General features: G+C 64.9%; 42 protein-coding genes, 6 tRNA genes and 3 rRNA genes (2 of these 51 running past the window's edge). 16 read left to right on the top strand and 35 right to left on the bottom strand.

Going from position 1 to position 57,671, the window contains the following annotated elements; translation table 11 throughout:
* Positions 1–914 carry the 3' portion of a CoA-acylating methylmalonate-semialdehyde dehydrogenase gene (locus tag METFAM1_RS0119170; RefSeq protein WP_019917167.1) on the top strand. It extends 592 nt beyond the left edge of the window, so 914 of the gene's 1,506 nt are visible here — the last part of the coding sequence; its start codon lies beyond the left edge, outside the window; the stop codon is at positions 912–914.
* Between the two features lie 5 nt (positions 915–919).
* On the opposite strand, the gene METFAM1_RS0119165 is transcribed toward METFAM1_RS0119170, so the two are convergent.
* Both METFAM1_RS0119165 and METFAM1_RS0119160 read right to left on the bottom strand, forming a co-directional pair.
* Positions 920–3,067, bottom strand: coding sequence for a putative bifunctional diguanylate cyclase/phosphodiesterase (locus tag METFAM1_RS0119165; RefSeq protein WP_027490966.1), 2,148 nt, complete (start codon positions 3,065–3,067; stop codon positions 920–922).
* A 99-nt stretch (positions 3,068–3,166) separates the two neighbouring features.
* Complete coding sequence (locus METFAM1_RS0119160; RefSeq protein WP_232419833.1) at positions 3,167–3,733, bottom strand: hypothetical protein; 567 nt, start codon at positions 3,731–3,733, stop codon at positions 3,167–3,169.
* Positions 3,734–3,853: 120 nt separating this feature from the next.
* Here METFAM1_RS0119160 and METFAM1_RS0119155 point away from each other — a divergent pair, with 120 nt between their 5' ends.
* Positions 3,854–4,420 (top strand): histidine phosphatase family protein, encoded by a 567-nt coding sequence (locus tag METFAM1_RS0119155; protein WP_232419831.1) that lies wholly within the window; start codon positions 3,854–3,856, stop codon positions 4,418–4,420.
* An 18-nt stretch (positions 4,421–4,438) separates the two neighbouring features.
* Here the strand turns inward: METFAM1_RS0119155 and METFAM1_RS0119150 are convergent, their stop codons facing one another.
* The 4 genes from METFAM1_RS0119150 to METFAM1_RS0119135 form a co-directional block, all read right to left on the bottom strand.
* Positions 4,439–4,990 carry a cytochrome P460 family protein gene (locus tag METFAM1_RS0119150; protein ID WP_019917162.1) on the bottom strand — a complete coding sequence of 184 codons (552 nt, stop codon included), beginning with the start codon at positions 4,988–4,990 and terminating at the stop codon, positions 4,439–4,441.
* A gap of 66 nt (positions 4,991–5,056) precedes the next feature.
* Positions 5,057–5,992 carry a DMT family transporter gene (locus METFAM1_RS0119145; protein ID WP_019917161.1) on the bottom strand — a complete coding sequence of 312 codons (936 nt, stop codon included), beginning with the start codon at positions 5,990–5,992 and terminating at the stop codon, positions 5,057–5,059.
* Between the two features lie 11 nt (positions 5,993–6,003).
* Positions 6,004–6,384 carry a YybH family protein gene (locus tag METFAM1_RS0119140; protein WP_019917160.1) on the bottom strand — a complete coding sequence of 127 codons (381 nt, stop codon included), beginning with the start codon at positions 6,382–6,384 and terminating at the stop codon, positions 6,004–6,006.
* Positions 6,385–6,451: 67 nt separating this feature from the next.
* Complete coding sequence (locus METFAM1_RS0119135; protein WP_019917159.1) at positions 6,452–6,955, bottom strand: MarR family winged helix-turn-helix transcriptional regulator; 504 nt, start codon at positions 6,953–6,955, stop codon at positions 6,452–6,454.
* Between the two features lie 156 nt (positions 6,956–7,111).
* On the opposite strand from METFAM1_RS0119135, the gene METFAM1_RS0119130 reads away from it, so the two are divergent.
* From METFAM1_RS0119130 to METFAM1_RS20720, 6 genes are all read left to right on the top strand, one after another.
* Entirely contained in the window at positions 7,112–9,229 is a 2,118-nt protein-coding gene (locus METFAM1_RS0119130) for a TonB-dependent siderophore receptor (protein WP_019917158.1), read from the top strand.
* Positions 9,230–9,231: 2 nt separating this feature from the next.
* Complete coding sequence (locus METFAM1_RS0119125; protein ID WP_019917157.1) at positions 9,232–10,353, top strand: PepSY-associated TM helix domain-containing protein; 1,122 nt, start codon at positions 9,232–9,234, stop codon at positions 10,351–10,353.
* Positions 10,346–11,068, top strand: a complete 723-nt coding sequence (locus tag METFAM1_RS0119120) for a hypothetical protein (protein WP_157256646.1) — start codon at positions 10,346–10,348, stop codon at positions 11,066–11,068. The genes METFAM1_RS0119125 and METFAM1_RS0119120 overlap by 8 nt, the downstream gene beginning before the upstream one ends.
* Positions 11,065–11,409 (top strand): hypothetical protein, encoded by a 345-nt coding sequence (locus tag METFAM1_RS0119115; RefSeq protein ID WP_019917154.1) that lies wholly within the window; start codon positions 11,065–11,067, stop codon positions 11,407–11,409. The genes METFAM1_RS0119120 and METFAM1_RS0119115 overlap by 4 nt, the downstream gene beginning before the upstream one ends.
* Before the next feature lie 107 nt (positions 11,410–11,516).
* Positions 11,517–12,113 (top strand): DUF4126 domain-containing protein, encoded by a 597-nt coding sequence (locus METFAM1_RS0119110; protein WP_019917153.1) that lies wholly within the window; start codon positions 11,517–11,519, stop codon positions 12,111–12,113.
* 67 nt (positions 12,114–12,180) lie between these two features.
* Positions 12,181–12,351, top strand: a complete 171-nt coding sequence (locus METFAM1_RS20720) for a DUF3149 domain-containing protein (protein WP_019917152.1) — start codon at positions 12,181–12,183, stop codon at positions 12,349–12,351.
* Positions 12,352–12,363: 12 nt separating this feature from the next.
* Here the strand turns inward: METFAM1_RS20720 and METFAM1_RS0119100 are convergent, their stop codons facing one another.
* From METFAM1_RS0119100 to ettA, 5 genes are all read right to left on the bottom strand, one after another.
* Positions 12,364–13,092 (bottom strand): TFIIB-type zinc ribbon-containing protein, encoded by a 729-nt coding sequence (locus METFAM1_RS0119100; protein WP_019917151.1) that lies wholly within the window; start codon positions 13,090–13,092, stop codon positions 12,364–12,366.
* Between the two features lie 94 nt (positions 13,093–13,186).
* Positions 13,187–15,127, bottom strand: coding sequence for a peptidase U32 family protein (locus tag METFAM1_RS0119095; RefSeq protein ID WP_019917149.1), 1,941 nt, complete (start codon positions 15,125–15,127; stop codon positions 13,187–13,189).
* 46 nt (positions 15,128–15,173) lie between these two features.
* Entirely contained in the window at positions 15,174–16,700 is a 1,527-nt protein-coding gene (locus METFAM1_RS0119090) for a sensor domain-containing diguanylate cyclase (protein WP_232419829.1), read from the bottom strand.
* A gap of 96 nt (positions 16,701–16,796) precedes the next feature.
* The gene (locus METFAM1_RS0119085; RefSeq protein WP_019917147.1) at positions 16,797–17,741 is read right to left on the bottom strand and encodes a PEP-CTERM sorting domain-containing protein; all 945 of its coding nucleotides are present in this window, start codon (positions 17,739–17,741) and stop codon (positions 16,797–16,799) included.
* Between the two features lie 101 nt (positions 17,742–17,842).
* Positions 17,843–19,507, bottom strand: a complete 1,665-nt coding sequence (gene ettA, locus METFAM1_RS0119080; protein WP_019917146.1) for an energy-dependent translational throttle protein EttA — start codon at positions 19,505–19,507, stop codon at positions 17,843–17,845.
* Between the two features lie 191 nt (positions 19,508–19,698).
* Between ettA and METFAM1_RS0119075 the strand changes: the two genes are divergently transcribed.
* The 3 genes from METFAM1_RS0119075 to METFAM1_RS0119065 all read left to right on the top strand — a co-directional run bounded on the left by METFAM1_RS0119075 (position 19,699) and on the right by METFAM1_RS0119065 (position 23,539).
* Complete coding sequence (locus tag METFAM1_RS0119075) at positions 19,699–21,660, top strand: CHASE domain-containing protein (protein ID WP_232419827.1); 1,962 nt, start codon at positions 19,699–19,701, stop codon at positions 21,658–21,660.
* Entirely contained in the window at positions 21,657–21,812 is a 156-nt protein-coding gene (locus METFAM1_RS21110; RefSeq protein ID WP_019917143.1) for a LiaI-LiaF-like domain-containing protein, read from the top strand. The genes METFAM1_RS0119075 and METFAM1_RS21110 overlap by 4 nt, the downstream gene beginning before the upstream one ends.
* Before the next feature lie 74 nt (positions 21,813–21,886).
* The gene (locus METFAM1_RS0119065; RefSeq protein WP_019917142.1) at positions 21,887–23,539 is read left to right on the top strand and encodes a methyl-accepting chemotaxis protein; all 1,653 of its coding nucleotides are present in this window, start codon (positions 21,887–21,889) and stop codon (positions 23,537–23,539) included.
* Positions 23,540–23,575: 36 nt separating this feature from the next.
* On the opposite strand, the gene METFAM1_RS0119060 is transcribed toward METFAM1_RS0119065, so the two are convergent.
* The 5 genes from METFAM1_RS0119060 to gltX all read right to left on the bottom strand — a co-directional run bounded on the left by METFAM1_RS0119060 (position 23,576) and on the right by gltX (position 34,355).
* Entirely contained in the window at positions 23,576–25,009 is a 1,434-nt protein-coding gene (locus METFAM1_RS0119060; RefSeq protein WP_019917141.1) for a mannose-1-phosphate guanylyltransferase/mannose-6-phosphate isomerase, read from the bottom strand.
* 97 nt (positions 25,010–25,106) lie between these two features.
* Positions 25,107–26,252: a hypothetical protein gene (locus tag METFAM1_RS0119055; protein ID WP_019917140.1), complete on the bottom strand. Its 1,146-nt coding sequence runs from the start codon at positions 26,250–26,252 to the stop codon at positions 25,107–25,109.
* A 20-nt stretch (positions 26,253–26,272) separates the two neighbouring features.
* Entirely contained in the window at positions 26,273–31,687 is a 5,415-nt protein-coding gene (locus tag METFAM1_RS0119050; protein ID WP_019917139.1) for a CHAT domain-containing protein, read from the bottom strand.
* 16 nt (positions 31,688–31,703) lie between these two features.
* A complete protein-coding gene (locus tag METFAM1_RS0119045) occupies positions 31,704–32,765 on the bottom strand; it encodes a toll/interleukin-1 receptor domain-containing protein (RefSeq protein WP_024300856.1) in 1,062 nt (353 codons plus the stop codon).
* Between the two features lie 192 nt (positions 32,766–32,957).
* Positions 32,958–34,355 carry a glutamate--tRNA ligase gene (gltX, locus tag METFAM1_RS0119040; RefSeq protein WP_019917138.1) on the bottom strand — a complete coding sequence of 466 codons (1,398 nt, stop codon included), beginning with the start codon at positions 34,353–34,355 and terminating at the stop codon, positions 32,958–32,960.
* Between the two features lie 104 nt (positions 34,356–34,459).
* On the opposite strand from gltX, the gene METFAM1_RS0119035 reads away from it, so the two are divergent.
* Together METFAM1_RS0119035 and METFAM1_RS0119030 are read left to right on the top strand one after the other, a co-directional pair.
* Positions 34,460–34,534 (top strand) — tRNA-Val (locus tag METFAM1_RS0119035).
* A gap of 209 nt (positions 34,535–34,743) precedes the next feature.
* Positions 34,744–35,379: a TetR family transcriptional regulator gene (locus tag METFAM1_RS0119030; protein ID WP_019917137.1), complete on the top strand. Its 636-nt coding sequence runs from the start codon at positions 34,744–34,746 to the stop codon at positions 35,377–35,379.
* Positions 35,380–35,453: 74 nt separating this feature from the next.
* Here METFAM1_RS0119030 and METFAM1_RS0119025 read toward each other — a convergent pair whose 3' ends face one another.
* The 14 genes from METFAM1_RS0119025 to METFAM1_RS0118960 all read right to left on the bottom strand — a co-directional run bounded on the left by METFAM1_RS0119025 (position 35,454) and on the right by METFAM1_RS0118960 (position 49,662).
* Positions 35,454–37,358 (bottom strand): SurA N-terminal domain-containing protein, encoded by a 1,905-nt coding sequence (locus METFAM1_RS0119025; protein ID WP_019917136.1) that lies wholly within the window; start codon positions 37,356–37,358, stop codon positions 35,454–35,456.
* Between the two features lie 78 nt (positions 37,359–37,436).
* Positions 37,437–37,513, bottom strand: a tRNA-Asp gene (locus METFAM1_RS0119020).
* A gap of 27 nt (positions 37,514–37,540) precedes the next feature.
* Positions 37,541–37,616: transfer RNA gene (locus tag METFAM1_RS0119015), tRNA-Val, on the bottom strand.
* Positions 37,617–37,696: 80 nt separating this feature from the next.
* Positions 37,697–40,108 (bottom strand): endopeptidase La, encoded by a 2,412-nt coding sequence (gene lon / locus METFAM1_RS0119010; RefSeq protein WP_024300855.1) that lies wholly within the window; start codon positions 40,106–40,108, stop codon positions 37,697–37,699.
* Between the two features lie 105 nt (positions 40,109–40,213).
* A complete protein-coding gene (clpX, locus tag METFAM1_RS0119005) occupies positions 40,214–41,479 on the bottom strand; it encodes an ATP-dependent Clp protease ATP-binding subunit ClpX (RefSeq protein WP_019917134.1) in 1,266 nt (421 codons plus the stop codon).
* A gap of 53 nt (positions 41,480–41,532) precedes the next feature.
* Positions 41,533–42,150: an ATP-dependent Clp endopeptidase proteolytic subunit ClpP gene (gene clpP / locus METFAM1_RS0119000; protein WP_019917133.1), complete on the bottom strand. Its 618-nt coding sequence runs from the start codon at positions 42,148–42,150 to the stop codon at positions 41,533–41,535.
* A gap of 81 nt (positions 42,151–42,231) precedes the next feature.
* Positions 42,232–43,533 carry a trigger factor gene (gene tig / locus METFAM1_RS0118995; RefSeq protein WP_019917131.1) on the bottom strand — a complete coding sequence of 434 codons (1,302 nt, stop codon included), beginning with the start codon at positions 43,531–43,533 and terminating at the stop codon, positions 42,232–42,234.
* Between the two features lie 72 nt (positions 43,534–43,605).
* On the bottom strand, positions 43,606–43,908 hold the full coding sequence (locus tag METFAM1_RS21260) for a ThiF family adenylyltransferase (RefSeq protein WP_081627172.1): 303 nt from the start codon (positions 43,906–43,908) through the stop codon (positions 43,606–43,608).
* A gap of 117 nt (positions 43,909–44,025) precedes the next feature.
* Positions 44,026–44,139 (bottom strand): 5S ribosomal RNA (rrf, locus tag METFAM1_RS0118985).
* A gap of 134 nt (positions 44,140–44,273) precedes the next feature.
* Positions 44,274–47,161 (bottom strand): 23S ribosomal RNA (locus METFAM1_RS0118980).
* A gap of 280 nt (positions 47,162–47,441) precedes the next feature.
* A tRNA-Ala gene (locus tag METFAM1_RS0118975) sits at positions 47,442–47,517 on the bottom strand.
* A gap of 29 nt (positions 47,518–47,546) precedes the next feature.
* Positions 47,547–47,623 (bottom strand) — tRNA-Ile (locus METFAM1_RS0118970).
* Positions 47,624–47,743: 120 nt separating this feature from the next.
* A 16S ribosomal RNA gene (locus METFAM1_RS0118965) occupies positions 47,744–49,276 on the bottom strand.
* Together the 16S, 23S and 5S rRNA genes with 3 tRNA genes alongside form the textbook arrangement of a ribosomal RNA operon.
* 309 nt (positions 49,277–49,585) lie before the next feature.
* A tRNA-Met gene (locus METFAM1_RS0118960) sits at positions 49,586–49,662 on the bottom strand.
* A gap of 172 nt (positions 49,663–49,834) precedes the next feature.
* Here METFAM1_RS0118960 and METFAM1_RS0118955 point away from each other — a divergent pair.
* The 3 genes from METFAM1_RS0118955 (at position 49,835) to METFAM1_RS0118945 (ending at position 53,926) form a co-directional block, all read left to right on the top strand.
* On the top strand, positions 49,835–50,794 hold the full coding sequence (locus METFAM1_RS0118955; protein WP_232419825.1) for a sensor histidine kinase: 960 nt from the start codon (positions 49,835–49,837) through the stop codon (positions 50,792–50,794).
* Positions 50,791–51,465 carry a response regulator gene (locus METFAM1_RS0118950; RefSeq protein ID WP_019917127.1) on the top strand — a complete coding sequence of 225 codons (675 nt, stop codon included), beginning with the start codon at positions 50,791–50,793 and terminating at the stop codon, positions 51,463–51,465. Before METFAM1_RS0118955 ends, METFAM1_RS0118950 begins: the two co-directional genes overlap by 4 nt.
* A 208-nt stretch (positions 51,466–51,673) precedes the next feature.
* Positions 51,674–53,926, top strand: coding sequence for a TonB-dependent receptor (locus METFAM1_RS0118945; RefSeq protein WP_019917126.1), 2,253 nt, complete (start codon positions 51,674–51,676; stop codon positions 53,924–53,926).
* A 107-nt stretch (positions 53,927–54,033) separates the two neighbouring features.
* Here the strand turns inward: METFAM1_RS0118945 and METFAM1_RS0118940 are convergent, their stop codons facing one another.
* The 5 genes from METFAM1_RS0118940 to METFAM1_RS0118920 all read right to left on the bottom strand — a co-directional run.
* Positions 54,034–54,330, bottom strand: coding sequence for a hypothetical protein (locus tag METFAM1_RS0118940; protein WP_019917125.1), 297 nt, complete (start codon positions 54,328–54,330; stop codon positions 54,034–54,036).
* 23 nt (positions 54,331–54,353) lie between these two features.
* A complete protein-coding gene (locus METFAM1_RS0118935; RefSeq protein WP_019917124.1) occupies positions 54,354–55,379 on the bottom strand; it encodes a formate dehydrogenase subunit gamma in 1,026 nt (341 codons plus the stop codon).
* A 22-nt stretch (positions 55,380–55,401) separates the two neighbouring features.
* Positions 55,402–55,626 (bottom strand): hypothetical protein, encoded by a 225-nt coding sequence (locus tag METFAM1_RS0118930; protein WP_019917122.1) that lies wholly within the window; start codon positions 55,624–55,626, stop codon positions 55,402–55,404.
* The gene (gene fdh3B, locus METFAM1_RS0118925) at positions 55,623–56,249 is read right to left on the bottom strand and encodes a formate dehydrogenase FDH3 subunit beta (RefSeq protein ID WP_024300852.1); all 627 of its coding nucleotides are present in this window, start codon (positions 56,247–56,249) and stop codon (positions 55,623–55,625) included. The genes METFAM1_RS0118930 and fdh3B overlap by 4 nt, the downstream gene beginning before the upstream one ends.
* Positions 56,250–56,317: 68 nt before the next feature.
* Positions 56,318–57,671: the final stretch of a formate dehydrogenase subunit alpha gene (locus tag METFAM1_RS0118920; RefSeq protein WP_024300851.1), read on the bottom strand. It continues 1,553 nt past the right edge of the window; the window shows 1,354 of its 2,907 coding nt (coding positions 1,554–2,907); its start codon lies beyond the right edge, outside the window — the gene reads right to left on this strand; the stop codon is at positions 56,318–56,320.

The following is a 57,671-nucleotide window of genomic DNA, read 5'->3' as shown; positions in this document are numbered from 1 at the left end:
GCCTGCCGGACGGCGTGTTCAATGTGCTGCAGGGCGACCGCGTCGCGGTCGACGCGCTGCTCGAACACCCGGAGGTGCGCGCGGTCAGTTTCGTCGGCTCGACGCCGATCGCGCGCCACATCTACGAAACGGCGGCGAAGCACGGCAAGCGTGCGCAGGCGCTGGGCGGCGCCAAGAACCACATGGTCGTGATGCCGGACGCCGACATCGATCAGGCGGCCGACGCGCTGATCGGCGCCGCCTACGGCTCGGCCGGCGAGCGCTGCATGGCGATTTCGGTCGCAGTGGCGGTCGGCGACATCGCCGACGCGCTGGTCGAGGCGGTGCGCACGCGTGCGCAGAAGCTGAACATCGGCGACGGCGAAGCCGACGGCACCGACATGGGCCCGGTGGTGACTGCCGCTCACCGCGAACGCATCGTGTCGCTGATCGATGCTGGCATCGCCGAAGGTGCGCAGCTGGTGCTCGACGGTCGCCGTCACACGGTGGCCGACCGCGAACAGGGCTTCTTCCTCGGCGCCACGCTGTTCGATCGCGTCACGCCGGCGATGCGCATCTGGAAGGAGGAAATCTTCGGCCCGGTGCTGTGCGTCGTCCGCGCCGCGAACCTCGCTGATGCGATCGCACTGGTGAACAGCCACGAGTATGGCAACGGCGTGTCGCTCTACACCCGCGACGGTGCCGCTGCGCGCGAATTCGGCCAGCGCATCGAAGCAGGCATGGTCGGCATCAACGTACCGATCCCGGTACCGATGGCCTGGCATTCCTTCGGCGGCTGGAAGCAGAGCCTGTTCGGTGACCAGCACGCCTACGGCGAAGAAGGCGTGCGCTTCTACACCCGCTACAAGAGCATCATGCAACGCTGGCCGGACAGCGGCTCGAAGGGGCCGGAATTCGTGATGCCGGTGAACTGAACGACTCAGGCGGCGCCGCGCGCCAGCAGCGCGGTTGCCTCGTCCGCCGGCATCGGCTTGCCGAACAGATAACCCTGTCCGATGCGGCAACCCTGTTCGCGCAGGAAGGCGAGCTGGTCCTCGGTTTCGACGCCCTCGGCCACCGCCTCGATACGCAGCGAACCGGCCATCGCCAGTATGCAGGCACAGATGGCAGCGTCATCGGCGTCGTGGCCGATGTCGCGCACGAAGGACGCGTCGATCTTCAGCACGTCGATCGGAAAGCGCCTGAGATAGGCGAGGCTGGAATAGCCGGTGCCGAAATCGTCGATGGCGACAGCAACACCCAGTCGTTTGAGCTCGCCGAGCAGCTTCACCGTCTGACCGACGTTGTGCATCAGCATCGATTCGGTCAGTTCGAGTTCGAGGTTGCGCGGCGACAGGCCGCTACGCGCGAGTTCGCGCGACACGGTGCGCACGAAGTCGCTGCCGACGAATTGCCGCGCCGACACATTGACCGCGACGCGCAGGTCGGGGTCGAAGCGCTCGGCCCACTGCCTGCCCTGCTCGCAGGCGCGGCGCAGCACCCACTCGCCAAGTTGCACGATCAGGCCGGTTTCCTCGGCCAGCGGGATGAATTCGAGCGGCGACACCAGCCCGCGCTCAGGATGACGCCAGCGCACCAGCGCCTCGAAACCGATCACGCGGCGGCCGTTCAGCAGATCGACCTGCGGCTGGAAATGCAGTTCGAACTGTTCCTGCGCCAGTGCCGTGTGCAGTTCGGCTTCCAGGCGCAGCACGCCGGAAGCGGCGTTCTGGTCCGGCTCGTGAAAACAGATGGTGTTGCGCCCCGCCTGCTTGGCCCGGTACATCGCGGCGTCGGCATGACGAAGCAAGGTCGCCACATCGCGACCGTCGCGCGGAAACACCGCCACACCCATGCTCGCGGTGCAGTGGATGTCGTGATTGCGGATCGACACTGGCGGCGCCAGCGCGCCCAGCATCTGTTCGCACACCGCCTGCGCGTCCTGCGCCTGGCGGATTTCCGGCAGCAACACCACGAACTCGTCGCCGCCCAGCCGCGCCACCGTATCGCTCGCGCGCACCCGCTGCGACAGGCGACGCGACAGCACGCGCAGCAGTTCGTCGCCGGCGTCGTGCCCCATGCTGTCGTTGACGATCTTGAAGCGGTCGAGGTCGATGAACACGACCGCCATCATCGCGTCGGTGTCGATCGCGGCGTCGATCGCCTTCTGCAGCCGCTCGTTCAGCAGGATGCGGTTGGGCAGGCCGGTCAGCACGTCGAAGTGCGCGGCCTGACGCAGCTTGGCTTCGCTGCTGCGCTGCTGCGTCACGTCGCGGGCGATGCCGTCCAGGCGTATGCGTGCGCCGTGCTCATTGAACACCACGCGCGCCCGGTCGAGTATCCAGCGCACTTCGCCATCGGGCCGGACGACGCGGTACTCGGTGGTCAGGCTGCCGCTGGTGGTGGCCTCCTTCAGCGAACGCAACATGCGTGAACGATCGTCCGGATGCACCATGTCCAGCCAGTCGGCTTCGCCGCGCAGGAAGGCGTCGGCGCTGACACCGTAGATGGCTTCGGCCGAGGGATTCAGATAGACCAGCTTCTGCGACGGCAGCTCGATCGACCAGATGATGTCTTCCAGCGTGGCCAGAATGCTGTGCAGCCGCAGTTCGCTCTCGCGCAGCTTCTGCCGTTCGGCACGCAATGCACGCGCGGTGGCCGACTTGGTCAGTTCGCGGTCCACCACCGCGCCGAGACGCAGCAGGTTCTGCTTGAGCAGATAGTCCTGCGCGCCGGCGCGCATGGCATCGACGGCGACCGCCTCGCCGATGCCGCCCGACACCAGTATGAAGGGCAGGTCGGGCTGCATGCGCCGGACCACGGCCAGCACGTCCAGACCGTCGCAGTCCGGCAGCACGTAGTCGGAAATCACGATGTCCCAGTGCCGCTCGCGCAGCGCCGCCTCAAGCGCGGCCATGCTGTCCACGCGGAGGTGTTCGACGGCAAAGCCCGCAGCGCGAAGCTTGGCCAGCACCAGCAGTTCGTCTACCGGGTTGTCCTCGACGATGAGCGCGCGCAGCCGTCTCGCGACGACGCCTGCGTCGCGAGACGGTGGATACTCAGCATCACGGCCATGCAAGGGGGGCATCGATGCCAGCCTTGGTTCGACAATGGTCCGTTAACGGCGGACAGTGTCCGTGCTTGAACCCTGCCTGAGCGACGCACAGGGTGGGTCGGCTAAACCGGCCTACTCGATCAGCAGCGTCGGCAACCAGTGCGACCTCGGGTCACCCGCGCTCAGGTCGGCGTCACGCAGCGGCCGCGTACGCCGCTCTGCCGGCACGCTGTCCGGTGTGATGAAGGGGTCCATATCGACGTCGTGCAGCCGACCTTCGATGCGCTCGCCGACCACCTTCATACGATAGTACACACCGTTGAACGGATCGATGTGCAGCGAGGCCGGCGCGGTGCGCATGAACATCAGTGCGTATTCCAGCGGCACCAGATCGCCCGCGCTGACCACCTGCGGCTCGCGTTCGACCGGAAAGCTGCACAGGCGCTGGGTCGGTCCGGTCAGACAGCGGAAGGGTCGCATCGCGAGGAAGTACTCCTCCAGCCGCGGGGCCAGCGTCACCTTGAAGGTGGAGCGGCCGTCACCCAACGGTGCGAACACCACCTGACCGATCACTTCGCGCCCTCCGGCGGCATTGGTGAGCACCATGGATCGTACGCCGGACAAGGGATCGGCCTGCGCGGGCAGCGCACTCATCAGCCCGCACAGCACCGTCACGATCATCGCTTTCCTCTGTTTCATCTTCGCCTCGAGTCGTCAGAAGTTCTCGGTTCGATCCGCCCGTGGCGCCCGCCGCAGGTCGGAAACCGAGATGAGTATGGACCGGTCGACAGCCCATGTCCTTACTCCGGCTTGCCACCCATGAACAGACGTCACGCTTTGCAGGCACTGGGCTGCCTGATGCTGCAGTCGGTCCCGGCGCGAGCCGACGACACCCCGGCACTGGACGCGCTGCGCTCGGGTGGCGTGCTGTTGTTGCGTCATGCGCTGACCGAGCCCGGCATCGGCGATCCAGCCGGTTTTCGCATCGGCGACTGCAGCACGCAGCGCAACCTGTCGGCCGCCGGACGGGCACAGGCACGCGCCGCGGGAGAGGCACTCCGGGCACGCGACGTGAAGATCGATGCGGTGTACAGCAGCGCCTGGTGCCGCTGCATCGATACCGCGAAGGAGATGTTTCCGGAACTGCAGGTGGCGGTGCTGCCGGCGCTGAATTCCTTCTTCGCCGGCCAGGGCGACCGCGAGCGGCAGACGGCGGCGCTGCGCCAGTGGATCACGGCGCTCGACAGCGGGCGCCGGGTCGCGCTGGTGACGCACCAGGTCAATGTGCTGGCGCTGACCGGCGACAACCTCGCGATGGGCGAGGCCGTCGTCGTGCAGCCGGACAGCCGCGGCGGCGTGCGTACCGCCGGCCGGCTGGCGCTGTGAGGCGCGGCCAGCGGCGGATCAGTACTTTCCGGCCTTTACCGCGGCGAAGTGTTCGTCATAGCGGAACACGAAGTCCTTTTCCTTCAGCGGCGCGTGACAACCACGACAGGTGTCGTACTTCGCGTCGCCATTCAGCTCGCCATTGCCCTTGAACGCGGAATAGATCCAGTTGCCGTTGCGCTGCGGCTCCGGCACGTCGACGCCCCAGCCGGCGTTCTTGCCCATCACGAACACGGCGGCCAGCTTGTCCTTCACCAGCTTGCCGTCGGCGCCCTTGACCGCCTTGCCGTCGGCATCGAGCTTGACCGACCAGTTCTCCATCACGAACACCGATCCGTTCGGAAAGCCCTTTTCGGCGCTGCCCTTCTTCGCATCGGTGTTCATGTAGATGTCGCGTATCTGTTTGACGTCCTCGCGCTGCACTGCGGTCAGGAAGCGCGGCCAGGCCTTGTAGTCGGCAGGCAGCGGCAACTGGCCGTCATCGAGGCGGGCGACCGGCGTGCTGCCCATCTGGCTGCAGCCGGCGACCAGCGCCCCGAATACGATTGCGGACAGAAGGTTCTTTTTCATCGGATGACTCCTCGCATGGCACGGGTGGTTGAACGGGTGCCAGCGCTGGCACCCTGCGTGCCCTGTCTACGCGCGGGAGGCGTTTCCGGATGCAGTCGAGGTCGGGGAAATCTGCGCACGACGCCGACGCAGGCCTTCGACCGACAGCAGCAGCAGGCCGACGCCGATCAGCAGCATGCCGGTCAGTTCGTTCGCCAGCGGCCGTTCGCCCAGCTGCAGTGCCGCCGCCAGCACGCCGATCACCGGCGTCAGCAGCGACACCATGCTGGTGGTGCCGGCCGACAGCCGGCGCAGCGCGTACAGCCACAGCAGCCAGGCCAATGCGTTCGCCAGCACGATGTTGAAGCCGAGCGCGCCGATCAGCGACGGCGTCCAGTTCGTCTCCCGCCCCGGCCAGAACAGCGCAAAGGCGATCAGCGGCAGCGAACCGAACAGCATCTGCCAGGCGGTCATCGACAGCAGGTCGATGTCCGGCGCACGGATCTGCAGGCGCTTGGCGACGATGACCGCCAGCGCCCACAGCGCACCGGCACAGGTGGCCAGCGCCATGCTGGTCAGGTCACCACCGAGGTGCGCCGGGTCGAGGATGAACAGCAGGCCGGCCAGCGTGGCGACCGCCGACGGCCACTGCCAGCCATGCAGCCGCTCACCCAGCAGCGGCCAGGCGAACACCATGACCCAGAAGGGCATGGTGTAGGTGAGCACCGCCGTCTTGCCGGCGCCGCCACTGACCAGCGCGAGGATGATCAGCCCGGTGAAGCCGGTGGTCTGCAGCACGCCCATGGTTGCCACCCAGGGCAGGTGCTGCGGCCGGAACGGCCGGCGCAGCACCGCCATCAGAGCGAACAGGCTCAGCGCGCCGCCGAAGGTGCGCCAGGCGCCGAACTGGAAGGCGTCCATGTCGATCAGCCCGATCTTCATCACCACCCAGTTGTAGCCCCAGATCACCGCCAGCAGCAGCAGGGCGGCGACCGCGCGCAGCGACGGCGAGCGTGTGTTCATGCCGGTGCTCCTCAGTTCCAGGTATGGGTCAGCGCGCGCCAATTGCCATCGGGCTGGCGGCGATAGACCACGGTGATGTGGCCGGAAAAGGTCTGCAGTTCGCCGTCGGCGTTCTTCGCCTGCGCGCTCCAGCGGCCGCGCTGGGTCGCGAGCGCGTCGTCGCCGGCTACTGCATGCAGTTCGATGCGGTGCTTGTGGATGCCACTGGCGATGGCACCGGCAAACAGCGCCTGGATGGCCGCCGGACCGATGGCCGCTTCGCCGCCGGCCGGCAGCACGGCGGCTTCGGCGTCGTACAGCGCGGCGACGGCTGCGGCGTCGCCGCCGTTGAAGGCAGCGTCCCAACGGGTGTTGATGTCGGCGATGGCGGTCTGGAGTGCGCTCTGGGTCATTTCAATATCCTTTAGGTTTGCAGGGTTAATACGGAGGCTAACTATTCACGCAAATTTTTTTCGCACTTCAGGCGAATGCATCGAGGCCGGCATGCACGGCGCCCAGCATCGACTGCAGCAGCACGCGCTGGTTCTCGTCCAGTCCGGACATCAGCGTGCGCACCCGCCGGTAGTAATCCGGCATCACGGTGTCCAGCACGCCCTGCCCCGCCGGCGTCAGCCGTACTGTGGTGCGCCGCCGGTCGGCGGTATCGAACACCCGCTGCACGAGCCCGTCGCGCTCGAGCCCGTCGATCAGGCCGGTCATCGTCGCCCGCGTCACGCCCGCCTTTTCCGCCAGCACCGACGGTGAGGACTCCAGCGTTTCCTCGCGGAACAGCAGGATGAGCACCCACCAACGCCCCTGCAGCAGACCGTGCCGCGCGAGAAAGGCGTCGAGCGCCTGCGACAGTTCGGTCGCCGTGCGCAGCAGCGTCAGAAAGCCGGTGACGGCGCTGACATCGGCGTCCGGATAGCGCTGCGCAAAGCGACGCAGGATGTCGGGGGTCGGAAGATCGCGTACTTGGAGCATGTACGGAACAATATCATAAGGCACCTAACCAAATCAACGGGCACGAGTCGGGAAACTCGCTGGCGATCACAGGGCAGGACAAAAGAGTTCACTTCACGGCAGCATTTCCGTGATAATTAACGAGAATCATTATCGAACTCATTAAAACAAATAGCCATGACTGCCCGAACCCAGCCGCAGCGCCTCCCCCTCCACCTGCTCGCGGCTTCGATCGCTGCGCTGCTCGCCCCGCTCGCCTCTGCCGAAGACGCGGTCGCAACCCTGCCTGCCGTGCGCGTCGACGCCTCTGGCGACGTCGGTTTCACGGCGCGCAAGGCAAGCAGCAGCACCTTGAAGTCCGATCTGCCGCTGAACGAGACCGCACAGTCGGTCACCGTCGTGACGCGCGAACAGATGGATGCGCGTGGCGTGCAGTCGCTGACCGACGCGCTGCAGAGTGTGGCCGGCGTCGTGTCCGGCTACTACGGTCGCCGTGGCTGGGACGACTTCATCATCCGCGGCCAGCGCGCGACCGAATCGGTTTACGTCGACGGCCTCAGGGTGGAGATGGACGCGCGGGTCGCGCAGGAAACCTTCGGCGCCGAGCGCATCGAAGTGCTGAAGGGCCCGGCCTCGGTGAACTTCGGTCTGGTGCAGCCGGGCGGCATGGTCAATATGGTCAGCAAGCGGCCGCGGGCCGAGGCATTCACCGAAGTCGCCTTCACCGGCGGCAGCGACAACTTCCGCCAGTTCACCTTCGACTTCGGGCGTCCGCTGTCCGACACCGGCCGCGCCGCTCTGCGCATCAACGGCCTGATGCTCAACAGCGACGACCCGACCGACTTCGTCTATTACAAGAACCGCTGGATCGCGCCGTCGATGTCGCTCGACCTCGGCACGCGCACCGACTTCACGATACTGACCAGCTTCCAGACGCGCGAGTACGTCCGGCAGCAGGGGCTGCCGGTGCGCGGTTCGGTGCTGCCGAACCCGAACGGCCGCGTGGATCGCAGCCTGTTCATCGGCGAACCGGGCTTCGGGCCCTACGAAGCCAGTCAGGCACGCATCGGCTACGCGCTGGAACATCGCTTCGACAGCGGCTGGACGCTGCGCCAGAACTTCCGCTGGCAGGACTACGACATGGATGGGCGCCTGGTTGCCGTCGCCGGCTCGGGTCTGCAGGCGAACAACCGCCTGCTGAACCGCCAGGGCACGCTGCAGGACTTCCGCGGCCACGGGTACGGTCTCGACACTCACCTGACACGGGCGTTCGATGTCGGCGCGACACGCCACACCGTGCTGGCCGGCGTTGACACCAACCGTCACGCCAAACGCGAAACGACGACCCGGTGCACCGTCGCCGCGCTGAACGTCTATACGCCGGTCTATGGCGCGACAGTCAATTGCGGCAGCACGCCGTTGACCGATCTCGACGAGACCATCCGCTACACCGGCTTCTATCTGCGTGATCAGATGCGCCTGAGCGAGCGGCTGAACGCGGCGGTCACGCTGCGCCGGGACTGGGCCTCGGTCGATTCGACCAATGTGCTCACCGGCGCCTCGATCACCGACGAGAACTACGCGACCACCACCGGCAGCGCCGGCCTGATCTACGAGGTGATCGACGGCGTGTCACCGTACGTGAGCTATTCGGAATCCTTCCTGCCGCAGGGCGGGTACTCGGTCAGCGGCCAGGCGGTGAAGCCGGAAAGCGGCAAACAGACCGAGGTCGGCGTCAAGTTCAGCTTCGCGCAGGGGCGCATCCAGGCGACCGTCGCGCACTTTGACCTCGAACGGCAGGACGTGCGCGCGAGCGACGGGTCCAACCCGGGCTTCTACATCCTGATCGGCGAGCAGCGCACGCGCGGCTACGAACTGGAACTGCTGGCCGACCTGCGCAACGGCTGGAACCTGTCGGCCGCCTACGCCAACACCGACGGCGAAGTGGTGCGCGATGCCACTGCGGCCAACGTCGGCAAACCGCTGGACAACGTGCCGCGGCACAGCGCCTCGCTGTGGGCGCAGTACCGCGTGCGCAGTGGCGCACTGACCGGTCTCGGCCTCGGCGCCGGGCTGCGCTACGAGAGCGAGAAACAGGGCTACAGCTTCGCCTACACGATTCCCGACTACACCGTGTTCGACGCCAGCGTGAGCTATATCGGCCAGGGTTACCGCCTGAGCGTGATCGCAAAGAACCTGTTCGACCGCGACTACTTCGCCGGCGGCCTCAACAACAACGTCATTCCGCTCGGCGACCCCCGCCGCGTGCTGGCGTCGGTCACGCTGGACTTCTGAGTGTGGCTTCGCAACGCACGCTCACCCTGCTGTTCGCGGTGCATTCGTGGGCCGGCATCGTCACTGGCGTGCTGCTGTTCGTGATCTGCGTGTCCGGCGCGCTGGCGGTGTTCAAGCACGAGATCGACCTGTGGGGTAATCCGTCGCTACGCCACCTCGAACATGCGCAGTCGCCGGTCGGGCCGCAGGCCGTCCTGGCGGCCGTGCAGAGCGCCTTGCCCGGCAGCAAGGTGGAGAGCATCGTGCTGCCGACCGCCACCAGTCCGGCCTACTTCGCGCAGGTGCGGCACGACGACGGTCTGCGCAGCAAGATCGCCGTCGACGCCGGCATCGCCGCGGTGATCGGCCCGGTGGACAGTGAACTGGGGCAGTTCGTACGCATGCTGCACGTGTTCCTGTTCTTCGCGCCGCGCTGGATCGTCGGCTTTCTCGGCGCAGTCATGCTGGTGCTGGCGCTGACCGGCATCGTCATCCACCGCAAGATCGTGCGCGAGCTGTTCACGGTGCGCTGGCGCCGCAGCAGCCGGCTGGCGGCGTCAGACCTGCACAAGGCCTCGGCCATCTGGGGCCTCGCCTTTCATCTGCTGATCGCCTTCACCGGTTGCTGGCTCGGCCTCGCACCGGTGTTCGAACAGAGCTGGCGTTACCTCACTGGCGGCGCCGACCCCGCCGTCGCGCTGCCGAAGGACGCGCGCAAACAGCCGATGCAATCACTCGACGCACTGCTGCTTCAGGCACGTCGCGACCTGCCCGGCCTGGAGCCGGAAACGATCTCGCTGCGCAACGTTCAGCGCGCCGATGCCGTCGTCACCATCTCCGGCGACCTGCCACAGCATCTGATCAGCAGCGCCCGTGTCAGCTACGCCGGCGCCGACGGCCGCACGCTGGACCTGCGCGACCCGCGCCAGCGCGGATTCTGGAGCCGCTTCGACGGCTGGATGGAGCCGCTGCACTTCGGCGATTTCGGCGGTCTGATGCTCAAGGCGCTGTATTGCGTGCTCGGTCTCAGCGCTGCTGGTCTGGCCATCAGCGGCACCGTGATCTGGGCCGATCGCCGCCGCCAGCAGCACCGCTCGGGCGACGCCGCTCACAGTTCGACCATGGCCGGAGGACGCCTTGTTTGACCGCATCATGGCGGCGCTGCTGACCGCCGCACCGACTGCGCTGCTGCTCTGTGCCGCGACCAGCCTGTGGCTGGGCCGCCGTCTCGAACTGCTGCCCGGCAATCAGGGCATGGGCCCCTGGCTGTTCATCGTGCTCTGGCTGCTGCTGACGACGCTGAATGTGCGGGCCACACAGCCCGTTGCGGTCTGGCGACGCGGCCTGTACGGCAACGCGGTCGGCAGCGCGACGGTTGCACTGAGCGGCCTGCTGCTCCATGCGCCGCAGGCCGGCGCCATGGCGGCCGCCTGTGCCGTCGCAGCGCTGGCCTGTTCCGCTGGCGCAATGGCGCTGCCCCGCGCCGACGCAACACCCGTGCGGCCCCCTGCCAGAGCGCGCCGCGCCGGACTGTTGCGTCGCTGCATCAGCGGCCTGCCGTGGTGGGTGCTCGCCGCCTGTTTCGTCGAAAGCTTCCGCATCGCCCAAACCGGCGGCGACGGCCGCGGTGCCGGTCACACCGGCATGCTTATCGCCTTCTTCGTGCTGTTGCCAGCGCTGTCAGTCGTTCGCTGGTTCCGTGGTCCGGCACTGTTCGTCTGGTTGATCGGCGGCGCCCTGCTCGGCTGGCTCGGGATCGAGGCAGATCGCCCGATACTGGCCGTGCTGGCACTGATGGCGCTGCTCTGCGCGCGCCCGCTCGGCGGCCGGGCGCTGCCGGCTGCAGCTGCCGTCACATGATGAACGGCTTGACCGAAATGGGGCTCGCGCTGACCGGCGTGGCGCCGGTCGCTGCGCTGTTCGCTGGTGGCAAGGCCCGCGCCTGCGAAGACGCCGCGCCGCCGCGCTGGCTGATGACCTGCGGTCGACGACTGGCGCTGGCTGGCGCGCTGTTGCAACTGCTGCTGGCCATCGCGATCAGCGGCCCGATGGCCGGCACCGTTCTGGTGCTGACGGCCTGGATGGTCTGCGGCAGCCTGTTCGTCCCGGTCGTGAATGCGTGGCCGGCGCCCACCTTCAGGTTCTCGGCGGCGCTGACCGCCACCGGCGCCTTGCTGGCACTGGTCGGTACAGTCGCCTGAGGCGGCGCTGTTCGGCCCCGCACGCTTCGGCTAGCATGAATATCGAGTGCCGCATGCCGGTCGGGCATGCGAGCGCGACGTACGATAACCGAAGTGATGCCCACGCCATGGATCTGACCGAAGCCATTGCCGCCGCCGCCGGCCTCGCCTGGGCCAGCGGCCTGCGGCTGTACGCCGTCATCTTTCTCGCCGGTCTGGCGGGGCGGATGGAATGGGTCGAGCTGCCGGGCGAACTGGACGTGCTGGAACACCCGCTGGTGCTGGCCGCCGCCGGTTTCATGCTGTGCGTCGAGTTCTTCGCCGACAAGGTGCCGGCGCTGGACAGCCTGTGGGACGGGCTGCACACCTTCATCCGCATTCCCGCCGGCGCACTGCTCGCCGCCTGGGCACTGGCCGATCAGAGCACGCCGGTGGTGCTGGCCGGCGCGCTGCTCGGCGGCACGCTGACCGGCGCCACTCACCTGACCAAGGCGGGCAGCCGGGTGGCGATCAATGCCTCGCCGGAGCCGGTCAGCAACGTGCTCGCATCGACCAGCGAGGACGGCCTGGCGGTCGGCGGGCTGTGGCTGGCCTTCGCCTACCCGGTTTTCTTCCTGGTGCTGCTCGCCTTCTTCGTTCTGCTCATGCTGTGGCTGCTGCCGCGCGTGTGGCGCTTCCTGACCGGATTGCTGTCCTGGGTGGCGGGCAAGCAGGCGCCCGGTTGACCTGCATCAGCCCGTCATGACCCGGCCGGCGCTTCAATGACGAAAATACGTCGAAAGGGAGGGAATCATGAAAGCGCTGTCCGATCTGCTGTCGACCGACTACGGGCTGATGAGCCTGGTGGTGATCGCCATCGTCATTTTCATGAGCATCTGGTTCGGCCGCTTCTTCAAGCGGCATATGGACGAGGATGCGGCCGCCGCGGCCAAGGCCGAACAGTCGGGCCGACCGGCGCCGTGAGCGTGCCCGCGTTCAGCGGGTAAGCACCTTCCACACGAGGCCGACGCCGGCCACCAGCAGGTCGGCCACGTCCAGGCCGCCGGCATCGCGAGCGCCTTCGATCTGGCGCTGCCGGTCGGCGCGGGCGCGCGTGCGCTCGCTCTCGACGATGGCGTCGGCCATCGACACCGGATCGCGCGTGGTGCGCTTCACTTCCGCCTGGTGGTAGCCCTTCAGCGCATTTTCGACGGCGTCCGGATCGAGCAGCGAAAAGGCCGAGCGGCAGTGCGGGCAGACGTGGTCCTTGCGGATGTCCACCGGTGCGCCGCAGCCGGTGCAGTAGATCGCCCCGACCCGCTTCGCCAGGTCGGCGATCTCGGCCGGTGTCATCTGACGCACGAAGCCCTTCTCGACCATGAAGGACGAAAAGCTGCTGTAACGACCGTGTTTCTCCGGACAGCGGTAGGTCATGTAACGCCCGCTGCGCACCAGATCGTAGCCCTTGTCGAGCTTGCGACTGCAGCGCGGACAGGCCATCACGTTGGCGACCGGGTGCTGCATCTCGTCACGATGCGCATGCAGCTGCTTGAACAGTTCGTTGACCGAGCCCGGCGACAGCTGAAGGTTTTCGAAGGTGTCGAACCAGAGCCCCTGGCAGTGCCAGCAGATATCGAGCTCCATGTCTTCGCCGCCGTGGTTCTTGAAGCGGTGCACCTTCATCGGCACGCGGCAGGACGGGCAGTGCGGCACGGGATTCTGCATGGCGGTCGGAATGACGTCGGGTGTCGATCTATCGGCGCGGGCTGCGCCCGCATGGTGTTGTCAGCGGCACGCGGGTGCGCAAGGTTGAGCCCGATCAGCGCGCCGAGCGTGTCACCTTGACGCCTTCCGGCGCGCTTCGGTGAAAGGTGACCGGCACCGCCTGCGCCTTCAGCACGTTCTTGCGGATGCGGCCGACCACATGCATTTCGCACTTCTTGCAGTCGAAGCGCAGCGTGAGCTTGTCGTTGCCGTTCATCAGCGTCATCGGCTCGGCCTTCACCATGCCGCGCAGATCGTAGTCCTTCAGTTCCTTCGGGCACAGATTGTGGCTGAAACGCAGGCAGTGCTTGGTGATCATCAGCGACACCTCGTCCAGCTCCTGGTTCGCCTCGTAGGCGTCGGCGATCAGCTCCACGCCGTGCTTGCGGTAGAAGGCGCGCGCCTTCTGGTTGTACACGTTGGCCAGATAGGACAGTTCGCTGTCGGTGAAGCGCACCGGCGGTTCGACCGGCACGCCGGGCTGCGGTCGCGGGTGAGCGGCGATGCGCTTCGTCTCCAGCAACGCCACCGCGTCGCGGCGCAGGCCGTTCAAGGTCGACGCCGGCAGGAAGCGCGCTTGCGGCAGATCGATCGCGATGTCGCCGGCTTCGAACAGCGTGTTGCCGAGCTTGCCCAGGCTGTCACGGATGCCGGCCAGCGCGCGCTCGGCGTCGCGCGCCGGCTGCTTGTCGTGCGCCAGTTCGACGCGGGCGCTGACGCCGTCCTCGTCGATCATCGTGAGCGCGAAGCCGTCCGTCGTTTCCTCGAAGCGCAGGTCGGCACGGATGCGGCGATCGGCCGACTTCTTCTCCAGTGCGCGCTCGAACGCCTGGTCGCGGTTGCGGTACAGCGTCATGCCCGGCTTCAGGTCGTCCGGCATCGCGTTCGGGTAGAGCTTGCGGCCCTGCGCGACGTTGATGCGCAGGCCCATCAGTTCGCGATGACTGTCGTAATAGCTCAGGCCGTCGCCGTTGTGGATGTCCACCGCAGCATCGACCTCGATGTGGTCGGCCGCCACCTTGACGATGGTGGCCGCCTCCTCGCCGACGAAGCTCGGCGATTCGAAGGCCTCGATGCCGTGCTGGCGGCCGTTGGCGAAGTAGTCGGTCGAGCCGCGGTTGAAGGTCTTCTCCGGCTGCGGCACGAAGGTGTAGGTACAGCGGCCGCTGGAGGCGCGGCAGTAGCCCGGCAGGTCTTCAAGCAGGCCGTTCAGCAGCGTGCTGTAGTGGGCGGTGATGTTCTTCACGTAGCCCAGATCCTTCAGCCGGCCCTCGATCTTGAACGAGGACACGCCGGCGTCGATCAGCGCGCGCATGTTCGCCGACTGGTCGTTGTCCTTCATCGACAGCAGGTGCTTGTCGTGCGCCACCACGCGCCCTTGCGCGTCGGTCAGCGTATAGGGCAGGCGACAGGCCTGCGAGCACTCGCCGCGGTTGGCGCTGCGGCCGGTATGCGCGTGGCTGATGAAGCACTGCCCGCTGAACGCCACGCACAGCGCGCCATGCACGAAGTATTCGAGCGTACAGGAGGTGTTGGCTGCCACCTTGCGCACGTCCTCCAGCGTCATTTCCCGCGCCAGCACGATCTGCGTGAACCCCACGTCTTGCAGGAAGCGCGCCTTGGCCGCGTCGCGGATGTCGGTCTGCGTGCTGGCATGCAGCTGGATCGGCGGCAGGTCCATTTCGAGCAGCGCCATGTCCTGCACGATGAGCGCATCGACGCCGGCGTCGTACAGTTGCCAGATGGCGCGGCGGGCCGGTTCGAGCTCGTCGTCGCGCAGTATGGTGTTGAAGGCGGTCAGCACGCGCGCGTGGTAGCGGTGCGCATGCGTACAGAGGCGGGCGATGTCGGTGATGTCGTTGTCGGCGCCCTTGCGCGCACCGAAGGACGGACCGCCGATGTAGACGGCATCGGCGCCATGGTTGATGGCTTCGATGCCGAAATCGGCGTTCTTCGCGGGTGCGAGCAGTTCGAGTGTGCGACGGTCGGCGTTCATGATGCGGGGCCTGCGGGAAAGGCGGGATTATCCCCGATCCTGCGCCTCAGGCCATTGCCACGCGATCACGGCCGTCGCCCTTGGCCGCGTACAGCGCCTGGTCGGCGCGGTCGACCAGGCGAACCGGCGTGTCGTCGGTGGCGAAGGCGGTGACGCCGACGCTGACCGTCGCCGTGACCGCTGCGCCGTCCAGGGTGAGCGGACTGGCGCCGATCAGCGCGCGCAGGGTTTCCGCCCGCTGGCGGGCGTCGTCCGCCGCGCAGTCCTTCAGCACCACCAGGAATTCCTCGCCGCCCCAGCGGCAGGCCATGTCGGACGCGCGCAGGCCGCTGCGTATCAGCGCCCCGACATGCTCGATCATGCGGTCGCCCGCCAGATGGCCATGTCGGTCGTTCAAGGACTTGAAGTGGTCGATGTCGATCAGCAGCACGGCCGACGGACGGCGGCTGCGCTGCACTTCGGCCACCGCGTGTTCGAGCATGATTTCGAAAGCGTGCCGGTTGAGCAGGCCGGTCAGCCGGTCCGTCGTGGCCATCTGTTCCAGCCGGCGCTGGTAGCCGCCCAGCGTCAGGCTGCTGAGCCACAGCACCGCTGCCGTCACCAGCGCGCAGATGAGCAGGTTGATGTAGAGCGTACGGCGGATGTCGGCCAGTGCCTCGTTCTCGACCTTCTCGACGAACAGGTACCAGTCCAGCTCGGGCACGTAACGCACGTTGAGCAGATAGTCCTTGCCGCGCTCGCGGTACTGGTAGGAACCGCTGTCGCGCGCCAGCACCTCGTGCGCGATGTCGCCCAGGCCCTCGACGTCGCCGATCTGCCGGCTGCCGTGCGAGGGCTGGTCGCCGTACAGCACGATGTTGCCGCTGCGGTCGACGAAATAGACGCCGCGGTGATAGCGCTGCTGGTAGCCGGAGAGCAGCCGCCGCACCGTGTCGACGGTGAGGCCGACGCCGGTCACGCCCACCGTCTTGCCGGCGTAGTCGAACACACGGTAATTGACGAATACGGTCAGCGTGTCGGGCGAGGCGGTGTCGGAATCGACGTTGATTTCGTAGGGCGCGTCGAGATCGCGCGAGCGGAAGTACCAGGCGTCGCGCTCGCTGCCCTGCTCCACCCGGCGCAGCAGGCCGTCCGGATGATAGTAGTTGCGGGTCGCTTCCGACACGAAGAAGCTGGTGAAAGTGCCGTAGCGCGTGCGGATCTCGCCGAGAAACTTGGTCATCGCCGGCACGTCACGTTCCCCCTGCAGCACCCAGTCACGGACGAAGGTGTCGCCGGCCATCACCGACGATACGAACACCGGACGGATGAGGTCCTTCTGTATTTCCGAGTAGATGGTGTCCGAGGTCAGCGGCAGTTCGTTCTCGACGATGGAGCGCTGGATTTCGCGCTTCGACACCGAGTAGCTCAGCAGCGTATTGGCGAGAAAGCCGAGCGCGAGCAGCAGGCCCAGCATCACCACCAGGCGGCGGCGGCCGGTCACGCCGAGCGAAGCCCGCACTTCGGCGCCCGGAACGACGGCTTTCGGGTTGCCGCCAGCAGGGACCGCACCGGCCTCGGCCTGAATCTTCATCGTTTCGGACATGAGGCCGCGCACAGGAGAATTACGTCCCCTGTTTTCGGCAATCCTGCGCCGGACTTTACCGCCACGTGCAGCGGGTGCGCCGCCTCAGGCCGCACGGCGCCGTGCGGCCGCGCCGACGAGCAGCAGGCCGCCCGCCATCAGGCCCCAGGTGGCCGGCTCAGGTATCGGCGCCGGCACGGTCGCCTGCAGGCTGGCGACGTCCCAGCCGATGTCGCGCAGCGCCGCCCAGTCAAGTTCGGTCATGTAGCGACGCGCCCCGGCAGGGATGACCGGGGCCAGCAACGGCACTTGATCGACGCCGTTCGCAGCGGCCCGCAAGGAGGTATCGAAATGCGCGTCGCTGCCGTCATCGCGCAGCAGCGGCGCGACACCGTCGTTGACCGCGGTCGCCGCGGCACCGGTGAAGCTGCCGTCGCTGACCTGGGCGAACCAGCTGTCGGCGGTGCCTATGCCCAGCACGTGCGCCGTTTCGTGCGTCGCCACGGTATACAGGTCGAACAACCCGGCGAAGTTCTCGACGGTGCCGACATCGTCGTCGGCGTACCAGCCGACGTTGGTGCCGAAGGTGATGGTGCCGCCCCAGGGCGCGAAATCAGTGGGCGGCGACGCCAATGCCCCCGGCTCGCCACGCCCGTCGGCGAGCGCGACGAAGTCGCTGCTGCCGCCTGCCACGTGAAAACCGGGCCCGCCCACACCCAGCGTCTGCCCGGAGAAAGCGCGAGCGCCAACGAAGATGCGGATCTCGTCGGCGGCCACCGTCAGGCCGGGCACGACCACGGTGCCGTTCAGCGGATCGACCGGATCAAAAATGCGAGCGACGAACACATCGTCGCCGGTCGGCTGGATCGCCGCCAGCGTATCGTCCAGATTGCCGCTGAACAGCCGCGCCACGTCATCGAGCACGGCACGCCGGTCATCGGTGAAGAAGCCGCCGCTGTCATAGCGGTAGTCGAACACGATGTCCACCGCCTGCGCCGGCGCCGCAGCGCAGGCCAGACCGAACAGGGCGATGCGGAAAGAGGTCTTCATCCGTGTGTCCTCCATGGTGGTAGCGGAACGGCTGCCTGCGGTGGCACGCGCGGCGGCGCGCCTCAAGCCCGTCCGCGACCGAGCGCGGGCGGGCTCCGTGATCAGCGACTGATCGGCTTGTAGCGGATGCGCTTCGGTTTGGCGCCCTCTTCGCCGAGGCGCTTCTTCTTGTCGGCTTCGTATTCCTGGTAGTTGCCGTTGAAGAAGGTCCATTGCGAATCGCCCTCCGCCGCCAGGATGTGGGTGGCAATGCGGTCGAGGAACCAGCGGTCGTGCGAGGTGACAAGCACGCAGCCGGAGAACTCGAGCAGCGCGTCTTCCAGCGCGCGCAGCGTTTCCACGTCGAGGTCGTTCGACGGCTCGTCCAGCAGCAGCACGTTGCCGCCGGAAATCAGCGTCTTCGCCAGATGCAGCCGGCCGCGCTCACCGCCCGACAGGTTGCCGACGATCTTCTGCTGGTCGCCACCCTTGAAGTTGAAACGGCCGATATAGGCGCGGCTGGGCATTTCGAAACGGCCGACGGTCAGGATGTCGGCGCCATCGGAAACCGCCTCGAACACCGTCTTCGTGCCATCCAGACCGTCGCGGGTCTGGTCGACAGCGGCGATCTTGACCGTCGGGCCGACCACGATCTCGCCCGAATCCGGCGTGTCCTTGCCCTGGATCATCCGGAACAGCGTCGATTTGCCGGCGCCGTTCGGGCCGATCACGCCGACGATGGCGCCCGGCGGAATGCTGAAGCTCAGATTGTCGATCAGCAGGCGGTCGCCGAAGCCCTTCGAAACGTTGTGGAATTCGATCACCTTGTCGCCCAGGCGCTCGCCGGGCGGAATGAAGATTTCATGCGTTTCGTTGCGCTTCTGGTATTCGACGCTGCTCATTTCCTCGTAGCGTGCCAGACGCGCCTTGCTCTTCGCCTGACGTGCCTTCGGATTGCCGCGCACCCACTCCAGTTCGGTCGCCAGCGCCTTCTGCCGCGCCGATTCCTGCGACTCTTCCTGACGCAGCCGCTCACCCTTCTGGTCCAGCCAGCTGGAATAGTTGCCCTTCCAAGGAATGCCGTGGCCACGGTCCAGTTCGAGAATCCACTCGGCCGCGTTGTCGAGGAAGTAGCGGTCGTGCGTCACCGCCACCACGGTGCCGGGGAAACGCACCAGGAACTGTTCCAGCCAGTCGACCGACTCGGCGTCCAGGTGGTTGGTCGGTTCATCCAGCAGCAGCATGTCCGGCTTGGACAGCAGCAGCTTGCACAGCGCTACGCGGCGCTTCTCGCCGCCGGACAGCGGACCGATCTTCGCGTCCCAGGGCGGCAGGCGCAGCGCATCTGCAGCGATTTCCATCTGCGTCTCGACGTCGGAGCCGGCCGCCGCCAGCACCGCCTCGTACTTCGCCTGCTCTTCCGCCAGTTTGTCGAAATCGGCGTCCGGCTCGGCGTAGGCGGCGTAGATCTGTTCCAGCTTCTGGCGCGCCTCGACGATTTCGCCGAGGCCGGATTCGACCTCTTCCTTCACCGTCTTGTCCGGATCGAGCTCCGGCTCCTGCGGCAGATAGCCGATGCGCACGCCCGGCTGGTGCTGCACCTCGCCGTCGTACTCGCGGTCGGCATTGGCCATGATGCGCAGCACCGTGGACTTGCCCGAGCCGTTCAGGCCGAGCAGGCCGATCTTGGCGCCGGGGAAGAAGGACAGCGATATGTCCTTGATGATCGTGCGCTTCGGGGGAACCACCTTGCTCACGCGGAGCATGGACATCACGTATTGGGCCATTTTCTGCAACTGCACCGACAGGGAAAGGGCGCAAGTATACGCCGGGGTACGGGCATTGGTCCGCCGGACGGGGTCAAGACGGGCTTGCTGGCGGTCGATAAGTGCTTGACGCACCAGAAAGCTCACTGCGGCGCACCGCGGCCGCCCCGAGTTTGGTGACATGCCCGGAAAATGCAGGTTCAATGCCCGACATGAGCGCAGCGCCCCACACGCGAGCTTCAACGGACCGTTCTGTCTGGCAGATCGGCCTGCCCGTACTGCTCGCCGCGCTCGGCGCGATGCTGGCGGTCTATCTGGTGTGGAACGAGATCGACCGTCGGCACCGCGAACGCGTCGAAGAGCGCCTGGCCTTCCAGGCGCGCGATATCACGCAGCAGGTGGAACAGCGCATGCGCGCCTACCGTCAGGTGCTGCGCGGCGCGCGCGCACTGTTCGACGCGTCGGACGACGTCACGCTGGAAGACTGGAAGATCTATGTCGGCGCGCTGTCGCTGCAGGAGGATTTTCCCGGCATTCAGGGTGTCGGCTTCTCAGCCCATGTGAGGGCGGCGGACCTGGACAGTCACATCGCATCGATGCGCGCGCGCGATGGCGGTGAATACCGGATCCATCCGCCAGGGGAGCGCGCCGAGTACAGCAGCATCGTCTATCTCGAACCGCAGGACTGGCGCAATCAACGCGCCTTCGCTTTCGACATGCTGTCGGAGCCGGTGCGTCGCGAGGCGATGCAGCGGGCCCGGGTGACCGGCGAAGCCGCACTGACGGGAAAGGTGAGATTGATCCAGGAGGCCGATCGCGACATCCAGACCGGCGTGCTGCTCTATCTGCCGGCCTACCGCCGCGGCATGCCGACCGGCACCGCGGCGGAACGCGCGGCCGCGCTCAGCGGCTGGGTATTCAGCCCCTTCCGCATGCTCGACCTGATGGCCGGCACGCTCGGTGGAATGCAGCCGTCGCTGCGCCTGCGCATCTACGACGGCGACACGGCGGCACCCGAGGCGCTGCTGTTCGACAGCCATGGCGCCGACCCGGTGCGCTTCGACGCGCCAACTCATTCGATCACGCGTGACATCGACGGCCGGCGCTGGCTGCTGGTGTTCGAGCAACGCAAGGAAGCGGCGGACGACATCGACCGCTGGCACACCGAACTGGCGCTGGTCGTGCTGTTCGGTGTGCTGGTGGTGGCGCTGACCGCGAGCCTCGGGCTGGCCCGCCGCCGCGCCGCGCGGCTGGCCGAACTGGGCGCCTCGCTGGCGCGCAGCGAGGCACTCTACTCGACCCTGGTCAACCTGTCCGGCGAGAGCATCCTTGCGCTCGACGCGCACGGCCACATCGAATATGCCAACCCCGGCCTGCACCGCATGCTCAACCTCGACGCGCGCGACGTCGGCGGCAAATCGCTCGACGAACTCGCCTTCGACGGCAACCGGCACGCGCTGCAATCGATGGCGGACGCACTGCTCGGTGGCGACACAGTGCGCATGGAACTGACGCTGCAGAGCCGCGACCGCGGCGAAGTCGCCGTGCTCGCTTCCGGCGTGCCACGCACCGACAGCGCCGGCCGGGTCACCGGCGCCATCATCGTCATGGCCGACATCAGCGAACGCAAGGCCGACGAGGCGAGGATCGCCTGGCTGGCGACGCACGACGGCCTGACCGGCCTGCCCAACCGCTCGCTGCTGGTCGAGCGGCTGAACCGCACACTGACGGCAGCACACCGCTACCAGCGACGTTTCTGCCTGCTGTTCATCGACCTCGACCACTTCAAGGAGGTGAACGACCGGATGGGGCATCACGCCGGCGACGAGGTGCTGATCGAAGCGAGCCGGCGCATGCTGGCCTGCCTGCGCGCAGCCGATACGCTGGCGCGCCATGGCGGCGACGAGTTCGTCGCCCTGCTGCCGGAAACTGGCTCGATCGAGGCCGCCTGCGCGGTGGCGGAGAAGATCCGGTTGCGTCTTGGCGAGCCCTTTACGCTCGAACAGGGGCAGGCGCAGATATCCGCCAGCCTGGGCGTCGTGATGTGCCCGGACCACGGCGACGACTTCGACACGCTGGTCGCCCGTGCCGATCAGGCGATGTACGCGGCAAAGGCCGCCGGACGGAATACCATCGCGGTCTGGACCGCCCCGGACAACAAGGACAACTCATGATCGGATCGATCGGCCTCATCGTCATCGGCGCACTGCTGCTGGCTTCCAACCTCAACCTTTTCTCGCTGCGCGAACTGGCCGAACTGTTCGGCACCTGGTGGCCGGCCCTGCTGATCGCCGCCGGCGTCGCCGGCCTGATCAAGCGCAAGTAGACCGTCCGGCGCCAACCGTTAAAGATTCCACGTTTTCTCCCGATATTCAGGCACTTGCCTCTGGAGTGCCCGACATGAACGGACTGAAAACACTGCGCGGCCGCCTGCTGGCCCTCGGCTTCGTCGCCCTCGCCGGACTGCTGGCCGCCGGCGGCTTCGGCCTGCTCCAGCTTTACCGCCTCGACCGCGGCGTCGGCGACGATCTGGCGCGCCTGCAGCGCACCGTCGCCATCGGTCTGGACGTGCAGAACGCCAGTATCGACTTCAAGACCCAGGTGCAGGAATGGAAGAACATCCTGATCCGCGGCAATGACGTCGAGCAGTTCCAACGCTACAGCAAGAGCTTCGAAAAGCATGCGCAGGACGTGGCTTCGCGTCTCGGCGACATCGCCGGCCGCCTGCAGGCGGAAGGATCGCCGCGCGTCGCCGAAGTGAAGGCCCTCGCCGCCGCGCACGCGGCGATGCACGAGCGCTACGTCGCGGCCCTGAAGAACTTCGACGCGGCCGACCCCGAGTCGGGCAAGAAGGTGGATCGCGCCGTGAAGGGCATAGACCGCAGCGCGACCGAAGCGATGACAGCGCTGACCCGGCAGATCGAACAGGACGTGAAGGCGCTGGGCGACGACACGCGCGCCCGCACCAGCGCGCTCTACCGCACCGGCCTGATCACGCTGAGCGTCGCCATCGCGGTGCTGTCGCTGCTGCTCGTCGTCGGCATCGTGCTGACGCTGCGCCGTCTGACCACCAGCCTGTCGTCGCTGCAGGGCGCGCTCGGGCAGGCACGGGCACGGATGGATCTGACGGTGCGTGCCCCCGACAGCCGCGGCGACGAACTGTCGGCCGCCGGCGCATCGATCAACGCGCTGTTCTCGGAGTTGCAATCGACACTGAGATCGATGCGCGACAACGCGCAGCAGGTCGCCAGCCACTCCTCTTCGCTGCACGGTTCGGTCGACACGCTGGCCGGCGCCGTCGCACAGCAGAACGACTCGACCTCGAGCATGGCCGCGGCGGCCGAACAGCTGGCCGTCAGCGTGGCCCACGTCAGCGAAAGCGCCGGTCACGCGCGCGACGTGTCGCGCAGTTCGCTCGAACGCGCCGACTTCGGTGGCGGCGTGATCGAAACCACCGCCTCGTCGATGCGCGACGCCGCGGTCGACGTGCAGGCGGCCGCCGGCGGCATGGAAGAACTGAGCCGGCAGGTGGAACAGATCGGCGAGATCGCCGGCACCATCAAGGGCATTGCCGACCAGACCAATCTGCTGGCGCTCAACGCGGCAATCGAGGCCGCGCGCGCCGGCGAACAGGGCCGCGGTTTCGCGGTGGTGGCCGACGAGGTGCGCAAACTGGCCGAGCGCACGACCGAAGCGACCAAGCAGATCGACAGCGTGGTCGGCAACGTGCAGTCGGTGACCGAGCAGACCCGTACCAGCATGCAGGAACTGGTGTCGCAGTTCGATCAGATCGGCAGTTCGACGCAGCAGGCGGCGCAGGCGATGGACGACATCAAGAGCGAATCGCGCAACGCTGTCGGTGCCACCGACGAAATCTCGCGCGCGCTGCGCGAACAGACCAGCGCCAGCGAAAGCATCGCGCAGCAGGTCGAGCGCATTGCCGGCATGAGCGAGCACAACAGTGCGGCGGTGCGTCAGGTCAGCCAGGCGGCCGACGCGATGAACGCGCTGTCGCAGTCGATGCGGCAGCGCCTGGAAACCTTCGTCGTCTGATCCGGCGGCAGGGCCCGCTCGCGCGGGCCCGCGCCCTCACTTGCGGCCGTAGGTGTCCTCGAAGCGGACGATGTCGTCCTCGCCCAGATAGCTGCCGGACTGCACCTCGATCATTTCCAGCGGCAGCTTGCCCGGGTTTTCCAGCCGGTGCGTGGTGCCCAGCGGAATGTAGGTGGACTGGTTCTCCGACAGCAGCAGCACGTTGTCGCCGCAGGTCACGCGCGCGGTACCGCTTACGACGATCCAGTGCTCGGCCCGGTGGTGGTGCATCTGCAGCGACAGCGAAGCGCCCGGATTGACGACGATGCGCTTCACCTGGAAGCGCGGGCCGGCGTCGATCGAATCGTAATAGCCCCACGGGCGATACACCTTGCGGTGGTTTTCCGCCTCCGGCCGCTTGCGCGCCTTCAGCTCGGTCACGATGCGCTTCACGTCCTGGGTGCGGTCCTTGGCCGCCACCATCACCGCGTCGCTGGTTTCGACCACCACCACATCCTTCAGGCCGAGGCAGCTCACCATGCGGGTTTCGGCGAACACCAGACTGTCCGAGGTGTCCTGCAGCAGCACGTCGCCACGCGCCACATTGCCGTCGGCGTCCTTGTCGGCCACCTGCCACAGCGCGTCCCAGGCACCGACATCGGACCAGCCGGCGTCCAGCGGCACCACCACGGCCGGCGCCACGCGCGGCTCGCCGGCGGCCAGCGGTTCCATGATCGCGTAGTCGATCGAATCGGACGGGCAGGCGGCGAAGGCCGCCTTGTCGACACGATAGAAATCATGGTCGGCCGCACCGCCCTCATAGGCCGCACGACTCGCCGCTTCGATGTCCGGGCGGAAACGCTTCAGCAGATCGAGCGCCACGCTGGCCTTCATCATGAAGATGCCGGCATTCCACAGATAGTTGCCGCTTTCCAGGTAGGACTGTGCGGTCGGCGCGTCCGGCTTCTCGACAAAGCGGTCCAGCGTGCGCGCCGGACTGCCGGCCAGTGCGGCGCCCACCTTGATATAGCCGTAACCGGTTTCCGGCCGATCCGGCGTGATGCCGAAGGTCACCACCGCGCCCTGCTCCGCCTGCGCGGCACCGATGGCCACCGCATCGCGGAAGGCCGGGGTGTCGCGGATCACGTGGTCGGACGGCATGACCAGCAGCACGGTGTCGGGGCCGGCTGCGGCGAGAGCGGCCAGCGCCAGCGCCGGCGCGGTATTGCGCCCCACCGGTTCGAGCAGCAGCGCGGCCGGATGCACGCCGATCTGACGCAGCTGTTCGGCGGTCAGGAAGCGGTATTCCTCGTTGCACACGACCAGCGGCGGCGCCAGTTCGATGCCGGGCGCGCCGGCGCGCAGCGCGGTGTCCTGCAGCAGCGTGTTGTCACCATCGAGCGGCAGCAGCTGTTTCGGATAGCGTTCGCGCGAAAGGGGCCACAGGCGGGTGCCGGAACCGCCGCACAGGATGACGGGCTGCAGGGACATGACGGAAACCTGAAAGGATGTCGGAAGCGCCCGAGTTTAAGCGACGCCTGCGCGCCGTCTGCGATAAATCCGTTACAGCCGGTGTGCCGGCCGCAGCTCAGGCCAGCCAGCGCTCCATCTGGTGCACCGGCGCGTTGCGCAGCAGATGGAGCTGCGGATTGTCGCGCTGTGCGCTCTGGCCCGACTCGACGACCTTGACCGGCTCGCGCTCCAGGATGCACAACCGGCGGCTGATGCAGTCGGCGCGCCACTGCGCATTGGCGGTCCGGCCCCGCTCCTCGACCGCGATCCGGGTCAGCGCGAACTCGTCCTGCGGGTTCTCGCGCTCGATGCGCCGGCGGATGGCGGCGTGCGCCTTGTCCAGGCTGCCCTGCTGCACGCACAGGTCGTACAGCGCGGCCAGGCAGCGGAAATTGCGTATCGGTATCGGCCGCACGCCTTTCAGCCAGGCCAGCGCGACGACCAGCTTGCGGCCGTAGGTGTCGTAGGCGTAGCGTAGCCATTCGGCGCGGAACACCGGCTGCCGCCCGACCGCCTGCAAGGCCTTCGTCCAGGCCGGATCGAAACCGGCCTTGCGCGGACCGCGGCTCAGCGCGTCGGCCCAGCGCACCTGCGCCGCGCGCGACGGCAGACGCAGCATGCGCTGCCACTCGTCCCACAGCGCGCCGAAACAGGCGCGCAGCGTGGCCTCGTCGCGCGCGGCGAAACGACGAAACAGTTCCTGCAGCGTGCCGGTGCCCAGATTGACCTGCAGCGGCCCGAAAGACAGGCCGGCGCCGTCGAAATTGCCGGTCACCTGCAGATAGGGATCGCCACTGGTTTCGAACGCCGCGGTGACCGCGATGGCCAGATCCAGCGCACGCTCGGCGGCCAGCGCCGGCAGCTTCGACGGGTCGTGCATCTCGACATAGACCTGCTCGCCGCGTGGCTCGACCCGCGCCAGCCAGCCGTCGCGCGCGACGCGGCGGGCGGCGTCCGCCAGTGCCGCCGGATCGGCCGCCTTCAGCCAGACGAAGCGCCCTTCGATCCCGGCGCCCAGACCTCCGCGCGGCGCGACGCCGGCAATGCTTACGCCGCCACCGAGTTCGTCGCGTACCCGCTGAACCGCCGCCAGCAGTTCGCGATGCACGCGCACCGTGCCGTCGGCACGCGCGTATTCCGACAACTGGAAGTTCGGCGTGACGCGGGCGCGCGCCGGGCCACCGATCAGGTAGTCGTCCTCGTATTTCAGTCCGCTGGCCATGTGTCCTCCTTGAGCCCGCGTCAGGCGCCGAGCGCCTCACGCACCTTTTTCAGGCCGCTGCGCAGCACGCCCAGATCGATCAGGAAATCGACCTGATCGAGCACCGACGCGCGTTCTCGTGCGCTGCCGCCACGGGCGAAGGCGGCGCGATAGGCGCCGACGATGCTCGCCTGTTCGGCGGCAGCCAGTCGCCCGTCGAGCAAGGCGCACAGCAGTTCGCAGTCGCCAACCACGGCCGTACTCCAGAAGTCCGGATGCGGGTGGGCGGCGGCATCCCGCTGCACGCGCTCGCATCCGTCGCGGACGGTGCGCGCGGCATCCGCCGGCAGTTCGGCACCGCTCAGCCGCGCATGCAGCAGCCGCGCCGTCCACAGATTGATGAAGGCATAGCTGTCCACGGTCTGCCCCTCGTTGCGCGCGGCCAGCTCGAACGCCCGCCCGTAGTGCTGCGCCATGTCGGCCAACGCCGCCAGCCGCGCGTCGCCGTCCAGCATCCAGGCCAGCCGCTTGTGCGCGCTGCCGAGCAGCGCGCAACGCTTGGCCGACGGCGTCAGCAGTTCGAGGTCGGCGATGGCGCGGCGGATGCCGGCGACCAGGTCGGTGGCGTCGCCGCGCTTCTCGCGCATCAGCGCCCACTCGTCGTCGGCCGCACGGACCCTGAAATTGGCCGACTGTTCGAGCACGCGCAGCGGGCAATCACCGTCGTCGGCCTCGCGCGCGCGGTCCAGCCACTGCGCCGCCAGCGCGTATTGACCCGCCTCGCCGAAACAGAGACCGATCGCCGCGGCGACGTCGGCTCGCGCAAGCCAGGCGGCACGGGCCGCGGCGGGCACGCGCGCGGTGTAGCTGTCGAGCCAGGCCGACGGATCGGCGTCGCCACCGTTCGCGGCGGCACCGCCGCTCATCAGCGCGCTGCTGCGGTTGTCGATCTGCACCACCAGTTCGGACGGCGTGGTGAAGGGTGGCGGCGCGCTGTCGCGGCGCGCCGGGCCGGTCGGGTCGAGGCGGTAATCGGGGTCGCCGTAGCACTGGTAGGCGCCCCAGGTATTCACCTTCGGGTGACGGGTCCAGGTCGCCTCGCGCGCGAGACGCACGGCGTCGCCGAAGCCGCGGCCATCGAGCAGGTTGCCGTACAGGGTTTCGGCGAAACAGCGCGCGGCGGCGTCGTCGACTGCCCAGCCTGCGGCGACGACAGCGCGCACGCCCATGCGGATGAACTGCGTCGCCAGGTTCGCGGCCAGCCGATTGAGGTCGGGTGAGCGGGCAGCATCGTCGCCGCCGGTGTTGCCGAGATGGCAGCAGTTGATGAACACCAGCTCCGGCACGTAGCGCATCTGCTCGACGTCGCCAGGCGTCAGGAACCAGCCGTCGCCGATCACCATGCCGGACACCTTGCGCGTGCCGCTGCTGCCGTCCGCCGGCGTGGTGGTCGGCACCACGTACTCGTGAACGCCGTGGCCGGCCAGATGCAGGATGCGCCACGCGTCCTGATGCAGCGCCGCCATGATGGCGCGGCCTTCGGCGTGGATCAGCTCGGTCACCGCGCAACCGCCGGACGACAGCACGCCGGCCACCGCACGTGCCTCGGCGGCGGCGTCAGGCAGTGCGGAAAACCCGCGGCCCAGCGGTGCCGGGTCGCCGATCACCAGCGCGCTGGCACGTGTCGCCCCCAGCGGTCGCTCGCGGTACTGCGAGGTGCGCAGCTGGCGCAGCATGCCGGAGGCCACGGCCGGCGGACGCTGACCGGCCTGCCAGCGGTCCTCCAGCAGTTCCCACGGGAAGCGGCCGGACACCTCGTCCACCAGCAGCACGACGCTGCGCCGCTCCGGCGCCAGCTGCTTCATCCGGTGCGGCAGCAGCATTTCGAACAGCGTGCGCGACGTGTCGGCATCGGCAGCGCAGGAGCGGCAGGCCTGGCTGACGAAGGCATCGACCTGTTGCAGCTGGCCGCCGACCAGGCTGATTTCGGCGCGCGCGCGGTCGGTCAGCGCGATGAAACGCAGTTCGTCGCGACGCGCGTCGTGAGTGATTTCGAGCCGGTGCCACCAGCTCGCATCCTCGTCAAAACAGACGCGACGGCGCCCGCCGTTGCCCTGGCCGAGCACCTGTTCCGGCCACACGAACTCGCCAGCAAGCGGACCATCGACCACCTCGCGCAATGCGCCGGCAGCCTGGATGGCGATGTCCTCGTACAGCTCGATGAATTCGACCTCGCCGATGACGACGCGACCGGCGAGCGCCCCCTCGCGCAGCGCGCGCTGGGCGTCGCCGGTGCCGCGCAGGATGGACTCGACCGAATCGCGTGTGCGCATGCCGCCGGCGCCGGTGCCGACCAGCAGGGTCGATACGCAGATGGTGCGCAGCGCATCGGCCAGGCCGAAGCGGTCGTCCGGCCACTCGATCACCTGCAGCGCAAGATCGAGCAGCGCCCGGCGCACGCCGTCCTGCAGCAGCCCCGGGCTCAGTTCGCCCACCTCGCCCAGCCCGACCACGATGGCGCCCTGCGGATGCTGGTGCATTTCGCGCGGAATGAAGATGCCGTGGGTGCCCGCCGCGCCGGGATAACGCCCGAGCTGCAGGCTGCGCGACAGCGCGCCGTGCATGCGCCGGTCCATGCTCGCCTCGGCGCTGACTATGGTGTCGCCGGCATAGTGCCCGACCATGACCGGGTGGCGCGCATAGCTCAGTTCGCAGTGGCGCACGCGCACGGTGATCGGCGTGCGCGTGCTGCGCTCGACCCGACGCGGTGGCGTCCCGCCGCCGAAGCCGAAGCTGGCGATGTCGGCCGCCTGCGGAATGCCGTCGGCCGGCGGCAGCGGCTTCAGCACGAACAGTTCCTCGCCAGCGCCGGCGGCACGCGCGCCCGCTGGCGGCGCCGACGGCAGCCGGGTCGTGCCGCCGGTGGTCAGGATGTCGAGGTAGCCGTCGAAGGCGCGCGTCTGCGCGCACAGGAAGTCGTGCGCGGTGTCTTCGGCGTACCACATGGGCACACCGGGCAGCGTGCCGGAAGCCCAGCTGACGGTGCCGTCGCCGCGCGCGGTGGCGACGAAATCGATGCGCTTGCGGCCCAGCGGCCACGGGTCGTCGGCGTCCTCGACGCGGTAGTCGATCACCGTCGCCGGCTGGCAACCCGCCACGTAGCGGACGAAGCGCGCATCGACCGCTGTCGACTTCAGCTGCGTCCAGGTATCGTGCGCCCACTTCAGCGTCTTCGCGTCAGCCGGCTTCCAGCGCGCGCCGAGCTGCTTGCGCAGCGCTTCCCAGCGTGCCGCATCGGCGAAATCCGGATCGCTGTCGGCAAAGGGCAGCAGTTCGAGCAGGCCCGGGTAGGTGCGCACCAGATCGATGATTTCGGTGGTGCTCTGCGTGAAGTCGAGCAGCGCCAGGCGCGCCTGCGTCGGATTGTGGCCAGTGAGCCAGCGCACCGCCTCGTGCGAGCCGGCGTTCGGTGTACCGAGCATCAGGAAGCGGCTGCCCGGCAGCCGGGTGATGCGCGCCCACACGGCAGCACCGCGGCCGCCGTCGCTCATCAGCGCGCGCACCACCAGTCCGCCCATCGAGTGGGCCACGATGTGCACCGGCTGCTGCTCGGCCTCGGCGCGCGCGACCACCGCCTCCAGCCGCTCGGCCAGCCGCGCCGCGGCAGCGCGCACCGACTGGCGCCAGTCGTAGGCGAAGAATTCGACGCGGTGGCTGCGCGCGAGGAATTCGAGCAGCGGCCCGTAGAACTGATCGACCAGCCCGCCCGGCTCGACCTGCGCCGCCGCCATGTGCAGGCGCTTGAGCCCGCCCTTGAACAGCGCGAGATAGTCCAGCCAGACGCGCTCGCCGTCGACGCTCAGTTCGCTGCCCATGGTGCCCGGCAGCACCACGGCCAGTGGCCGCGGTTCGGCAGCGCTCTGGCTGCGCGCCAGCGCGCTGCGCCAGCGCGGCGGATCGTGCGGCGCCTCGGCGATGGGCTGGAAACCGGCGTCGTCACCTTCGACACGCAGCAGGCCGGCGGCCAGCCAGCGCACGCTCTTCTCGTTGACGAAGTAGCGGAAGTGATTGACCTGCGCGCCCTCGTCGCGACCGAAGCGCGCGCCGTTAGCCGGACGACGCAGCCCGCCGCTCATCGAGCCGGTATTCACCACCAGATCGTGGTCTGCGCCGTAGAACCAGTCGGTGGCGAGCAGCTTGATCTTCTGCCACAGCGACTCGCCCTCGACGTCGCCGGCGATCACCGTCAGGTCGGCGACGGTTTCGAGTTCGGCGTGATTGAGCAGCCGGGTCAGCGCCGAGCCGGGCATCATCGCCTCGGCGCCCGGCAGCGTGCGCGGGTCGGTGCGTTCCTTCACTACGGCGAGCAGGAAGTCGACGGCGTCGCCGAACAGCGCCTTGCCGGATACGAAATCGAGCACCGACAGCCAGCGGTCGAGCCGACCGGAAGCCAGCGTGGTGCCACGCGCCGGACAGGCGACGCGGACGAAGCGGCTAACGCGGAACTGCTTGGCCTTCAGTTCCGCCAGCAGCGCCGCCAGATTCGCGCGATCGGCCTGATAGGCGGCGTGGCGCGCCGTCTCGGCCGCATCGTCGAGCGCGCCGAGGCCGATCTGCTCGGCCAGCGTACGGTCGGCCGCGAACAGTTCATCGAGACGGCCGACGACCGCATCCAGCCCGCGGCACTCGCCCAGACACATCAGCTCGCCCACCATGCCTCCGCGCGAGTGACTGACCAGATGCAGCTCCGCCCCCTTGGGCAGGCGCTTGGCCAGCGCCAGCGCATTGCTGATCGGGCTCTCGGTCAGCGAACGGTGTTCGAGCGCGAACACGCGCTCGCCGTAGCGCGCCGTCAACCGGCGGCGCAATGCGGCGCCCTCGCGATTGGCGGCATCCCACAGTCCGCCGAAGCTGCCTTCGCAGCTCGAACCGGTGCCATGCAGGAAGACCAGCAGCGGCCCGGCGTCAGCGGCGATGGCGGTGCGCGCGGCCAGCGGGGTCAGCGCGAAAGCGTCGAGCGCACAGTGGTGCAGGCCAGGCGCGCGACCGAGCCGCTTCTCCTCGAACCACTTGCCAAGCGCGGCGGCCGACTTCTTCTTCAGGTCGATACCGAAGAAGTCGAGCACGCGGATGCCCAGCCCGAGCAGACCACGCGAAGCCGGCGCGGCCGAAGCGGTGTCGAGCGCGTCGAATTCCCAGGCGCTGTCGCCGTCGCGCGACACCGAACGACGGCCGTGCTCGCGCACCAGATCGTCGGCGCGGCTCCACAGCACGAAGCCGTTGTCGAGTTCGATGCGCACGACCTCGTCGGCCGCCACCTCCAGTTCGCCGGTCACGCCGTCGCGGGCGCGACCGGGAATCAGCCGGCGGCCGCGCAGCACCGCGACACCGGCGCCGGCGTCCGGCGTGGCCGCGTCGCTGACGGTGCCGCGTATGCGGTATCGGGCTGCACTCATGTTCCGTCTCCTCGGTTCAGGGTCGGCGCGACAGCACGACCGTATTCTTTTCGCCACTGTTCAGTTCGACCTTGCCGGCCAGCACGCGGCGCTCCGGGCCGATGCGCAGCGTGAGATTGCCGCTGTCGACCAGAAAGCTGCCGTCGGCGCTGACGACACGCACGGCAAGATCGGCGACGTCGCCGAACACCGCGCCGCGGGCGGTGAACACGATATGGGTAAGGGGCGGCCCCTCCATCGCGGCAAGCGTTGCGATGTAGTCGCGCCAGGCCGGATCGTTGTCGACGCGCACCGGTTCGGAACGCAGTGACAGCCGGTCGTCACGGTGGCGCAGATGCAGCGGAATGCGCTCGCCGTTCTGCGTGGTGAGCAGCCAGCGGCCTTCGAGCGATGGCCGGTCGGCGGCGAGCGCGGCCACCGGCTGCGTGGCGTCCGGCGGCGGCGTGGTGGCGCCGACGCCGGCCGCGGTGGGCGGCAGCGGCAGTTCGGCATCGTCCTCGACGGCGAGGCGAACGAGCGCGGTAATCCCCAGCACGGCCGCGGCCGCAAGCGCCCAGCGACGTGCATTGCTGCGCACCGGCCGCACGCCCTCCGCCGCGGTGACACCGCCGCGCGGCACGCCGAGCCGCTCGATGTCGGCGACGATGCGCGGCAGATCGAGGCGGGTCCAGTCGTCGGTGCGCAGCGGCAGCGCGTGGCGTTCGGTGATGAGGCGCAGAGGTTCCGGCAGGCTGGCGGCCGAAGGCATCGGCGTGCCATCGACGCGCAGTGGCATCAGCACTGCGCCAGCGTCGATGGCCGACTGGATTTCCATGCGCACGGGGTCGTCGGCGTCATCGATGCGCAGCCGCCCGTCGGCGTGACGCGCGCCGGCGAAACCGGGCGTGACCAGCAGCAGCACGATGGGCCTATGACCGATGGCGCGCTCGATCTCCTGTCGCCAGCTGCTGCCACCACGCAGATCCTGCCGGTCGAGGAACACGTGGTCGGCGCCGAAAACGCGACCGAGATCGTCGGCCAGCCGGCTGGCGTCCTTGGCCCCATCGGCGCTGCGGTAGCTGATGAAGATGCGGTTCATGGCCCGTACCGGACTGTGACATCGGACTGTCCGCGCTTCAGCATCGAAGCTGCGGATCCGCATTCAGTCTATGCCCGATGCAAGACGAGAACCACCCCGACCGATGGACGATGCACCAGGCCGCTCACGACACGCCGGAGGACGATTGACCGTGGAGGTCCGTGCGCGGATGTTCCGCGCACGGTGAACGGATCAGAGCACGCGGCCCAGCCGGGCGAGCACGCGCTCGCGGCCGAAGGCTTCGAGCACCGCGTCGATCGACGGCGTCTGCGGCTGGCCGAGCAACGCCACACGCAGCGGAATCGCAACCTGCGGCATCTTCAGGCCGCACTCGGTACAGGTTTCCTTGATCGCAGCGGACAGTGCGGCCTTGTCCCAGGTGGCCGCTTCGAGGCGGGCGGACAGCTTGCGCAGTGCCTCGCGCGCCGGGTCGGTCAGATGCTGGGCAAGCAGTTCGGGCGCCACGTGCAGGTCGATGTAGAACGCTTCGAGCGCGTCGGCCAGTTCGACCAGCGTCGATACGCGATCCTTGTACAGCGCGATCAGCGGCTCCAGCGTCGGCCCGGCCTCCGGATCGACACCGCGGCGGGCCAGCCGGCTGGCGACGTCGGCAGCCAGCCAGGCGTTGTCCGCCTGCTTCATGTAATGGGCGTTGAGCCAGCGCAGCTTTTCGGTGTTGAACTGAGCCGCCGACGGCGTGATGTGGTCGAGATCGAACCACTGCACGAACTGCTCGCGCGTGAAGATTTCGTCGTCGCCGTGGCTCCAGCCCAGACGCGCCAGATAGTTGATCACCGCCTCCGGCAGGTAGCCGTCTTCGTCGTACTGCATCACGCTGACCGCGCCGTGACGCTTGGACAGCTTCTGACCGTCATCGCCGAGGATCATCGACAGGTGGGCGTACTGCGGCACCGTGGCACCCAATGCGCGCAGGATATTGATCTGGCGCGGCGTGTTGTTTACGTGATCATCGCCACGGATGACGTGGGTGATGCCCATGTCCCAGTCGTCGACGCAGACGCAGAAGTTGTAAGTCGGCGTACCGTCGGCGCGGGCGATGATGAGGTCGTCCAGTTCTTCGTTGGCGATGGCTATGCGCCCCTTCACCTGGTCTTCCCAGGCGACGACGCCGTCCAGCGGATTGCAGAAACGGATGACCGGTTGCACGCCTGCCGGCGGTGTCGGCAGCGTCTTTCCGGGGGCCGGGCGCCAGCGCCCGTCGTAGCGCGGCTTCTCGTTGTTGGCGCGCTGGCGCTCGCGCAGGGCGTCGAGCTCTTCCGGTGTCGTGTAGCAGCGGTATGCGTAGCCCTGCTCCAGCATCTGCGCGATCACCGCCTTGTAACGGTCCATACGCTGCATCTGGTAGAAGGGGCCTTCGTCATGGCCCAGATCCAGCCACTTCATGCCGTCGAGAATCGCCTGCACCGCTTCCGGCGTCGAACGGGCGACGTCGGTATCTTCGATGCGCAGGATGAACTGGCCGCCGTGCCGGCGCGCATAGGCCCAGGAAAACAGCGCGGTGCGGGCGCCACCGATGTGCAGATAACCGGTGGGACTGGGAGCGAAGCGGGTACGGACGACCTGTGACATGGGAGGAAACACGTGAAAGCGAGCGCGCGATTGTAGCGCGTCGCAACAGCGCATTTGACGCGCCGGCGTTCACCGGCTAGTATTCGCGCCCTGTCACGAATACAGGGCAGTTAGCTCAGCGGTAGAGCACCGCCTTCACACGGCGGGGGTCAGTGGTTCGATCCCACTACTGCCCACCACATTCAGGGCTCAGACCTCACGGTCTGGGCCCTTTTCTTTTTGTCCCGGCGCAAAGCATCGCCGACAGCGCGTCGTTTCAAGCTTTTTGCCATGCACACCGTAATGGCCGCTGTTACGCTGCGCGCCTCGCAGCTTGTTGCACCACTTTGACGCGGGCGCGAAGAAAATATACATTCACGTCTGTTTGTATAAATCCCTTACAGCTCATATGGTCAGACGCACCAAGGAAGAAGCCGAAGCGACGCGCGTCCAGTTGCTCGACGCGGCGGAGCGCTGCTTCCGCGAAAAGGGAGTCGCCAGCACCACGCTGGACGACATCGCCAAGAGCGCCGGTCATACGCGCGGCGCCGTGTATTGGCATTTCGAGAACAAGGCCGACATTTTCGAAGCCGTATGCGAACGCGTGAGCACGCCGATGCAGGCCATGCTCAGCGATCTGGCTGCCGATCCCGGCAACGACCCGCTGGGCTATCTGCGCAACGATGCGATCCACGTGCTGCGCATGCTGGCCGAGTGCGAGCGCGTGCAGTCGGTGTTCGAGATCAAGTTCTGCAAGCTCGATGGCGGCCCCGACTTCGATCGCCTGCGCTCACGCGAACTGGAAACACACACGCGCTGCCTGTCCATGCTGGAAGTGGTGTTCGCGGCGGCCGTGCGCCAGGGCCAGTTGCCGGCGCACCTGCCGCCGAAGGAAACCGCCGAGGCAATGCACGCCTTCATCGGTGGGCTGATGCGCAGCTGGATAGAGCGCCGCGATTTCGACCTGCGCGCCGGGGCGCCCTGGCTGGTCGACACCTTCCTGACCGGCCTGCGCAACGCGCCCGACCCTGCCGCCTACGCCTGAACACAGGCCTGAACGTTCGGGACGAAAAAAAAGGCCACCGTCGAGGTGGCCTTTTTTATTCCCGCTGCCCGTGCTCAGGGCTGCTTGGCGTTGTCGATCAGTTTGCGATTGACGGTCACCGGATACTCCTTGCGCAGGGAAGCAAGATAGGCGGCGAAATCGTCCTGCGACACGGTCTGTTCGAGTTGCGCCTTGATCGCCTCGACCCGCGCCGGATCGAGCGCCTCCTTCGGCTGCTTGACGGCGGTGATGCGGAAGATCGCAAAACCACCGTTGTCCATCGGGAAACCCAGATAGGCGGGCAGCTTGTTGGCCGGCGCATTGAAGATGGCACGCACCATGTTGGCGGCGGGGCCCTGTGCCTGGGCACGCGAGATGTCCTGCGGCGGCGACCAGTTCAGCGGCGCCTCTTCGCCGGCGCGCAGCTTGGCGAGCGACGCTTCGCCCCGTTCCAGCGCCATCTTGCGGCCCGCCTCGAAGCCGAGCTTCTTCTCGATGTCGGCCTGCACGGTTTCGAAGGGTTTGATCGACGGCGGCAGTTGCTCGATCACGCGCGCCGACACCAACGTGTTCGGCGCGGTCTCGATCGCCTGCGTATTGCGGCGGTTCTTGACCGCATCGTCCGAGAAGATGGCCTCGCGCAGCTTTTCGTTGTCGAACGGCGCCGGCATCAGCAGACCCTTCGGAATCAGCGGACTGGTCTTCACCTGCAGGCCGAGCTTCTCCGCGGCCGGCGCCAGACTGTCGGCCTGTTCATAGACGGTGTTGCTGAAGGTTTCCGCGAGCTCGGCGAAGCGCCGGCGGGCCGCCTGCTTCTTCAGGTCGTCGGTGATTTCGGCGCGCGCCTGTTCCAGCGTCTTGCCCTGACCGCCGCGGACGTCCTCGACCTGGATGATGTGGTAACCGAAATCGGTTTCGACGACACCGCTGATCTCACCCTTCTTCAGGGCGAACGCGGCTTCCTCAAACGGCTTCACCATGGTGCCGCGACCGAAGAAGCCCAGATCACCACCATTGTCCTTCGAGCCCGGGTCTTCGGAGTTGGCCTTGGCAAGCTCGGCGAATTTCGACGGATCGGCCTTGACCGTCTTCTGCAGCTGCTCGGCCTTCGCCTTGACCGCCTTGCGATCTTCGGCGCTGGCGCCCGCGTCGACGGTCAGCAGAATATGACGCGCCTTGCGTTCCTCGCCCTGCATGTAGCGCGACTGGTTGGCTTCGAAGGTCTTGCGCACCTCTTCCTCGCTGACCTCCTGTGTCGCAGCAAGCGCGGCTTCGCTGAGCACGAGATACTCGACCTTGACCTGCTCCGGGACAGAGAACTCCTTCTGATTGTCGTCGTAGTACTTGCGCACCTGTTCCGGCGTGATCTTGAACTGCTCGATGAACTCGAACGGAGTGATGATCGCCTCGCTGACCTCGCGCTCTTCCTGCTGCATCTGCGCCCAGCGACGGGCAAGCGAGGCAGGCACGAAGGAACTGCCGGCGACGCCGGTGTACAGCTGGCGGATCACCAGATCCTGACGGATGCGGGCAAGCAGGCCGTCGCGGCTGTAGCCCTGCGTTTGCGCCACCTGATCGAAGCGCGCTTCGGAGAACTTGCCGTCGACCTGGAAACCGGGCACGCCGGCGATGATCTGGCTCATGCGCGCGTCCGACACCGTCATGTGCTGACGCTGGGCCTCCTGCAGCAGGATGCGCTGGCTCACCAGGCCGTCGAGCGTCTGCGCACGCGCCTGCGGCGTCTCCATCATTTTCGGGTCGAACTGCTCGCCCGCCATGTCGCGCAGACGATCCGTCTGGTCGCGCAGCGCCTGTTCGAACTCTTCCGGAGCGATCTTCAGCTTGCCAACGACCGCCGCGTCCTCGCGCACCGCGTCGTTGTTCATGTAGGACTCGACGCCGAAGAAGGCGAAGGGCAACACCATCAGCAACAGGACGACCTGAACCACGCGCTTGTTGTTGCGGACTGCATCGAACATAGGAACCTTTCGCGGAGCCCGGGCTTTTCGGGCGCAGGAAATGAAAAAGGCGAACATCCGTTCGCCCGCTGTCAGTTTTGGCGGAGTGGACGGGACTCGAACCCGCGACCCCCGGCGTGACAGGCCGGTATTCTAACCAACTGAACTACCACTCCAGTTTTGCGGGGCAACAAGGCAGGGACTGGTGGGTGCTGACGGGCTCGAACCGCCGACATTCGCCTTGTAAGGGCGACGCTCTACCAACTGAGCTAAGCACCCGCTGCCTGATGGTCGCTGCAAAAAACAGCCCGCGATGATACCTCACAAGAGGCCATTCGCGGGCTGTTGTCAGGCAGCGATCAGTGGGTAACGACCGAGCTGGCCGCTGCAGGTTCCTCGACCTTGGCGACCACGGTCGCCGGATCGGCCTCGGGCAGTGCGTCGGGCTTGCGCTCGAGCGCGCGCTCAAGCACGTCGTCGATCCACTTCACCGCCACGATCTCGATCGAGTTCTTCAGCGTGTCGGGCATGTCGGCCAGGTCCTTCACGTTCTCCTGCGGAATCAGCGCCGTACGGATACCACCACGCACGGCAGCAAGCAGCTTCTCCTTCAGGCCGCCAATGCCCAGCACTTCGCCACGCAGCGTGATCTCGCCGGTCATCGCGACGTCGGCACGGACCGGAATGCCGGTCAGCGCAGACACCAGCGCTGTCGTGATCGCGATACCTGCGGACGGACCGTCCTTGGGCGTCGCGCCTTCCGGGAAATGCACGTGCAGATCGGACTTCTCGAATACCTCGTCCTTGATGCCAAGGCGACGTGCGCGCGAACGCACCACCGAGCGCGCGGCCTCGACCGATTCCTTCATCACGTCGCCGAGCGAACCTGTGCGCTGCACGGCGCCCTTGCCTGGCATGGTCGCGACTTCGATCGTCAGCAGTTCGCCGCCGACTTCGGTCCAGGCCAGACCGGTCACCTGACCGATCTGGTTGTCCTTCTCGGCGATGCCGAAGGTATAGCGACGAACGCCGAGGAACTTGTCGAGGTTCTTCGCGTTGACGATCACCTTGGACGAACGCTTGCGCATCACGAGGCCCTTCACCACCTTCCGGCAGATCTTGGACACTTCGCGTTCAAGCGCACGTACGCCGGCTTCGCGGGTGTAGTAGCGCACGATATCGCGCAGCGCGTCTTCGGTAACCGACAGCTCTTCCTTCTTCAGGCCGTTGTTCTTCATCTGCTTCGGCACGAGATAGCGCTGGCAGATATTGACCTTCTCTTCTTCCGTGTAGCCGGACAGCCGGATCACTTCCATCCGGTCGAGCAGCGGCGCCGGAATATTCAGCGAGTTGGCGGTCGCGACGAACATGACGTCAGACAGGTCGTACTCGACCTCGACGTAGTGGTCGACGAAAGTCGAATTCTGTTCCGGATCGAGCACCTCGAGCAGCGCCGACGACGGGTCGCCACGGAAGTCCTGGCCCATCTTGTCGACTTCGTCGAGCAGGAAGAGCGGGTTCTTCACTGCGACCTTGGTCATGTTCTGCAGGATCTTGCCCGGCATCGAACCGATGTAGGTGCGACGGTGGCCACGGATTTCGGCTTCGTCGCGTACACCGCCCAGTGCCATGCGCACGAACTTGCGGTTGGTCGCCTTGGCGATCGACTGGCCAAGCGAAGTCTTGCCGACGCCCGGAGGGCCGACCAGGCACAGGATCGGTGCCTTCAGCTTGTCGACGCGCTGCTGTACCGCCAGGTACTCGAGGATGCGTTCCTTCACCTTCTCCAGACCGTAGTGGTCCTTGTCGAGAATCTTCTCGGCTTCGGCCAGATCCTTTGAAATGCGGGACTTCTTGCGCCACGGCAGGCCGACCAGCGTTTCGATGAAATTGCGCACGACGGTCGCCTCGGCCGACATCGGCGACATCAGCTTGAGCTTCTTCAGCTCGGACTGCGCCTTGGCGATGGCTTCCTTGGTCATGCCGGCAGCCTTGATCTTCTTCTCGATTTCCTCGAGATCGGCGCCGTCCTCGCCTTCGCCCAGTTCCTTCTGGATGGCCTTGACCTGCTCGTTCAGGTAGTACTCGCGCTGGCTCTTCTCCATCTGCCGCTTCACGCGGCCGCGGATGCGCTTCTCGACCTGCAGGATGTCGAGTTCGGTTTCCAGCTGCGACAGCAGGCGCTCGATACGCTCGGCCGTACCGAACAGTTCGAGGATGTCCTGCTTCTGTTCGAGCTTGAGCGGCAGGTGGGCCGCCACCGTATCGGCCAGGCGCCCCGCTTCCTCGATGCTGGACAGCGAGGTCAGGATTTCCGGCGGAATCTTCTTGTTCAGCTTGACGTACTGATCGAACTGGCTGATCAGTGCGCGACGCATCGCTTCGATTTCGTGCGAGGTCTGTTCGACGGCGGGAACCGTGGTGACCTGCGCCATGAACAGCGTCTTGATGTCGACGATGTCCTCGACGGTCGCACGCTGCGTGCCTTCGACCAGCACCTTCACGGTGCCGTCCGGCAGCTTGAGCATCTGCAGGATGTTGGCAACGCAACCGATACGGTAAAGATCTTCGGGGTTCGGCTCATCCTTGGCGGCGGATTTCTGCGCCACCAGCAGGATGCTCTTGCCGGCTTCCATGGCCGACTCGAGCGCCTTGATGGATTTCGGGCGACCGACGAACAGCGGGATCACCATGTGTGGGAAGACGACGACGTCCCGCAGTGGCAGAAGCGGCAGTTCGAGTTGCTCGGGAACGGTTTGGAGGCTGGACATTGCTATTCCTTAACGCGACAGTGTCAGACAGATTGGGGCGGCACTTCCCGAATCAAGCCGCCCCGGCTCCGGCACCCGCGCAGCGCGCAAACCGACGCGCGGGTATCAGTTCGAACCGGACACCTTGGGCTGGTCGGCGAACAGCATGATCGGCTTCGTCTCGCCGTCGATCACGCCCTCGTCGATCACCACCTTTGCGACATTCTCGATGCCCGGCAGTTCGTACATCGTGTCCAGCAGAGCCGACTCGATGATGCTCCGCAGACCACGTGCCCCGGTCTTGCGCTTCAGTGCCTTGCGTGCGATCGCCTGCAGCGCACCCGGGCGCACCTCGAGTTCGACGCCTTCCATCTGGAACAGCTTCTGGTACTGCTTGATCAGCGCATTCTTCGGCTCGATCAGGATCTGGATCAGCGCTTCCTCGTCGAGCTCCTGCAACGTTGCGACGACCGGCAGTCGGCCGACGAACTCGGGAATCAGGCCGAACTTGATCAGATCCTCAGGCTCGACATTGCGCAGCGCCTCGCCGGTGCTGCGGTTATCGCGACTTTTCACCTCGGCACCGAAGCCGATGCCGACCTGCTCGGTGCGATTGCGAATGACCTTCTCGAGACCATCGAACGCGCCGCCGCAGATGAACAGGATATTGGTCGTATCGACCTGAACGAAGTCCTGGTTCGGGTGCTTGCGGCCGCCTTGCGGCGGCACGCTGGCAACCGTGCCCTCGATCAGCTTGAGCAGCGCCTGCTGCACGCCCTCACCGGACACGTCGCGAGTGATCGACGGGTTGTCGGATTTGCGCGAAATCTTGTCGATTTCGTCGATGTAGACGATGCCCTGTTGCGCGCGTTCGACTTCGTAGTCGCACTTCTGCAGCAACTTCTGGATGATGTTCTCAACGTCTTCGCCGACATAACCCGCTTCGGTCAGCGTCGTGGCATCAGCCATCACGAAGGGCACATTAAGCAGGCGCGCGAGCGTCTGCGCGAGCAGTGTCTTGCCAGACCCGGTCGGACCGACGAGCAGGATGTTGCTCTTCGAAAGTTCGACCTCGTCCTTGCGCGACATGTGGCGCAGGCGCTTGTAATGGTTGTAGACGGCAACCGCGAGGATGCGCTTGGCCGGCGATTGCCCGATCACGTACTGATCGAGAATCTCGCAGATCTCCTTCGGAGACGGCAGATCACCGCGCGCACTCTTGCCCGCCTGCTCGCTGCTGATTTCGTCTCGAATGATGTCGTTGCAGAGATCGATACATTCGTCGCAGATGAAGACCGACGGCCCGGCGATGAGCTTCTTCACTTCATGCTGACTCTTCCCGCAGAACGAGCAGTAGAGCAGCTTTTCGGAACCCGATTTCTTGTCGGTCATGACTCAACTCCAAACTTGACAGGTACACCTGCGTTGCATGCGGACACCCGCACTCAGGCGGCACTCTCCGCCCGCGTTGTCAGTACCTTATCAATAATGCCGTACTCGCGCGCCTGTTCGGCCGAAAGGAAATTGTCGCGATCCGTGTCGCGTTCGATTGTTTCGATCGGCTGACCGGTGTGGTGCGCCATGATGTTGTTCAGCTTGGCGCGCAGCGTGAGGATTTCCCGCGCGTGGATTTCGATGTCCGACGCCTGTCCCTGAAAACCGCCCATCGGTTGATGAATCATCACGCGGGAATTCGGCAGGCAGAAGCGCTTGCCCTTCGCACCGGCAGAGAGCAGGAACGCGCCCATACTGGCGGCCTGTCCGATGCACAGCGTAGACACGTCCGGCTTGATGAACTGCATCGTGTCGTAGATCGACAAGCCCGCGGTGACCGAACCGCCCGGTGAGTTGATGTAGAAGAAGATGTCCTTGTCCGGATTCTCGGATTCAAGGAACAGCAACTGCGCAACGATCAGATTGGCCGTCGTGTCATTCACGGGCCCGACCAGGAACACCACGCGTTCGCGCAGCAGACGCGAGTAAATGTCGTAAGCACGCTCGCCCCGACCACTTTGCTCGATGACCATGGGCACCATGCCCAGACCGACAGTTTCCGACATCATTCGACACTCTCCCGGACGAGGCCGCCGGTGCGGCCTCTCGTATTCATACAAGCAAGCATCGGACCCGACACGTCGTACCGATCAGTTCGTTGCCATCAGGTCGTCAAACTCGACAGCCTTGTCCGACACCTGTGCGACGCCCAACACCCAGTCAACCACGTTATCTTCGACAACAAGCGCTTCGACTTGTGCCAGACGCTGCGTATCGCTGTAGTACCAGCGAACGACATCGGCGGGGTCTTCATAACTTTGAGCCTGTTCTTCCACCACGGCGCGGATTTGTTCCGGCTTCGCATACAGCTCGTTCTTCTTGACGATCTCCGCAACAACGAGGCCGAGACGGACGCGGCGCACAGCTTGGTCGGCAAACCATGCCGGCTCGACTGGAATGTCCTTCACGTTCATGCCGCGCGAGGCAAGATTTGCTCGTGCCTCTTCCGCCATGCGTTGCGACTCCTGCTCGACGAGTGCGCTCGGCACGTCAAACTCATGCGTTTCCAGCAGCAGATTCATGACCTCGTTCTTGACACGAGCCTGCAGGCGCTTCTTGACCTCACGTTCCAGGTTGGACTTGACGTCCGCCTTGAGCTGTTCGACGTCGCCGGACGGAACACCGAGGGACTTCGCGAAATCGGCGGAAAGGTCAGGCAGCACGGGGGCCTCCACCGACTTGATCTTGACCTCGAACTGAACCGTCGTACCGGCCAGATCCTTTGCCTGATAGTCCTCGGGGAAGGTCAGCGAAAAAGTCTTGGAATCGCCGGCCTTCAAACCTTCGACATTTGTCTCGAACTCAGGCAAAAGCGCGCCCGCGCCAAGAACGACAGGAAAGTCCTCCGCGGTGCCACCGTCGAAAGCTTCGCCCTCCCGCGTACCGCGGAAGTCCATGACAATCCGATCATCCTTGGCGGCAGCCTTATCCGCAGCAACGTAGCTGACACGCTGCTTACGCAGAACTTCGAGCGTCTTTTCGACCTCTGCATCGCCGACAGCCAATACCGAGCGCTCGAGCGTCTTGCCGCTGAGGTCCGCCGCGACGATCTCCGGGTACACTTCAAAGGTGGCACTGAAGAAAACCTTGCCCGGCTCGGTGGATTCCGCGGGTTCGATTTTCGGGAAACCTGCAACGCGGAGGTTCTGTTCACGCACTGCGGCGCCGAAAGCTTGTTGAACGGCTTCGGTGAATGCCTCGGAGCGAGCTTGCGCCGAGTACTGCTGTTCAACGATCTTCATCGGCACCTTGCCCGGGCGGAAGCCGGGCATCTTGACCGTGCGCGCCATCCGTGCGAGGCGAACCGCAACGTTCTTTTCGACATCCGCGGCGACCACCGACATGTTGATCTTCCGCTCGAGTGTGTTCACGGGTGAGGTGTTCTGCGCCATTAGCGAATGTCCTTGAATCGTAGGGAAAAATTAGGCGTGATTGTATGAGATTCCGCGATCGCGGATAGCTTTCTAGGATAACACAGCGCGCAGCGCTCTGAGCCTCGCGTCCGGTAATCCGATCGACCCAGTTGGCGGGCGTTTGATGCTGCACCAGCAGGCGAACATCCACCTTTGTTGCATGGCGGCGACGTTATCGAGGTCGATGATATTGATGTTTTGTATTCCGTGTCGTGCGATGGCTTCGGTGGTCCATGAACCGACGCCGCCGACACCGACGATGGTGATGCTGGATTTTCTGAGTTTTGCGTAGGCGCCGTTGCCGTACAGCCGGTCGATACCGGAGAAGGCGCGTGGTGTGTTTTGGTCGGCCATGTGACGGATTGTGGTCCGGATTTGGTCGTTTGAGGGGTTGTTGGGATGTACGGGAGTGAGTCTGGAAGCACAAACGCCCGATCACTGGGGTGTGATCGGGCGTTGTGTTGTGGGGTAGCCTGGCGCTGACCTACTTTCGCGAGCGAGGTGCTCACTATCATTGGCGCGGCTGCGTTTCACGGTCCTGTTCGGGATGGGAAGGGGTGGTTCCACAGCGCTATGGGCACCAGGCTGAAGCTTTTCATGCAGGCGCGAGGTGCATCGGGCCGACATGTGGAAGAAGTAAAGGATATGGGGTGATTGTGTGCGCGAGGCACTTGGATCACACCGGTGCTGATTCAACGGTTCGTTGAGCACACGGTTATAGGGTCAAGCCGCACGGGCAATTAGTACTGGTTAGCTTAATGCATTACTGCACTTCCACACCCAGCCTATCAACGTGGTGGTCTTCCACGACCCTTCAGGGGGATCGAGTCCCCGGGAAGTCTCATCTTGAGGCGAGTTTCGCGCTTAGATGCTTTCAGCGCTTATCTCTTCCATACTTAGCTACCCGGCGATGCCACTGGCGTGACAACCGGTACACCAGAGGTATGTCCACTCCGGTCCTCTCGTACTAGGAGCAGGCCCCCTCAAACTTCCAGCGCCCACGGCAGATAGGGACCAAACTGTCTCACGACGTTTTAAACCCAGCTCACGTACCACTTTAAATGGCGAACAGCCATACCCTTGGGACCGGCTACAGCCCCAGGATGTGATGAGCCGACATCGAGGTGCCAAACTCCGCCGTCGATGTGAACTCTTGGGCGGAATCAGCCTGTTATCCCCAGAGTACCTTTTGTCCGTTGAGCGATGGCCCTTCCATACAGAACCACCGGATCACTATGTCCTGCTTTCGCACCTGCTCGACGTGTCAGTCTCGCAGTCAAGCTCGCTTTTGCCATTGCACTTTAGGTACGATGTCCGACCGTACCAAGCGAACCTTCGAACTCCTCCGTTACCTTTTAGGAGGAGACCGCCCCAGTCAAACTGCCTGCCATGCACGGTCCCCGACCCGGATTCACGGGCCTAGGTTAGAACCTCAACGACACCAGGGTGGTATTTCAAGGATGGCTCCTCGTGATCTGGCGACCACGTCTCACAGCCTCCCACCTATCCTACACAAGTCCCGTCAAAGTCCAATGCAAAGCTACAGTAAAGGTTCATGGGGTCTTTCCGTCTAGCCGCGGGGAGATTGCATCTTCACAAACATTTCAACTTCGCTGAGTCCCAGGAGGAGACAGTGTGGCCATCGTTACGCCATTCGTGCAGGTCGGAACTTACCCGACAAGGAATTTCGCTACCTTAGGACCGTTATAGTTACGGCCGCCGTTTACCGGGGCTTCGATCAAGAGCTTGCACCCCATCACTTAACCTTCCGGCACCGGGCAGGCGTCACACCCTATACGTCCACTTTCGTGTTTGCAGAGTGCTGTGTTTTTATTAAACAGTCGCAGCCACCGATTCTCTGCGACCCCGTTCAGCTCCATCCGCGAGGGACTTCACCTACTAAGGGCATACCTTCTCCCGAAGTTACGGTATCAATTTGCCGAGTTCCTTCTCCTGGGTTCTCTCAAGCGCCTGAGAATTTTCATCCTGCCCACCTGTGTCGGTTTGCGGTACGGTCAATCCATGACTGAAGCTTAGAGGCTTTTCCTGGAAGCGTGGTATCTAGCACTTCAGAGCACGTGGCTCCTCGTCATCACATCTCGGCTAAGCCGCGCGGATTTGCCTACGCAGCACGCCTACCTGCTTAAACCGGGACGTCCAACACCCGGCTGCTATAACCTTCTCCGTCCCCCCATCGCATCATGGATTGGTACAGGAATATTGACCTGTTTCCCATCGACTACGCCTTTCGGCCTCGCCTTAGGAGCCGACTCACCCTACGCCGATGAACGTTGCGTAGGAAACCTTGGGCTTTCGGCGAGCGGGCCTTTCACCCGCTTTATCGCTACTCATGTCAGCATTCGCACTTCTGATATCTCCAGCATCCGTTACCAGACACCTTCGCAGACTTACAGAACGCTCCCCTACCATATGTCTTACGACATATCCGCAGCTTCGGCTCGTGGCTTGAGCCCCGTTACATCTTCCGCGCAGGACGACTCGACCAGTGAGCTATTACGCTTTCTTTAAAGGATGGCTGCTTCTAAGCCAACCTCCTGGCTGTCTATGCCTTCCCACCTCGTTTTCCACTTAGCCACGCATTGGGGGCCTTAGCTGGCGGTCTGGGTTGTTTCCCTCTTGACGATGGACGTTAGCACCCACCGTCTGTCTCCCATGCTCGCACTTCTCGGTATTCGGAGTTTGCTATGGCGGGGTAGATCGCAATGACCCCCCCAACCATTACAGTGCTCTACCCCCGAGAGTGATACATGAGGCACTACCTAAATAGTTTTCGGGGAGAACCAGCTATTTCCAGATTTGTTTAGCCTTTCACCCCTATCCACAGCTCATCCCCTAATTTTTCAACATTAGTGGGTTCGGACCTCCAGTACCTGTTACGGCACCTTCATCCTGGCCATGGATAGATCATCTGGTTTCGGGTCTACGCCCAGCAACTGAATCGCCCTATTCAGACTCGCTTTCGCTACGCCTCCCCTATTCGGTTAAGCTCGCTACTGAACGTAAGTCGCTGACCCATTATACAAAAGGTACGCAGTCACCCCTTTCGAGGCTCCCACTGTTTGTATGCATGCGGTTTCAGGATCTATTTCACTCCCCTCCCGGGGTTCTTTTCGCCTTTCCCTCACGGTACTGGTTCACTATCGGTCGATCACGAGTATTTAGCCTTGGAGGATGGTCCCCCCATCTTCAAACAGGATTTCACGTGTCCCGCCCTACTTGTCGCACGCTCAGACCCGCCATCTACTTTTCGCATACGGGACTATCACCCTGTATCGTCGGACTTTCCAGACCGTTTTGCTAAGTAAATGGTTTAGTCGTGCAGGCTACTCCCAGTTCGCTCGCCACTACTTTGGGAATCTCGGTTGATTTCTGTTCCTCGAGCTACTTAGATGTTTCAGTTCGCTCGGTTCGCCTCCTCTGGCCTATGTATTCAGCCAGGGATGACCCTTACGGGCCGGGTTTCCCCATTCGGACATCTGCGGATCAAAGCTTCATTGCCAGCTCCCCGCAGCTTTTCGCAGGCTTGCACGTCCTTCATCGCCTGTGATCGCCAAGGCATCCACCACATGCACTTATTCACTTGACCCTATAACGCTGTGCTCGACTTGCGTCTCACACCGCACTACAGGATAGTTCTCAAGCGCTCGCGCTATCTATCCCACCGCTGGTTCAAAGAGGTGGGACGATGCAATCACTACCCATGAGATGCCGACGCGGTTGAAACGCCGACATCCCTTTACTTCTTCCAAATTTTTAAAGATCAAACTTCGCACCCTTGCGGGTGAGGTCTGGGCAGCATCTCTGCACCCCACGCCTCACACTCAAAGCTACGGCAACAAGAACAACCGACGTCCCATCAAAGGAAGTGGTGGAGGATGACGGGATCGAACCGACGACCCCCTGCTTGCAAAGCAGGTGCTCTCCCAGCTGAGCTAATCCCCCAAAGACTGCACTTACTCATGCAGGCAATCTGGTGGGTCTGGTTGGGTTCGAACCAACGACCCCCGCCTTATCAAGACGGTGCTCTAACCAGCTGAGCTACAGACCCGGTCCTTCCAGGGTCGGGTGCTCAACGCGGGCTCGTCATCGCTGACTTGCCCGAGCTCCTTGCCCTTGTTGCTTCTTTAACAGCCGATAGGTTGTGGACACGACCTGATTGTGACTCTAGAAAGGAGGTGATCCAGCCGCACCTTCCGATACGGCTACCTTGTTACGACTTCACCCCAGTCATGAATCTCACCGTGGCGACCGCCCCCCTTACGGTTAGGCTAGCCTCTTCTGGTGAAACCCACTCCCATGGTGTGACGGGCGGTGTGTACAAGACCCGGGAACGTATTCACCGCGGCATGCTGATCCGCGATTACTAGCGATTCCGACTTCACGCAGTCGAGTTGCAGACTGCGATCCGGACTACGATCGGCTTTCTGGGATTGGCTCCACCTCGCGGCTTGGCAACCCTCTGTACCGACCATTGTATGACGTGTGAAGCCCTACCCATAAGGGCCATGAGGACTTGACGTCATCCCCACCTTCCTCCGGTTTGTCACCGGCAGTCTCATTAGAGTGCTCTTGCGTAGCAACTAATGACAAGGGTTGCGCTCGTTGCGGGACTTAACCCAACATCTCACGACACGAGCTGACGACAGCCATGCAGCACCTGTGTTACGGCTCTCTTTCGAGCACCCCCACCTCTCAGCAGGGTTCCGTACATGTCAAGGGTAGGTAAGGTTTTTCGCGTTGCATCGAATTAATCCACATCATCCACCGCTTGTGCGGGTCCCCGTCAATTCCTTTGAGTTTTAATCTTGCGACCGTACTCCCCAGGCGGTCGACTTCACGCGTTAGCTGCGGTACTCAATGAGTCTCCTCACCGAACACCTAGTCGACATCGTTTAGGGCGTGGACTACCAGGGTATCTAATCCTGTTTGCTCCCCACGCTTTCGTGCATGAGCGTCAGTATTGGCCCAGGGGGCTGCCTTCGCCATCGGTGTTCCTCCACATCTCTACGCATTTCACTGCTACACGTGGAATTCCACCCCCCTCTGCCATACTCTAGCCGTGCAGTCACAAGCGCAGTTCCCAGGTTAAGCCCGGGGATTTCACACCTGTCTTACACAACCGCCTGCGCACGCTTTACGCCCAGTAATTCCGATTAACGCTCGCACCCTACGTATTACCGCGGCTGCTGGCACGTAGTTAGCCGGTGCTTCTTCTTCAGGTACCGTCATTAGCGAGCTATGTTAGAGCTCACCGTTTCGTTCCTGCCGAAAGAGCTTTACAACCCGAAGGCCTTCTTCACTCACGCGGAATGGCTGGATCAGGGTTGCCCCCATTGTCCAAAATTCCCCACTGCTGCCTCCCGTAGGAGTCTGGGCCGTGTCTCAGTCCCAGTGTGGCTGATCATCCTCTCAGACCAGCTACAGATCGTTGCCTTGGTAGGCCTTTACCCCACCAACTAGCTAATCTGACATCGGCCACTCCAATCGCGCGAGGTCTTGCGATCCCCCGCTTTCTCCCTCAGGACGTATGCGGTATTAGCACTTCTTTCGAAGTGTTATCCCCCACGACTGGGCATGTTCCGATGTATTACTCACCCGTTCGCCGCTCGCCGCCAGTCCGAAGACCGCGCTGCCGCTCGACTTGCATGTGTAAAGCATTCCGCCAGCGTTCAATCTGAGCCAGGATCAAACTCTTCAGTTTAATTCCCAAAACTCGTCAGAATTCACAGGTATAAGCTTTCGCTTAAAACCTTTGATTCGTATGAGCACTTCAATTTAGTTGTCATGCGATCAACCACCACCCCAGGAATCCCTGAAACGACAGCTGCTCGCCGTTACAACCACGCCGTGCCCACACCTATCGGCTGTTTGTTTTGTTAAAGAACGTTCGCTGCTTTGTTATTGTTTTGCCGCCGCTTTCGCTGCAGCACAGAAGTGAAACTATAGCACGTTTTCAGATCTGCGCAAACATTTTTGAAACTTTTTCTCGCTCACCGTTTTGTTGAATCGGTGGTTGCGGGGACAGGATTTGAACCTGTGACCTTCGGGTTATGAGCCCGACGAGCTGCCAGACTGCTCCACCCCGCGTTCGAGAGAAAAAGATTATGAAGGTTTTCCAGCAACAGGTCAACACCCGTTGGGACTTTCTTTGCAGCACGGTTACTGAAGCCGAAATCTTGAGACATCGGCGTGTGGCAGCATGAGGTGCTCGAACAAGCAGTGAAGGCTGGGTTGGACATACATGCATATATATAGGGCGGTGCACAAGGGCATCAAGTCATCGGCACGCCGACGGCGACTCGAAGGTGCACTGATAGGTACGACGGCGCTGCTCACTTTCTTGGTGAGTTCTCGCACCGAACTCTACGAAAGACTGCATGCGGAGCTCACTCGTTACGAGGGTTTCCAGGCGGACGAGCTTGTGTTCGTACTGCTTAGCGTGCTGGCTGGTCTCGCCGTTTTCTCCTTCCTTCGCTGGCGGGAGGCTCGCAGTGAACTCATGTCGCGCGTGGCGGCCGAGCACGCACTGCAGCAGCTTGCAGCACGGAACAGAGAACTGGCGCAAACATTGATCGGCCTGCAGGAAGCCGAGCGCCGGCGTATTGCGCACGAACTTCATGATCACTTCGGGCAGAGTTGCAACGCAATCAGGATCGATGCGGTATTCCTGCGTACGACTCTTCCGAGTGCATCGTCGGAACAGGCAGCGGCCGCGCGCATCGCAGAGACTGCGGACGAGTTGTACCAGACCGTCCGCGGACTTCTGTACGAACTGCGCCCGGCGGCGCTCGACAGTCTTGGCTTGGTAGGTGCCCTGCAATCACTGTGCGAGTCCTGGGAGGAGCGCTCTGAAGTAAGCTGCGCGCTTCTTCCGTCCGGCGAACTGGGCGAACTCGGTGAGCAGATCAGTATTGCGCTGTATCGCATCGTGCAGGAATCGCTGTCGAACGTCATGAAGCACGCGCACGCCGGTCACGTTCGAATCATGCTGCACGGCAAACCGGAATCAGGTCGGGTCGATCTGACCATCGAAGACGACGGTATCGGTCACGACGTCGCACGCGTTCGTGCGGGACTGGGCTGGCTCGGCATGAAGGAGCGGGCCTCCATGTTGGGCGGCAGCCTTTCTATCGGGCAAAGCCGTCTCGGGGGCGTGCTCGTCACATGCTCGATTCCATGTCGACCGCCGGCTGAACAAGATGAGGAGGACACTCAATGATCGACGTGCTGCTGGTAGACGATCATCCTGTCGTACGGTCGGGCTACGCGAGGCTGCTCGAAGCGGGCGGAGACATCCGCGTGGCTGCCGAAGCGCCGGACGCAGAGGCGGGCTATACCGCTTACGTGCAATGCACGCCGAAGGTTACCGTGACCGATCTCTCGCTTCCCGGATCGAGCGGCATCGAGCTGATACGGCGCATTCGTGCTCGGGATGCGAGCGCGCGCGTACTGGTGTTCAGCGTACATGACGAAGCCGTGGTGGTTGATAAGGCCATCCAAAGCGGCGCCTGCGGTTTCATCAGCAAGCGCAGCGCCCCCGAGGTGCTGCTGGAGGCAGTCCGAGCGGTCGCGAAGGGTGAGCGCTACTTCAGTGAGGACGTACGACGGGTGGTCGAACACCGCTCGCCCGACGCCGAGCGCGAGGTGATCAACGCGCTTTCGGCACGCGAGTTCGAGGTCTTCCGCCTGCTCGCGCGCGGCATGTCGCCGGCAGAATGTGCGCAGATGCTGAACCTGAGCCAGAAGACGGTCGCGAACTATCAAGCGCTCATCAAGGAAAAGCTGAACGTCAACACGTCAGCTGCGCTGGTGCACCTCGCGCTTCGTCTGGGTGTAGTGTCCGGCACCAGCCCGACGCAATTGCTCAGTCCAAAAGACGGCGATCACTGACGCAGCAGGCGCCAGGTAAATACGCGCCACAAACCAACAATTAGCGCACTAAGCGATAAACAAGCCAGCCCGCCCACATCGGGAATTTTTCCCGATCCTTGCTCCCGGCTCTTGGCTATCTTCCGATCGGACCCTGTCTGTCGGGTCGTCTCAGTGACGCACTTCAGAGAACGAGTGCGCACTCCCCAGAAACGAGAGGAGTAACCCCGTGAAGAAGCACACCGACGCACAACGTCTGCGTCTGACCCCGCTCGCCGCGATCATCAGCGGCGTTTTTTCGATCGGCCTGCCGTTTGCGAGCCATGCGCAGACAGTGGCCCCGACTGTCGAGGTTGTCGGTACGTCGCCGGTGCCGGGTCTGGACCGGCCGAAGGACGAGATCCCCGCCAACGTGCAGTCGATCCGCCGGGAAGCGCTGCGCGATACAGGATCTGGTGGTCTGCCCGAGTTGCTTGGAAGCCAGTTGCAGAGCGTCAACGTCAATGAAATCCAGGGCAATCCGTATCAGGCGGACGTGAATTATCGCGGCTTCACTGCCAGTCCCCTGCTCGGCACGCCGCAAGGCCTGTCGGTCTATCAGGACGGCGTGCGGGTGAACGAGCCCTTCGGTGACGTGGTCAACTGGGATCTGATCCCGCGTAACGCGATCGCCTCGATCGACCTGATCCCGGGCTCGAATCCCCTGTTCGGTCTGAACACGCTGGGCGGCGCGCTGTCGGTGCGCACGAAGGATGGTTTCAGCCACGCCGGAACCGGCATAGAGGCCTACACCGGCAGCTTCGGTCGCAGCGCGGTGACCGCCGAACACGGCGGCAACAATGGCGAACTGGGCTGGTACTTCACTGCCACCCGTTTCAAGGAGGATGGCTGGCGCGATCTGTCGCCGTCGGACGTGAACCAGTTCTTCGGAAAGGTTTCGCATCGCTCGTCCAAGCACGAGCTCGACCTGAACATCACGCACGCCAACAGTGATCTGATTGGCAATGGCCTGACTCCGCTGTCCTTCTACGAGCAACGCCGGCGTTCGATCTTCACCTCGCCCGACAATACGAAGAACCGCATGACCATGCTGTCGCTGAATGGCGGCTACTGGCTGGACGACGTGCAGAAGCTGTCGGGCACCGTCTATGTGCGCAAGAACAACGTACGTACGCTCAACGGCGACGCCAACGACGAGTTCGCCGCGCCGGGCGATCCGGAAGGCGTGCTGAACCGAACCCGCACCCGCCAGACCGGCTACGGCTTCAGTGCGCAGTGGGCACAGATCCTCGAAGACCGTCAGCTGGCCGTTGGCACGACATTCGACCACAGCCGGACGAAGTTCCAGCAGACCGAGCAGGAAGGCGATTTCCTGCCCGACCGTTCGGTCACCCCGACCGACAGCGAGGAAGATCCGGAACCGAAGCTGCGCGGACGCACCCGCACGTGGAGCCTGTTCGCAACCGGCACCTGGAAGCCGATCACCAACGCAACCGTGTCGTTGTCCGGTCGCTACAACCACACCAGCGTGCGCACGATGGACCAGCTGGATGCCACGTCCAGTCTCAACAGCGACTACACCTACAGCAAAATCAACCCGGCTCTGGGCGCCACCTACGCGCTGACACCGGCGGTCACGCTGTACGCCAACGCGCAGCAGGGCAACCGTGCGCCGAGTCCGATCGAGCTGGGCTGTTCCGACCCGAACGAACCGTGCAAGCTGCCGAACGCGATGCAGGCCGACCCGCGCCTCGATCAGGTGGTCACCCGCAGCATCGAGATCGGCGTCCGCGGCGTGGCCGGCCCGATCCGCTGGAATGTCGCAGCCTTTGGAGCGGTGAATCGCGACGACATCCTGTTCGTCGCCAGCAACACGGTCGGTCAGGGCTATTTCAAGAACTTCGGCAAGACCCAGCGCAACGGCGTCGAGCTCGGTCTGAGCGGCGACTACGGCAGCCTGATGTGGAACGCCGGCTACACCTGGGTTGACGCGACCTACCGTTCGAGCGAGTGCATCGTGTCGCCGGAGAATTCGTCACTCGATCCGAGCTGCGGCGTCGACAATATCCGCGTGCAGTCGGGTGACCGCATTCCTGGCATCGCCGAGCATTCGTTCAAGCTCGGTCTGAACTGGCGTGCTACCGACTGGCTCACGCTGGGTTCAGACGTAATTACGCACTCGGGCGTCTATGTTCGCGGCAACGAGAACAACGAGCACGACGAGAACGGCAAGACGTCCGGCTTCACCGTGGTGAACATGGTGGCCGACGCGAAGCTGGGCGGTGGCTGGTCAGTGTTTGCGCGGGTGAATAACGTGTTCGACAAGCGCTACTTCACTGCGGGTCAGATCGGCGAGAACCCCTTCGTCGGCCCGAACAACAGCTTCGACAGCAACACGGCGAACTGGGAGGATGAAACCTTCTACGCACCGGGCGCGCCGCGCTCGGGCTGGCTGGGCGTGCGCTACCGCTTCGGCGGCTGAGGCGAACGAAGCGGATCGCCGCACCGATCCGCTTCACCCAAAGACAAAAGGCACCTCACGGTGCCTTTTGTCTTTGTTGCCCGTCGTGACGCTGCTTCCGGACCTACCTACTTCGCTGCAGGGGGCGCCGCGGGTGCCGCCGCCGGCGCGTTCGCCGCTCCTGCCGGTGCCGCCGGCGGCGCGATCGGCGTCGGGGTCACGGTGACGCCCTTCGCCCTCATCTGTTCGATGTATTTCGCCGCCACGCGGTCCTGAGCAGCAGCCAGCAACTCGTTGCCTTTCTTGGTCGCTTCGTCCGCCTTGGCCTTCTTTTCGGCCGCGGCCGCCTTTTGCTCCTCGGTCAGTTCGGGCAATTTGGCCAGCGCGCCGGTCGACAGCAAGGCGCCGAGCAGCAACACGATCATTCTGTTCATGCGTAGTCCCCCGTTCAGACGCGAGCCGCTGCAGGCATTCCGCCTGCAGACGTCTCCGCCGGTTGAGCCTTCTTCGCCGCGTCGTACCACAGCTCGTGGTGCTCCTTGGCCCAGGTTTCGTCGACATAGCCGGTCTTCATGCCGTCGAGTGCGCCTTCCATGCCGATGCTGCCTATATATATGTGCGCCAGCGACAGCGTCATCACGATCAACCCCCCGATCAGATGAACGATGTTCGCGATCTGCATGACGGCGCGGCCCTGTTCGAAGTTCGGGAAGTTGAGCACCAGACCGCTGGCGCCGACGGTCAGCGACAGGAACACCACACCCAGCCAGAACCAGGTCTTCTCGCCGAAGTTGAAGCGGTGCGACGGTACGTGCTCGCCGGTGAGCAGACCACCTGCCTTGCGGATCCACAACGCGTCGATGGCCTGCCACACGTTGTCCTTCACGAACAGCACGATGAACAGCAGCACAGACAGGATGAATACCGGCCCGACGAAGTTGTGGATGTTCTTGCATACCAGTGCCACCGTCGCGAACAGCGAATAGCCGAACACCGGCAGTAGCACATGCTTGCCGAACAGCATCACCAGCCCGCTCACCATCAGCACGCAGAAGGAGATCGCCATGGCCCAGTGCGACATCCGTTCCATCGTGTTGAAGCGCTGGATCATCCGGCCGGTCTTTGCCTCCGACAGCCTGATCGGCCCGCGCAGCTTGAAGAACACGGCCAGCAGAACCAGCATGGCGCAGAAGGCGACGCCGCCGTACAGCATCACCGGCCCATTGCGCAGCGCGCGCCAGGTCTGGCCGCCAGACTGGATCAGCACGCCGGTCTCGACGCCCTGCACCGTGGTGTAGTGCTGCTCGCCCGACCTCACCTCGCGCCATACCGGCGCGTTGTTCAGCGGTTGCGACTGCTGGCGCAAGGCCTGGTCGGCCGCCGTCGCTGGCGGCGTGTCAGCGGCGAACACCGGTCCGCCCGCCAGCGCGCACAGCGTCAGCACCATCCACAGCAGGCGCTTCAGTACAGTCATGTCATGACTCATGAACGCTCTCCTAACCGTTGATGCGGCGATATTCGTTCTGGCTCTGGTTGCGCGCCTTGATGGTCGCCTCCCAGTTCCCCTTGTCGCCGGAGAAGGCCTCGTTGTCCCAGGGCTTGCCGTCGGCCTTGCCCTGGTACTGGCCCTGTTTGTAGACCACCACCTGCTCCTTCTCGCCGCAGCCGGCGAGCGCGGCGGCGAGTGCGAGCAGGCAGACGGCTCCGCTCAGCGGCTTCATGATTTGCCTCCCGCCGCCGGGGCGGCGGCCGGTGCGTCCGGCTTGCCGTAGGCGGTCGACCAGCCCCAGATGTCCGCACCCTTGCCGCGGGTGAGCACGCGCTGGCGATAGATGTCGGCCAGCACGTCTGCATCACCGCCGAGCAGCGCCTTGGTCGAGCACACTTCGGCGCACAGCGGCAGCTTGCCCTCGGCCAGACGGTTGCGGCCGTACTTGCGGAACTCCTCTTCCGAGTTGTTCGTTTCCGGGCCGCCGGCGCAGAAGGTGCACTTGTCCATCTTGCCGCGCAGGCCGAAGGCGCCCGCCTGCGGGAACTGCGGCGCGCCGAACGGACAGGCGTAGAAGCAGTAGCCACAGCCGATGCATAGGTCCTTGTCATGCAGCACCACGCCCTCATCGGTGCGGTAGAAGCAGTCGACCGGGCACACCGCCATGCAGGGCGCGTCGGAACAGTGCATGCAGGCGACCGACATCGAGCGCTCGCCCGGTACGCCGTCGTTGATGGTCACGACGCGCCGGCGGTTCACGCCCCAGGGCACCTCGTGTTCGTTCTTGCATGCGGTGACGCAGCCGTTGCACTCGATGCAGCGCTCGGCGTCACAGATGAATTTCATTCTTGCCATGGTGTCCTCCGTTCTCCGGGGCGACGCGCGGCTGACGCGCCGCCCCGTGTTGTTTCATCGCGCCCGCATCAGGCCTTCATGATCTGGCAGACCGTGGTCTTGGTTTCCTGCATCATGGTCACCGAGTCGTAGCCGTAGGTCGTGGCGGTGTTGACCGCCTCGCCTCGCACCACCGGTGCAGCCCCTTCCGGGTAGCTGTCGATCAGGTCCTTGCCCATCCAGTGGCCGGCGAAGTGGAAGGGCAGGAACACGGTGTCCGGCCCGACCCGTTCGGTCACCATGGCCTGCACCTTGATCTGCGCACCGCTCGGCGACTTCACCCACACCATGTCCTTGTCGCGGATGCCGCGATCGTTGGCCGCCTTCGGGTTGATCTCGACGAACATGTTCTGCTGCAGTTCGGCCAGCCAGGGGTTGGAACGCGTCTCGTCGCCACCGCCCTCGTACTCGACCAGACGGCCGGATGTCATGATCAGCGGGTAGTCCTTGCCGACATTGGCGAATTGGTCCTGCACGCTCTTGTACAGCGTGGGCAGGCGCCAGAAGGCCTTCTTGTCCTCGTGCGTCGGGTACTTGGCGACCAGATCGGCACGCGGCGAGAAGAGGGGTTCGCGATGCACCGGCACCGGGTCCGGGAAGTTCCACACCACCGCTCGCGCCTTGGCGTTGCCGAAAGGGTGGCAGCCGTGGTTCTTCATCGCGACGCGGATGATGCCGCCCGAAGGGTCGGTCTTCCAGTTCTTGCCCTCGGCCTTCTTCTTCTCGTCCTCTGTCAGCTCTTCCCACCACCCCAGCTTCTTCAGCAGCACGTGGTCGAACTCGGGATAGCCGAACTGCAGGTCGGCGCCCTTCGAGGCAGAGCCGTCGGCCGCCAGCAGGCTGGTGCCATCCTTCTCGACGCCGAAGTTGGCGCGGAAGTTGCCGCCACCATCCATCACGTGCTTCGAGGTGTCGTACAGATTGGGCGAGCCGGGGTGTTTCATTTCCGGCGTGCCGTAGCACGGCCAGGGCAGACCGAAGTACTCGCCGTCGAGCACGTAGCCGGTTTCCTTGTCGATGCCGCCCTTGGCCTTCAGCGTCTTCGGGTCGAACACCTGCATGTTGCGCATGTGGATCTTCAGGCGCTCCGGCGACTGGCCGGTGTAGCCGATGGTCCAGGTGCCGCGGTTAATCTCACGCAGGATGTCTTCGACGCTGGGCTCGTTGTTGGTCACCTTCACGTTCTTCGTGAACTCGTCGGCAAAACCGAACTTCTGCGCGAACAGATACATGATGGTATGGTCGGGCTTCGACTCCCACAGCGGCTCGATCACCTTCTCGCGCCACTGGATCGAACGGTTCGATGCGGTGCACGAGCCTTCGCATTCAAACTGGGTCGCGGCCGGCAGCAGGTAGACGCCGTCCTTGCGGGCGCTGGCCGCC

It is taken from the genome of Methyloversatilis discipulorum, from assembly GCF_000527135.1.
GTDB lineage: Bacteria > Pseudomonadota > Gammaproteobacteria > Burkholderiales > Rhodocyclaceae > Methyloversatilis > Methyloversatilis discipulorum.
This window is presented reverse-complemented; position numbering and strand designations above follow the sequence as displayed.

What these genes read in the sequence shown, in the direction of transcription:
- METFAM1_RS0119165 (WP_027490966.1), bottom strand. Translation starts at nt 3,067, where the DNA reads ATGCCCCCCTTGCATGGCCGTGATGCTGAGTATCCACCGTCTCGCGAC.
- METFAM1_RS0119160 (WP_232419833.1), bottom strand. Translation starts at nt 3,733, where the DNA reads ATGAAACAGAGGAAAGCGATGATCGTGACGGTGCTGTGCGGGCTGATG.
- METFAM1_RS0119155 (WP_232419831.1), top strand. Translation starts at nt 3,854, where the DNA reads ATGAACAGACGTCACGCTTTGCAGGCACTGGGCTGCCTGATGCTGCAG.
- METFAM1_RS0119150 (WP_019917162.1), bottom strand. Translation starts at nt 4,990, where the DNA reads ATGAAAAAGAACCTTCTGTCCGCAATCGTATTCGGGGCGCTGGTCGCC.
- METFAM1_RS0119145 (WP_019917161.1), bottom strand. Translation starts at nt 5,992, where the DNA reads ATGAACACACGCTCGCCGTCGCTGCGCGCGGTCGCCGCCCTGCTGCTG.
- METFAM1_RS0119140 (WP_019917160.1), bottom strand. Translation starts at nt 6,384, where the DNA reads ATGACCCAGAGCGCACTCCAGACCGCCATCGCCGACATCAACACCCGT.
- METFAM1_RS0119135 (WP_019917159.1), bottom strand. Translation starts at nt 6,955, where the DNA reads ATGCTCCAAGTACGCGATCTTCCGACCCCCGACATCCTGCGTCGCTTT.
- METFAM1_RS0119130 (WP_019917158.1), top strand. Translation starts at nt 7,112, where the DNA reads ATGACTGCCCGAACCCAGCCGCAGCGCCTCCCCCTCCACCTGCTCGCG.
- METFAM1_RS0119115 (WP_019917154.1), top strand. Translation starts at nt 11,065, where the DNA reads ATGATGAACGGCTTGACCGAAATGGGGCTCGCGCTGACCGGCGTGGCG.
- METFAM1_RS0119110 (WP_019917153.1), top strand. Translation starts at nt 11,517, where the DNA reads ATGGATCTGACCGAAGCCATTGCCGCCGCCGCCGGCCTCGCCTGGGCC.
- METFAM1_RS20720 (WP_019917152.1), top strand. Translation starts at nt 12,181, where the DNA reads ATGAAAGCGCTGTCCGATCTGCTGTCGACCGACTACGGGCTGATGAGC.
- METFAM1_RS0119100 (WP_019917151.1), bottom strand. Translation starts at nt 13,092, where the DNA reads ATGCAGAATCCCGTGCCGCACTGCCCGTCCTGCCGCGTGCCGATGAAG.
- METFAM1_RS0119095 (WP_019917149.1), bottom strand. Translation starts at nt 15,127, where the DNA reads ATGAACGCCGACCGTCGCACACTCGAACTGCTCGCACCCGCGAAGAAC.
- METFAM1_RS0119090 (WP_232419829.1), bottom strand. Translation starts at nt 16,700, where the DNA reads ATGAAGATTCAGGCCGAGGCCGGTGCGGTCCCTGCTGGCGGCAACCCG.
- METFAM1_RS0119085 (WP_019917147.1), bottom strand. Translation starts at nt 17,741, where the DNA reads ATGAAGACCTCTTTCCGCATCGCCCTGTTCGGTCTGGCCTGCGCTGCG.
- ettA (WP_019917146.1), bottom strand. Translation starts at nt 19,507, where the DNA reads ATGGCCCAATACGTGATGTCCATGCTCCGCGTGAGCAAGGTGGTTCCC.
- METFAM1_RS0119075 (WP_232419827.1), top strand. Translation starts at nt 19,699, where the DNA reads ATGAGCGCAGCGCCCCACACGCGAGCTTCAACGGACCGTTCTGTCTGG.
- METFAM1_RS21110 (WP_019917143.1), top strand. Translation starts at nt 21,657, where the DNA reads ATGATCGGATCGATCGGCCTCATCGTCATCGGCGCACTGCTGCTGGCT.
- METFAM1_RS0119065 (WP_019917142.1), top strand. Translation starts at nt 21,887, where the DNA reads ATGAACGGACTGAAAACACTGCGCGGCCGCCTGCTGGCCCTCGGCTTC.
- METFAM1_RS0119060 (WP_019917141.1), bottom strand. Translation starts at nt 25,009, where the DNA reads ATGTCCCTGCAGCCCGTCATCCTGTGCGGCGGTTCCGGCACCCGCCTG.
- METFAM1_RS0119055 (WP_019917140.1), bottom strand. Translation starts at nt 26,252, where the DNA reads ATGGCCAGCGGACTGAAATACGAGGACGACTACCTGATCGGTGGCCCG.
- METFAM1_RS0119050 (WP_019917139.1), bottom strand. Translation starts at nt 31,687, where the DNA reads ATGAGTGCAGCCCGATACCGCATACGCGGCACCGTCAGCGACGCGGCC.
- METFAM1_RS0119045 (WP_024300856.1), bottom strand. Translation starts at nt 32,765, where the DNA reads ATGAACCGCATCTTCATCAGCTACCGCAGCGCCGATGGGGCCAAGGAC.
- gltX (WP_019917138.1), bottom strand. Translation starts at nt 34,355, where the DNA reads ATGTCACAGGTCGTCCGTACCCGCTTCGCTCCCAGTCCCACCGGTTAT.
- METFAM1_RS0119030 (WP_019917137.1), top strand. Translation starts at nt 34,744, where the DNA reads ATGGTCAGACGCACCAAGGAAGAAGCCGAAGCGACGCGCGTCCAGTTG.
- METFAM1_RS0119025 (WP_019917136.1), bottom strand. Translation starts at nt 37,358, where the DNA reads ATGTTCGATGCAGTCCGCAACAACAAGCGCGTGGTTCAGGTCGTCCTG.
- lon (WP_024300855.1), bottom strand. Translation starts at nt 40,108, where the DNA reads ATGTCCAGCCTCCAAACCGTTCCCGAGCAACTCGAACTGCCGCTTCTG.
- clpX (WP_019917134.1), bottom strand. Translation starts at nt 41,479, where the DNA reads ATGACCGACAAGAAATCGGGTTCCGAAAAGCTGCTCTACTGCTCGTTC.
- clpP (WP_019917133.1), bottom strand. Translation starts at nt 42,150, where the DNA reads ATGATGTCGGAAACTGTCGGTCTGGGCATGGTGCCCATGGTCATCGAG.
- tig (WP_019917131.1), bottom strand. Translation starts at nt 43,533, where the DNA reads ATGGCGCAGAACACCTCACCCGTGAACACACTCGAGCGGAAGATCAAC.
- METFAM1_RS21260 (WP_081627172.1), bottom strand. Translation starts at nt 43,908, where the DNA reads ATGGCCGACCAAAACACACCACGCGCCTTCTCCGGTATCGACCGGCTG.
- METFAM1_RS0118950 (WP_019917127.1), top strand. Translation starts at nt 50,791, where the DNA reads ATGATCGACGTGCTGCTGGTAGACGATCATCCTGTCGTACGGTCGGGC.
- METFAM1_RS0118940 (WP_019917125.1), bottom strand. Translation starts at nt 54,330, where the DNA reads ATGATCGTGTTGCTGCTCGGCGCCTTGCTGTCGACCGGCGCGCTGGCC.
- METFAM1_RS0118935 (WP_019917124.1), bottom strand. Translation starts at nt 55,379, where the DNA reads ATGACTGTACTGAAGCGCCTGCTGTGGATGGTGCTGACGCTGTGCGCG.
- METFAM1_RS0118930 (WP_019917122.1), bottom strand. Translation starts at nt 55,626, where the DNA reads ATGAAGCCGCTGAGCGGAGCCGTCTGCCTGCTCGCACTCGCCGCCGCG.
- fdh3B (WP_024300852.1), bottom strand. Translation starts at nt 56,249, where the DNA reads ATGGCAAGAATGAAATTCATCTGTGACGCCGAGCGCTGCATCGAGTGC.